The sequence below is a fragment of the Hymenobacter aranciens genome, from assembly GCF_030580865.1.
Classification (GTDB): domain Bacteria; phylum Bacteroidota; class Bacteroidia; order Cytophagales; family Hymenobacteraceae; genus Hymenobacter; species Hymenobacter aranciens.
Genome location: NZ_JAUQSY010000002.1, coordinates 1 through 57,671 on the forward strand (window position 1 = coordinate 1; position 57,671 = coordinate 57,671).

48 protein-coding genes (1 of these 48 running past the window's edge) are annotated in these 57,671 nt (G+C 63.4%); 30 read left to right on the top strand and 18 right to left on the bottom strand.

Features of this window, described 5'->3' with window-relative positions:
- Positions 1–134 precede the first annotated feature (134 nt).
- The 5 genes from Q5H93_RS02155 (at position 135) to Q5H93_RS02175 (ending at position 7,229) form a co-directional block, all read left to right on the top strand.
- Complete coding sequence (locus tag Q5H93_RS02155; RefSeq protein WP_305004837.1) at positions 135–1,814, top strand: hypothetical protein; 1,680 nt, start codon at positions 135–137, stop codon at positions 1,812–1,814.
- A 115-nt stretch (positions 1,815–1,929) separates the two neighbouring features.
- On the top strand, positions 1,930–2,913 hold the full coding sequence (locus tag Q5H93_RS02160; RefSeq protein ID WP_305004838.1) for an acyl-ACP desaturase: 984 nt from the start codon (positions 1,930–1,932) through the stop codon (positions 2,911–2,913).
- A gap of 196 nt (positions 2,914–3,109) precedes the next feature.
- Positions 3,110–5,026 (top strand): tail fiber domain-containing protein, encoded by a 1,917-nt coding sequence (locus Q5H93_RS02165; RefSeq protein ID WP_305004839.1) that lies wholly within the window; start codon positions 3,110–3,112, stop codon positions 5,024–5,026.
- Positions 5,027–5,088: 62 nt separating this feature from the next.
- Positions 5,089–5,421, top strand: a complete 333-nt coding sequence (locus tag Q5H93_RS02170; RefSeq protein WP_305004840.1) for a TfoX/Sxy family protein — start codon at positions 5,089–5,091, stop codon at positions 5,419–5,421.
- A gap of 56 nt (positions 5,422–5,477) precedes the next feature.
- Positions 5,478–7,229: an FG-GAP-like repeat-containing protein gene (locus Q5H93_RS02175; protein ID WP_305004841.1), complete on the top strand. Its 1,752-nt coding sequence runs from the start codon at positions 5,478–5,480 to the stop codon at positions 7,227–7,229.
- A gap of 258 nt (positions 7,230–7,487) precedes the next feature.
- On the opposite strand, the gene Q5H93_RS02180 is transcribed toward Q5H93_RS02175, so the two are convergent.
- The 3 genes from Q5H93_RS02180 to Q5H93_RS02190 form a co-directional block, all read right to left on the bottom strand.
- On the bottom strand, positions 7,488–8,207 hold the full coding sequence (locus Q5H93_RS02180) for a hypothetical protein (protein ID WP_305004842.1): 720 nt from the start codon (positions 8,205–8,207) through the stop codon (positions 7,488–7,490).
- A 151-nt stretch (positions 8,208–8,358) separates the two neighbouring features.
- A complete protein-coding gene (locus Q5H93_RS02185; RefSeq protein WP_305004843.1) occupies positions 8,359–9,180 on the bottom strand; it encodes a methylated-DNA--[protein]-cysteine S-methyltransferase in 822 nt (273 codons plus the stop codon).
- A gap of 72 nt (positions 9,181–9,252) precedes the next feature.
- Positions 9,253–9,534: a DUF427 domain-containing protein gene (locus Q5H93_RS02190; RefSeq protein WP_305004844.1), complete on the bottom strand. Its 282-nt coding sequence runs from the start codon at positions 9,532–9,534 to the stop codon at positions 9,253–9,255.
- A gap of 90 nt (positions 9,535–9,624) precedes the next feature.
- Between Q5H93_RS02190 and Q5H93_RS02195 the strand changes: the two genes are divergently transcribed.
- A complete protein-coding gene (locus Q5H93_RS02195) occupies positions 9,625–10,731 on the top strand; it encodes a vWA domain-containing protein (protein WP_305004845.1) in 1,107 nt (368 codons plus the stop codon).
- Between the two features lie 177 nt (positions 10,732–10,908).
- On the opposite strand, the gene Q5H93_RS02200 is transcribed toward Q5H93_RS02195, so the two are convergent.
- A complete protein-coding gene (locus Q5H93_RS02200) occupies positions 10,909–11,796 on the bottom strand; it encodes a c-type cytochrome (protein WP_305004846.1) in 888 nt (295 codons plus the stop codon).
- Positions 11,797–12,263: 467 nt separating this feature from the next.
- Here Q5H93_RS02200 and Q5H93_RS02205 point away from each other — a divergent pair, with 467 nt between their 5' ends.
- From Q5H93_RS02205 to Q5H93_RS02215, 3 genes are all read left to right on the top strand, one after another.
- Entirely contained in the window at positions 12,264–13,787 is a 1,524-nt protein-coding gene (locus Q5H93_RS02205) for a sigma 54-interacting transcriptional regulator (RefSeq protein WP_305004847.1), read from the top strand.
- Positions 13,788–13,981: 194 nt separating this feature from the next.
- Positions 13,982–14,569 (top strand): sugar O-acetyltransferase, encoded by a 588-nt coding sequence (locus tag Q5H93_RS02210; protein ID WP_305004848.1) that lies wholly within the window; start codon positions 13,982–13,984, stop codon positions 14,567–14,569.
- 221 nt (positions 14,570–14,790) lie between these two features.
- Positions 14,791–15,930: an alpha/beta hydrolase gene (locus tag Q5H93_RS02215; protein WP_305004849.1), complete on the top strand. Its 1,140-nt coding sequence runs from the start codon at positions 14,791–14,793 to the stop codon at positions 15,928–15,930.
- A gap of 239 nt (positions 15,931–16,169) precedes the next feature.
- Here the strand turns inward: Q5H93_RS02215 and Q5H93_RS02220 are convergent, their stop codons facing one another.
- Together Q5H93_RS02220 and Q5H93_RS02225 are read right to left on the bottom strand one after the other, a co-directional pair.
- The gene (locus Q5H93_RS02220; RefSeq protein WP_305004850.1) at positions 16,170–17,000 is read right to left on the bottom strand and encodes an alpha/beta fold hydrolase; all 831 of its coding nucleotides are present in this window, start codon (positions 16,998–17,000) and stop codon (positions 16,170–16,172) included.
- Positions 17,001–17,123: 123 nt separating this feature from the next.
- Complete coding sequence (locus tag Q5H93_RS02225; RefSeq protein ID WP_305004851.1) at positions 17,124–17,408, bottom strand: hypothetical protein; 285 nt, start codon at positions 17,406–17,408, stop codon at positions 17,124–17,126.
- Between Q5H93_RS02225 and Q5H93_RS24110 the strand changes: the two genes are divergently transcribed.
- Together Q5H93_RS24110 and Q5H93_RS02235 are read left to right on the top strand one after the other, a co-directional pair.
- Positions 17,337–18,464, top strand: a complete 1,128-nt coding sequence (locus Q5H93_RS24110; RefSeq protein WP_369810978.1) for an AAA family ATPase — start codon at positions 17,337–17,339, stop codon at positions 18,462–18,464. The two genes, Q5H93_RS02225 and Q5H93_RS24110, sit on opposite strands and share 72 nt — an antisense overlap.
- 3 nt (positions 18,465–18,467) lie before the next feature.
- A complete protein-coding gene (locus Q5H93_RS02235; protein ID WP_305004853.1) occupies positions 18,468–19,022 on the top strand; it encodes a DUF4276 family protein in 555 nt (184 codons plus the stop codon).
- A 197-nt stretch (positions 19,023–19,219) separates the two neighbouring features.
- Here Q5H93_RS02235 and Q5H93_RS02240 read toward each other — a convergent pair whose 3' ends face one another.
- On the bottom strand, positions 19,220–19,711 hold the full coding sequence (locus Q5H93_RS02240; RefSeq protein WP_305004854.1) for a hypothetical protein: 492 nt from the start codon (positions 19,709–19,711) through the stop codon (positions 19,220–19,222).
- A gap of 417 nt (positions 19,712–20,128) precedes the next feature.
- Between Q5H93_RS02240 and Q5H93_RS02245 the strand changes: the two genes are divergently transcribed.
- Positions 20,129–25,468, top strand: coding sequence for a DUF8693 domain-containing protein (locus Q5H93_RS02245; RefSeq protein ID WP_305004855.1), 5,340 nt, complete (start codon positions 20,129–20,131; stop codon positions 25,466–25,468).
- Positions 25,469–26,267: 799 nt separating this feature from the next.
- On the opposite strand, the gene Q5H93_RS02250 is transcribed toward Q5H93_RS02245, so the two are convergent.
- Positions 26,268–26,750, bottom strand: a complete 483-nt coding sequence (locus tag Q5H93_RS02250; RefSeq protein WP_305004856.1) for a hypothetical protein — start codon at positions 26,748–26,750, stop codon at positions 26,268–26,270.
- A gap of 122 nt (positions 26,751–26,872) precedes the next feature.
- Positions 26,873–28,576 carry a M14 family metallopeptidase gene (locus tag Q5H93_RS02255; RefSeq protein ID WP_305004857.1) on the bottom strand — a complete coding sequence of 568 codons (1,704 nt, stop codon included), beginning with the start codon at positions 28,574–28,576 and terminating at the stop codon, positions 26,873–26,875.
- A gap of 273 nt (positions 28,577–28,849) precedes the next feature.
- Between Q5H93_RS02255 and surE the strand changes: the two genes are divergently transcribed.
- The 4 genes from surE to Q5H93_RS02275 all read left to right on the top strand — a co-directional run bounded on the left by surE (position 28,850) and on the right by Q5H93_RS02275 (position 34,515).
- Positions 28,850–29,701: a 5'/3'-nucleotidase SurE gene (gene surE, locus Q5H93_RS02260; protein WP_305004858.1), complete on the top strand. Its 852-nt coding sequence runs from the start codon at positions 28,850–28,852 to the stop codon at positions 29,699–29,701.
- 302 nt (positions 29,702–30,003) lie between these two features.
- Positions 30,004–30,522: a histidine phosphatase family protein gene (locus Q5H93_RS02265; RefSeq protein ID WP_305004859.1), complete on the top strand. Its 519-nt coding sequence runs from the start codon at positions 30,004–30,006 to the stop codon at positions 30,520–30,522.
- Between the two features lie 99 nt (positions 30,523–30,621).
- Positions 30,622–32,085: a M28 family peptidase gene (locus Q5H93_RS02270; protein WP_305004860.1), complete on the top strand. Its 1,464-nt coding sequence runs from the start codon at positions 30,622–30,624 to the stop codon at positions 32,083–32,085.
- A 78-nt stretch (positions 32,086–32,163) separates the two neighbouring features.
- Positions 32,164–34,515 carry a WG repeat-containing protein gene (locus tag Q5H93_RS02275; RefSeq protein WP_305004861.1) on the top strand — a complete coding sequence of 784 codons (2,352 nt, stop codon included), beginning with the start codon at positions 32,164–32,166 and terminating at the stop codon, positions 34,513–34,515.
- A 64-nt stretch (positions 34,516–34,579) separates the two neighbouring features.
- Here the strand turns inward: Q5H93_RS02275 and Q5H93_RS02280 are convergent, their stop codons facing one another.
- On the bottom strand, positions 34,580–35,392 hold the full coding sequence (locus Q5H93_RS02280) for an OmpA/MotB family protein (protein ID WP_305004862.1): 813 nt from the start codon (positions 35,390–35,392) through the stop codon (positions 34,580–34,582).
- 128 nt (positions 35,393–35,520) lie between these two features.
- On the opposite strand from Q5H93_RS02280, the gene Q5H93_RS02285 reads away from it, so the two are divergent.
- The 7 genes from Q5H93_RS02285 to Q5H93_RS02315 all read left to right on the top strand — a co-directional run bounded on the left by Q5H93_RS02285 (position 35,521) and on the right by Q5H93_RS02315 (position 43,112).
- Positions 35,521–37,323, top strand: a complete 1,803-nt coding sequence (locus Q5H93_RS02285) for a S8 family serine peptidase (RefSeq protein WP_305004863.1) — start codon at positions 35,521–35,523, stop codon at positions 37,321–37,323.
- Between the two features lie 104 nt (positions 37,324–37,427).
- Positions 37,428–38,108 carry a hypothetical protein gene (locus tag Q5H93_RS02290; RefSeq protein WP_305004864.1) on the top strand — a complete coding sequence of 227 codons (681 nt, stop codon included), beginning with the start codon at positions 37,428–37,430 and terminating at the stop codon, positions 38,106–38,108.
- Between the two features lie 116 nt (positions 38,109–38,224).
- Entirely contained in the window at positions 38,225–38,830 is a 606-nt protein-coding gene (locus Q5H93_RS02295) for a hypothetical protein (protein WP_305004865.1), read from the top strand.
- Between the two features lie 177 nt (positions 38,831–39,007).
- A complete protein-coding gene (locus tag Q5H93_RS02300) occupies positions 39,008–39,631 on the top strand; it encodes a DUF4920 domain-containing protein (RefSeq protein ID WP_305004866.1) in 624 nt (207 codons plus the stop codon).
- Positions 39,632–39,754: 123 nt separating this feature from the next.
- Positions 39,755–41,875: an NAD-dependent DNA ligase LigA gene (gene ligA, locus Q5H93_RS02305; RefSeq protein ID WP_305004867.1), complete on the top strand. Its 2,121-nt coding sequence runs from the start codon at positions 39,755–39,757 to the stop codon at positions 41,873–41,875.
- Positions 41,876–42,092: 217 nt separating this feature from the next.
- On the top strand, positions 42,093–42,626 hold the full coding sequence (locus tag Q5H93_RS02310) for a hypothetical protein (RefSeq protein WP_305004868.1): 534 nt from the start codon (positions 42,093–42,095) through the stop codon (positions 42,624–42,626).
- 24 nt (positions 42,627–42,650) lie between these two features.
- The gene (locus Q5H93_RS02315; protein ID WP_305004869.1) at positions 42,651–43,112 is read left to right on the top strand and encodes a rhodanese-like domain-containing protein; all 462 of its coding nucleotides are present in this window, start codon (positions 42,651–42,653) and stop codon (positions 43,110–43,112) included.
- A gap of 77 nt (positions 43,113–43,189) precedes the next feature.
- On the opposite strand, the gene Q5H93_RS02320 is transcribed toward Q5H93_RS02315, so the two are convergent.
- Complete coding sequence (locus tag Q5H93_RS02320; RefSeq protein WP_305004870.1) at positions 43,190–44,116, bottom strand: polysaccharide deacetylase family protein; 927 nt, start codon at positions 44,114–44,116, stop codon at positions 43,190–43,192.
- Positions 44,117–44,177: 61 nt separating this feature from the next.
- On the opposite strand from Q5H93_RS02320, the gene dapA reads away from it, so the two are divergent.
- Positions 44,178–45,041, top strand: coding sequence for a 4-hydroxy-tetrahydrodipicolinate synthase (gene dapA, locus Q5H93_RS02325; RefSeq protein ID WP_305004871.1), 864 nt, complete (start codon positions 44,178–44,180; stop codon positions 45,039–45,041).
- A gap of 109 nt (positions 45,042–45,150) precedes the next feature.
- Positions 45,151–45,705 carry a prolyl hydroxylase family protein gene (locus Q5H93_RS02330; RefSeq protein WP_305004872.1) on the top strand — a complete coding sequence of 185 codons (555 nt, stop codon included), beginning with the start codon at positions 45,151–45,153 and terminating at the stop codon, positions 45,703–45,705.
- Positions 45,706–45,772: 67 nt separating this feature from the next.
- On the opposite strand, the gene Q5H93_RS02335 is transcribed toward Q5H93_RS02330, so the two are convergent.
- Genes Q5H93_RS02335 through Q5H93_RS02345 form a run of 3 tightly spaced genes read right to left on the bottom strand, consistent with a single transcriptional unit; the run spans position 45,773 to position 47,880 of the window.
- Positions 45,773–46,510, bottom strand: coding sequence for a (Fe-S)-binding protein (locus Q5H93_RS02335; RefSeq protein ID WP_305004873.1), 738 nt, complete (start codon positions 46,508–46,510; stop codon positions 45,773–45,775).
- A complete protein-coding gene (locus Q5H93_RS02340; RefSeq protein ID WP_305004874.1) occupies positions 46,510–47,028 on the bottom strand; it encodes a hypothetical protein in 519 nt (172 codons plus the stop codon). The genes Q5H93_RS02335 and Q5H93_RS02340 overlap by 1 nt, the downstream gene beginning before the upstream one ends.
- A gap of 3 nt (positions 47,029–47,031) precedes the next feature.
- The gene (locus tag Q5H93_RS02345) at positions 47,032–47,880 is read right to left on the bottom strand and encodes a hydroxymethylglutaryl-CoA lyase (protein WP_305004875.1); all 849 of its coding nucleotides are present in this window, start codon (positions 47,878–47,880) and stop codon (positions 47,032–47,034) included.
- A 108-nt stretch (positions 47,881–47,988) separates the two neighbouring features.
- Here Q5H93_RS02345 and Q5H93_RS02350 point away from each other — a divergent pair, with 108 nt between their 5' ends.
- From Q5H93_RS02350 to Q5H93_RS02365, 4 genes are all read left to right on the top strand, one after another.
- On the top strand, positions 47,989–49,329 hold the full coding sequence (locus Q5H93_RS02350) for a M23 family metallopeptidase (protein WP_305005304.1): 1,341 nt from the start codon (positions 47,989–47,991) through the stop codon (positions 49,327–49,329).
- Positions 49,330–49,482: 153 nt separating this feature from the next.
- Positions 49,483–49,722, top strand: coding sequence for a hypothetical protein (locus Q5H93_RS02355; protein ID WP_305004876.1), 240 nt, complete (start codon positions 49,483–49,485; stop codon positions 49,720–49,722).
- A complete protein-coding gene (locus Q5H93_RS02360; protein ID WP_305004877.1) occupies positions 49,715–50,056 on the top strand; it encodes a hypothetical protein in 342 nt (113 codons plus the stop codon). The genes Q5H93_RS02355 and Q5H93_RS02360 overlap by 8 nt, the downstream gene beginning before the upstream one ends.
- An 83-nt stretch (positions 50,057–50,139) precedes the next feature.
- Entirely contained in the window at positions 50,140–50,787 is a 648-nt protein-coding gene (locus tag Q5H93_RS02365) for a cytochrome c oxidase subunit 3 (RefSeq protein ID WP_305004878.1), read from the top strand.
- Positions 50,788–50,885: 98 nt separating this feature from the next.
- Here Q5H93_RS02365 and Q5H93_RS02370 read toward each other — a convergent pair whose 3' ends face one another.
- Positions 50,886–53,120 carry a T9SS type B sorting domain-containing protein gene (locus Q5H93_RS02370; RefSeq protein ID WP_305004879.1) on the bottom strand — a complete coding sequence of 745 codons (2,235 nt, stop codon included), beginning with the start codon at positions 53,118–53,120 and terminating at the stop codon, positions 50,886–50,888.
- Between the two features lie 197 nt (positions 53,121–53,317).
- On the opposite strand from Q5H93_RS02370, the gene Q5H93_RS02375 reads away from it, so the two are divergent.
- Positions 53,318–55,384 (top strand): M1 family metallopeptidase, encoded by a 2,067-nt coding sequence (locus Q5H93_RS02375; protein ID WP_305004880.1) that lies wholly within the window; start codon positions 53,318–53,320, stop codon positions 55,382–55,384.
- A gap of 85 nt (positions 55,385–55,469) precedes the next feature.
- Here the strand turns inward: Q5H93_RS02375 and Q5H93_RS02380 are convergent, their stop codons facing one another.
- From Q5H93_RS02380 to Q5H93_RS02390, 3 genes are all read right to left on the bottom strand, one after another.
- Positions 55,470–56,108 carry a hypothetical protein gene (locus Q5H93_RS02380; RefSeq protein ID WP_305004881.1) on the bottom strand — a complete coding sequence of 213 codons (639 nt, stop codon included), beginning with the start codon at positions 56,106–56,108 and terminating at the stop codon, positions 55,470–55,472.
- Between the two features lie 169 nt (positions 56,109–56,277).
- Positions 56,278–56,718 (bottom strand): DUF2147 domain-containing protein, encoded by a 441-nt coding sequence (locus Q5H93_RS02385; protein ID WP_305004882.1) that lies wholly within the window; start codon positions 56,716–56,718, stop codon positions 56,278–56,280.
- A gap of 685 nt (positions 56,719–57,403) precedes the next feature.
- A protein-coding gene (locus Q5H93_RS02390) for a C40 family peptidase (RefSeq protein WP_305004883.1) crosses the window boundary here: on the bottom strand, positions 57,404–57,671 show its end. It continues 305 nt past the right edge of the window; only the last 268 of its 573 coding nucleotides appear in the window; the start codon falls outside the window, past its right edge — the gene reads right to left on this strand; the stop codon is at positions 57,404–57,406.

Sequence of the window (57,671 nt, forward strand, 5' to 3'; positions counted from 1 at the left end):
TGGGTGTTGGGTGTTGGGTGTTGGGTGTTGGGTGTTGGGTGTTGGGTGTTGGGTGTTGGGTGTTGGGTGTTGGGTAACCGTTATCCGAATACCTAAAACCCAACACCAACTACCCACTACCTTACTTTGCAGTCGTGACCCGCTACCGCCCCTTTTTCCTGCTTCTCTTATTGGTGGCCGCCGTAGTCCTCGGCCTGGGCAGCTACTTCGAAACCAGCGACGACGAGCATTTTGCCCTGCTTTTCAGCGGGGCCACGGCGGCCGCGCCGCAAGCCGTGCTGGCGCAGTATTTCCACGGCCTCGGGCACGGGCTGGCAGCCGCCTACACCCTGGCCCCGCTAGTGCCGTGGTATGGCTTGCTGACCGGGCTGCTGCTGCTGGGGGCCACGCTGCTGTATTTCCGGGTGCTGCACCAGCTGCTGCGGCCCCACTTGCGGCCGGGGTGGCTGCTGGGAGCGCTGGGGGTGTTTTTCCTGTTGGGCTGGCTGGAGCACTGGCAGTGGTTCAGTCACGTGCGGGTGGCGGCTTTGCTGAGTCTGAGCGGCCTACTGGTGCTGGCGGCGCCGGGCGGGCGGGGGCGCTGGCTGCCGGGGCTGGCGGCCGTGCTGCTGGGCTGCCTCATCCGGCCCAGTGCGGCGGGGCTGGGGCTGCTGGCGACGCTGCCCGCCGCCGCGTGGCTGGCGGCGCGGGCCGGAGCGGGCTGGCGGGCCGCCCAGCCTCTCGGCGCGGCGCTGGGGGTGTGGCTGGTGGTGCAGGCGGCGCTTAGCCTCACGGCCACGCCCGAGGCGGCCGAATTTCGGGCGTTGGATTCTCGCTTGGCGCTGGCCCTCGACTACCAGCTGACCCGTCCGCAGCCCCGCACCGCCGCCGACTCCTTGACCGTGGCGGCTGTGGACCACTGGCTGTTCGGCGCTGATACGCTGGTGAACCCTGCCGCCCTTGACCGTCTCTACCGCTTCGACGCCCGGCATTTCCTCACGCACACCCTGCCTGCCAAGCTGCAATTGCGGCTGACATTACTGGCCCGCGACTACTTCCCGCTGCTGCTGGCGCTGGCCGTGGCGGCTGGGTTTTCCCTGCGCTTGCCTCCGAAGCAAGGCCGCTGGTACTGGCTCACGCAGCTGTATTTCGGCGCGGCGCTGCTGCTGCTGGCCGGGGTGCTCAAGCTGCCGCCCCGCCTGGCCCTGCCGCTGCTCGATGGCTGGCTGCTGGCCTCGCTGGCGGCGCTGCTGGAGGGTAGAGTATTCACCACCTGGCCGCGCGGCTGGCGTATAGGGCTGAGTGGGGGAGGAGTGCTGGTGGTGGGGTTATATCTGGCTAAAATCGGACACCGCACCCAGGTGCTGCGAGCCGAGCAAGAACACCATGCCAGCCGGCTGGAGGCGGCGCGGTATCACCGCTGGTACGATGCCAGCTTTACCGCCAACTACTTCGACCACCCGCTGCCCCTGCCGCCGCTGGTGCTGGGCGGGGCCGACGACCTGTTCAAAAGCCTCTCGCCCTTCCGGCGCTACAGCCTGGGGCCGCGCCCGGTGCTACTGCTCACCGGCTGGCCGGCGCACGAGGCGGGGCCGCGCCGGCTGCTGCGGCAGCTGAGCGAGTTGCCCGCCCAGCTGCCGGGCCTGCGCCGGCTGGCCCAGGGGCCCTTTGGCGCCACGCCGCGCTGGCTGCTCTCGGCGGAGGTGGCGCCGGTGCTGGCCCGGCAGCTGGGCGGGGCGCCGGCCTTCCGGCCCTGGCAGGTGGTATCCGAAATGGGCCGCTCCTTCGATGGCGGCCCGGTTTGGTATAGCGTGAACCCGCAGCCGGAGCATTAAAGCGGAGTAGCGCTTCACCATGCCTTAATCTTATACCACGCGGATGCAGTTTATGGCGGACCTTTGCGGCCAGGAGCGCCTATATCCACCCCTTGCAGCGCGCCGCCCCCTGCTTATGCTACCCACCTCCACCATGACCTCGCGCAGCGAAGTGCTGCAGCACCTCGAAGGCTACCTGACTGCTAACATGGGTACCTTCCTCAAAAGCGTCGAAGACTCCTGGCAGCCCGCCGACTACCTCCCCGATTCGCGCCTCGACAGCTTCTTTGACGAAGTGAAGCTGCTGCGCGAAAAAGCCCAGAACCTGAGCTACGACCTCGTGGCCGTGCTCATCGGCGACACCATCACCGAAGAAGCCCTGCCCAACTACGAGGCCTGGTTTCACCAGCTCGACGACCTCAACCGCGACCCCAACAACGGCTGGGCCCAGTGGATTCGGGGCTGGACGGCCGAGGAAAACCGCCACGGCGACCTGCTCAACCGCTACCTCTACCTGAGCGGCCGCGTGAACATGCGCGAGTTCGAAGTCTCGACCCAATATCTCATCAACGACGGCTTCGACCTGGGCACGGCCCACGACCCCTACCGCGCCTTTGTGTACACGAGCTACCAGGAAACGGCTACCAACATCTCGCACCGCCGCGTGGGCCAGCTGGCCCGCAAGGCTGGCGACGACCAGCTCTCCAAAATCTGCGGCATGATTGCGGGCGACGAAACCCGCCACGCCCGCGTGTACAAGGGCTTCGTGGAGAAAATATTCGAAGTGGATGCCTCGGAAATGATGCTGGCCTTTGAGGACATGATGCGCAAGAAAATCGTGATGCCGGCCCACTACATGCGCGAGCTGGGCATCGAGATGGGCAAAACCTTCGGCCACTTCACCGACGCGGCCCAGCGCCTGGGCGTGTACACCAGCGCCGACTACACCGACATCCTCGACACACTCATCAAGGACTGGAAAATTGAGCACATCGGCGGCCTCACCGGGCCGGCCGAGAAGGCCCGCGAGTACATCATGGCCCTGCCCAACCGCCTGCGCCGCGTGGCCGACCGCATGCCGGTGCCCAAGCTGGAATATAAGTTCAAGTGGATTTCGTAGGCCCCGATAATGCGAAGCGCCCGCTGCGGCCTTGGTTAAAAGGCCGGTTCGAAAGTCGCGTTTAGTGCCTACCTCTGGGGACCGCGCCGGGTGCTGTTGTCGCATGAAAATGCGACAACAGCACCCGGCGCGGTCCCCGACCTTTGCTGAACTGAACTGCCTGCGGCCTGGTTAGTCCGCTCATCTCCCTTTCCCTATGGCAAACTTAGACCGTTCCCTCCTTGCCCCGCTGGCAGCCTTGTTGCTGCTCGTCAGCGCCCCGCACCTCGCCCAGGCCCAGACCGGGAGCGTGGGCATCGGCACGCCCACCCCTGCGGCCTCGGCGGCGCTGGAAGTGCGCAGCACCAGCAAGGGACTGCTGCTGCCGCGCCTCACCACGGCCCAGCGCGATGTCCTCACGGCCAGCACCACGGCTCCGCCCGTGCCGGGCCTGCTCATCTACCTCACCGACGGCACCCCCGGCCTGTATGCCTACGACGGCACCACCTGGGTGCGCCTGGGGGCCGACAACCTGGGCAACCACTCCGCCACCCAAACCCTCAACCTGAATGAGCAGCGCCTGCTGGGTACCCTGGGCAGCTCCCTGGGCGACTCCACCGCCCAGGTGGAGCTGAACGCCAGCGTGGGCACGCAGAGCACCGCCCTCATTACGCGCAGCAACTTCGGGGCCCGCTACACGCGGGCGATGCTCTCGGGCTACGGCAGTCTGCCCGACGGCAGCACCACGGCCAACGACTTCGGCATCTGGGCCACGGCCTACCGCGGCAGCGGCTGGGCGGGCTTTTTCTCGGCGGGCAGCACCCGGCAGATACGCTTTGTGGGCATCTGCCAGAACCCGGGCTACAACAACACCGGCTCGGCCATCCGCATCGTGGATGGCACCCAGGGGGCGGGCAAGGTGCTGACGTCGGATGGTGTGGGCTACGGCACCTGGCAGACTCCCGCGCCCACGGCGGCCGGCGGCAACTTCAACCTGGGCCCGTATTACCTGGTGGGCAACGGCGGCAGCACGGGCCTGGCCATTACCAACGCGGGCCGGCTGGGCATCAATACCACCGCGCCCTTCTCGCAGCTGGCCAATACCTCGACCAATATCATCGGCAGCGAAGGCACCGGCGGCAACGCCGGCTCCCTGGCCTGGGCCGCCAGTCAGGCGGGCTACGTCGGCATGTTTTACAACGCCAGTACCGTGGGCAACGCGACCGGCCTGGCCGTGAAGATAGCTGCCACGGGCACCGCCGCCGCCCTCGACGTGAGCCAGGGCACCACCCAGAACGCGGCAGGCACCCCGCTGCTGCGGGTGCAGGGCAACGGCAACGTGGGCATCGGCACCACCGCCCCGGCCGCCCGCCTCACCGTGCAGCCCGAAGCCGATACCGAGGTGGGCCTGCGCGTGACCAATGGCGTGGCCGACGGCACCGCCACCAGCGGCAACATCGTGCTGCAAACCCTGACCGGCGGCAACAGCGGCTACTCCTTCCTGGGCTTCAATGGCTATAATGCGCCGGCCGAAACCCGCTACAACACCGACAAAAACCGCTGGCGCCTCGGCACCGACCAGCGCGGCACCACCGATGCCTTCTTCCTCGACACCTGGAACGGCACCGCCGGCACCAGCGTGCTGACCGCCACTACCGTCGGCAACGTGGGCATCGGCATGGTCCCCAACGCCGCCTATAAGCTGGACGTGGCCGGCACCCTCCGCGTGAACGGCACGGTGTACACCTCCGACCGGCGCTTCAAGCAAAACATCCGGCCCCTGACCAGCGCCCTCTCGGCGGTGCTGGCCCTGCGCGGGGTGCGCTACGAGTGGAACGCGCTGGGCGTGCGCCACGGCGGCACGGCCGGCGCCGGGCAGGTGGGCCTGCTGGCCCAGGAGGTGGAGAAAATCTACCCCGAGCTGGTGAGCACCGATGCCGAGGGCTACAAAGCCGTGAACTACGCCCAGCTCACGCCCGTCCTCATCGAGGCCCTCAAGGAGCAGCAGCAGCAGATAGAGGCGCTGAAGGCCCGCGCCGCTACGGCCGAAGCCCGCGCCACGGCCACCACCGAGGCCTTCGAGGCCCGGCTGCGGCAGCTGGAGGCGGCCGGCAGCGGGCAGGCCCGGAAGTAACTTCGCAAGCGCGGCGGGCCGCGTTGCCCTATCCTGCGTCGCCCCCTAATGCTTCTCCCCGTATGGCTTCCGACCAACTCTTCATCGATTTCATCCTCGACCAGCTGACCCCCGCCGGGCCGGTGCATGCCAAAAAGATGTTCGGCGAATACGGCCTGTACTGGGACGACAAGATTTTTGCTTTGGTCTGCGACAACCGGCTGTATGTGAAACCCACCGCCGCCGGCCGCGCCTACCTGCAGGACGCCCTCACCGAAGGAGCGCCCTTTCCGGGGGCCAAGCCCTATTTCCTCATCGAAGAGGAACTCGACGACCACCGCTGGCTGCAGCAGCTGGTGCGCCTCACCGTGGCCGAGCTGCCCGCGCCCAAACCCAAGAAGCCGAAGAGGAAATAAACCGGGCGGCACTCCGGCAAGCGTGGCGAGTATATTTGACGACTTAACCCGCAATTATGCTACAACTCAACTCGACCCTGACGGCCTGCGGGCTGACTGTTTTGCTGGCGGCGGGTACTGCCGCCCAGGCCCAGGGCCCCACCGTGACGGCCACTGGCCTGATGCCGGCCCGCAATGCCGTGGCCGCGCCCCGCGCCACGAACGTTGTGATTCCCTTCTCGCAGGCCATCAACCCGGCCACGGCCGACAGCATCCGGGTGTTTTCGGCCCAATACCGGGGGCGGCGCACGGTGGCGGCCAGCACCAGCGGCAGCGCGGTCACGCTCGTGCCCACGGCCCCGGCGGGGCAGGCGGCGGCCTTCCGGCCCGGCGAGACGGTGCAGGTGACGGTGCCGGGCACGGTGCAGAACATGCAGGGCCGGGGCGGCGCGCCCTACGTGTATCAGTTTACGGCGGCGGCTACGGGGGGCACGGGCGGGTTTGCGCCGGGTAGCGACGTGGCGATGGGCAATGGAGGGGGCTACTGGCCCGAAATCAAAGTTGGTGACTTGGATGGTGATGGCGACCTCGACTTTGCAATGGCTTATGGCGGATATAGTTTTTCCCTTAACAACAAGGTGAAGGTGGGCCTGAACAATGGCAATGGCATGTTTACGTTAGCGCCTGATGTAACTACTGGTGATGGGGCTGAAGCACTGACACTGGCCGATGTGGACGGCGACGGCGACTTGGATATCCTCACGGGTACTACTCTGGGCGGCTCTTCAAACCCGAACGGGGTGATTGCGCTGGTGCGCAATACCGGTAGCGCCAGCTTTGCGGCCCCGGTCATTATCGGCACCGGCTACGTGCGCAGCATTGCCGTGGGCGATGTGGACGGCGACGGTGACCTAGATGTGGTGGCGGGCCGGGTATTTCTAAATGATGGGCGGGGCAATTTCGCCCTCGGGGCAGCGGCCAGCGGCATGGCGCTGGGTGATGTTGATAACGATGGCGACCTCGACCTCGTGGGCGTGACCAATAGCACTGGCACGGTGCAGCTGAACGACGGGCATGGGAACTTCACGGTAGGTGCGGCCTTCACCGTGGCTGGCGACAAAGGCTTAACCCTAGGCGACCTGGATGGTGACGGCGACCTGGATTTGCTAACCGTTAATTTTGGTGGCGGCACTACCGCGCTGCTAAGCATCCGGCTAAACGATGGCACCGGCAGCTTCGGCGGAACCACTAATCTGCCAGATGGAACTTCGGCGTGGTGCTTGGCCCTGGGCGACGTAGATGGCGATGGCGACCTCGACATTCTGACCCCCGACACCGGTAACCCGATGCGTACCCACGTGCGCTTCAACGATGGAACAGGCGACTTTAGCCGCCGGTACACCTTCAATAACGGAGGCACACTGTTCGCCGGTATCCAAACCGTAAATATGGCCCTGGGCGACCTAGACAGTGACGGCGACCTCGACCTGTTACTGGTTGATTACACGGCTGACTATGTGGGCGTACGCCTCAACGGTGCCGTGCTGGCCACGGCCGCCCCACAGCCCCTGCCTGCCGGCGCGCTCTGGCCCAACCCCGCCAGCGCCACCCAGCCGGTGCAGGTGTCGCTGACTGTGCCCGGTGATGTGCGCGCCGTGCAAGCCACCGTGCTCAACAGCCTGGGCCAGCAGGTAGCCCGCGCCACGCTGCCGGTGCAGGCCGGGCAGGCCACGGGTGCGCTGCCCACGGCCGGGCTGCCCGCCGGGGTGTACGTGGTGCAGCTGCAGGCCGGGGCGCAGCGCTTCAGCCAGCGGCTGGTGCTGCTGTAAGGTGTTCGGCTGTCGTCCGGGGGGAGCCTCCAACAGCGGTCGAAACTCCTCCGGCCGGGGCTGGGCTGCCTCCAACAGCTGTCGAAAGCCATCCGGTAGGGGCCGGGGTGCCTCCGAAAGCTGTTGAAAGCAGTCCGGCCGGGACCTGAGAGCTAAAAAAAGCTGTTGAAAGCCTTCCGGCTTCGGCCGGGGTGCCTCCAACAGCTTTTGAAAGCAGTCCGGACGCGACCGGACCGATAAAAACAATAGTTCTACCCGCTACTGTCCAACTCCGTCGGCCGGGTGGGTTTTGGGCAGGTTAGGGAGGTTGCCATCGGCGGGGGTGCCGGTGCTTTGCGGGAAGGCAAAGTAGGCATAGGCCAGCTCGGGCGTGGCGTAGTGGCGGTGCAGCAGGCCCGCGTAGGCACGGTAGAGTGCCCCGCACACCACTTCTTCCTCGGCATCGACGGCGGCGGCGCCGCTGCGCACTTCCGAGGAGTGGGTGGTGCGGCCGGTGAGGGCATTTTCCAGCGTTTTATACTGCGCGGCGGCCACCTCGGGCGTGATGCCGGTTTTGCCGCCGTAGGTCTGGCTGATTTTGTCGAGGTAATACTTGGCCCGGCCCAGAATATTTTTCTGGTTGGCCTGGTATAAGGCCGCCATGCCGCCGGGGAAAATGTCAATCCGCTCGGCCTGCTGGCGGTCGGGGAAAGCCGGGAATACCTTCTGCACATTGGTAAGCTGCGCCCACTGCAGGAAGCTGCGCACGGCCTGCTGCAGCGTGGCGGCGGCAGCCACTTTGCCCCCCTGCCCGCGCTGGGTGTGGGCGGCCCGCAGCCTGGCCACGGTTTCGGCCAGCGCCTTCACGTCTTCGGCATCGGCCTCGGGGTCGTTCTGCAGGTTGGCCAGCGCGGCTTCGGCAAAGGCCAGAAACGCGTCGTCGCTGAGCGAGGCGCACAGCGGCACGAAGAAATTGACGAAGTAAGTTTTGTTGGTCATGGTGGGGTAGGTGGGGTTTTGATATGGTGGGAGTTAGGGTGGCAAGTAAGGAAAAAATTCTGGAATAGTTGTCGCCCAGTCGCTCAACCTCACCCCCCCCGCCCCCGAAGAATTGCGCCTCCAGCAATTCTTCGGGGGCCGGGGGGGGAGGTTACCCCCGCGCCGCCTCCCAGCCCAGCAGCGCCGCCTTGCGCCCGGCCCCCCAGCGGTACTGCCCCAGCGCGCCGCCCTGCCGAATCACGCGGTGGCAGGGGATGAGGTAGCCCACCGGGTTGGCCCCGATGGCCGTGCCCACGGCCCGGCTGGCCGCCGGGTGCCCGGCTGCCGTCGCCAGCTGCCCGTAGCTGCGCCGCTGCCCCTCCGGAATGCGCAGCAGCGACTCCCACACCTTAAGCTGAAACGGCGTGCCGCGCAGGTGCAGGTGCAGCCGTTCGGCGGGGCCGAAGTCGCGGGCGAAGAAGCGGGCCACCTGGGCGTGGTGGGCGTCGGCGTGCTCCGTAAGCGTCGCGTGGGGCCACTCCCGGCGCAGGGCGGCGAGGGCTTCGGCAGGGTCGTCGTCGAAGAAGTGCAGGTGGCAGATGCCGGTGGGGGTAGCGGCCACCAGGTAGGGGCCGAAGGGGCTATCGGCAAAGCTGAAGTGGAGGCGCAGCGCGGCCCCGCCCTGGCGGTAGTCGCCGGGCGTCATGGCTTCCAGCTGCACGAATAAATCGTGCAGCCGGCCGGAGCCGGAGAGGCCGGCGGCGTGCGTCGCAGCCTCCACGGTATGTGCTTGGCGCAGCAGCTGCTTGGCGTGCTCCAGGCTCAGAAACTGCAGGAATTTCTTGGGGCTCACGCCCGCCCACTCCTGAAACTTGCGCTGGAAGTGAAAAGGGCTCCAGTGCGCCTGCCGGGCCAGCGTTTCCAAGTCGGGCTGGGCTTGGAAGTGCGCCTGGGCGTAAGTGATGGCGGCGGCGATGCGCTGATAGTCGGTCATGGCAGGGCGGGGAAGAATACGACCGCAAAACTACCGGTCTGCCTCACCCGCCGCCACCCGAAACTTGCGGAGTTACGCTTCCACCCGCACGCCCTTCCAGAACGCCACCCGGCCCTCGATGTGCTTGGCGGCCTCCTTGGTTTCGGGGTAGTACCAGGCGGCATCCTTGTTCAGCTCGCCATTCACGCGCAGCGAGTAGTAGCTGGCGCGGCCCTTCCAGGGGCAGGTGGTGTGGGCAATGCTGTCTTCGAACAGCTCTTTCTTAAGCGAGTCGGCGGGAAAGTAGTGGTTGTTTTCGACCACGATGGTGTCGTCGCTCTCGGCCACGACGGTGTTGTTCCAGATGGCTTTCATGGGGGTGGGAATAGCAGGGTAAGCAGGGAAGAATGAACCGAATGAACATTGCTGCCGCCCGGGTTGTTTTCAGAGCCTATCCCCAATACTATGGCAGTAGGCTTCCGCTTCCGCGATTACGTACCCGACGAGCATCCCGACCAGGGCTTCGAGTCGCTTTTTAATATTTTCATGCAGCTCGTCACCATCACCTCCGGCGATGTGGGCGAAGCGCTGTCGTGGCTCAATGAGCTCGACAAGCAGTACGGCCTCACCAACGACGAGTACGGCATGGGCAATTTCATCGACGACCTCAAGAAAAAAGGCTACATCGATGAAAACGAGCAGCAGCGCGGCGAGCTGAAAATCACCCCCAAGACGGAGCAGAAAATCCGCAAGTCGGCGCTGGAGGAAATCTTCGGCAAGCTCAAGAAAAGCAGCACCGGCAACCACCGCACCCCCCACACCGGCCAGGGCGACGAGCAAAGCACCGACCTGCGCGAGTTCCGCTTCGGCGACTCGCTGGAGCAGATTCAGATGTCCGAGTCCATCCGCAACGCCCAGCTTAACCACGGCATGGAGGGCGACGACTTCATGCTGACCGAGGGCGACCTCGAAGTGCGCGAAAACGAGCACAAGAGCCAGACCAGCACCGTGCTGATGATTGACATCTCGCACTCGATGATTCTCTACGGCGAGGACCGCATCACGCCGGCCAAAAAGGTCGCCATGGCCCTGGCCGAGCTCGTGAAGCAGAAGTACCCCAAGGACTCGCTCGACGTCATCGTGTTCGGCAACGACGCCTGGCAAATCGAAGTCAAGGACTTGCCCTACCTGCAGGTGGGCCCCTACCACACCAACACCGTGGCCGGCCTGGAGCTGGCCATGGACCTGCTGCGCAAGCGCAAAACGCCCAACAAGCAGATTTTCATGATTACCGACGGCAAGCCTACCTGCCTCAAGGAAGCCGGCGGCTACTACAAAAACTCCTTCGGCCTCGACCGCAAAGTGGTGAACCGCACCCTGAACCTGGCCGCCGCCGCCCGCCGCGTCAAAATCCCCATCACCACCTTCATGATTACCTCCGACCCGTACCTGCAGAAGTTCGTGGAGGAATTCACGGAGGTAAATCAGGGCAAGGCCTACTACTCGGGTCTGAAAGGGCTGGGGCAGCTGGTGTTTGAGGACTATAAGAAGAACCGCCGCAAGTCGCTGTAAGAACTGATGCGCAAGCTCTTTGGCCGTACTGGCGCAATTATTATCTCAGTGCTGCTAGTTGTAGTAGTCGCTTACATGCTCATTATGTGCGCGCTTCTGTTTTGGGGCATCCCAACGGAGTGGGGTGGAGCCACTCAATGAGTTTCGGTAGCTCTACCTAATCAAAATAATCGAAAACTACTGCGTCACAGCGCCATCCTCCGGGGTGGCGTTTTTGATTTTCGGCACCGTTTGCAGGTAGGCCCAGAGGCCGTTAACCTCCTCATCGGTTAGCGTGGAGTACTTGGGCATGGGGTAGGCCAGCGGGCCGTGGGGCGACATACCGAAGCGGATGGCTTGGGCAAACTGCGCGGGCGTCCAGTCGCCGAGGCCGGTGTTTTCGTCCATTGTCAGGTTGCGGGTTACCACGGCTTTCTGCTCGCGGTTCAGCATGGGGTTGCCGCCGCCGAGGTAGCCGGTTGATTTTTCGGGCTCCAGGGCGTTGTTGCTGGCGAAGTCTTTGGAGTGGCACTCGTAGCACTTGTAGCGGCCCACCACCAAGTAGCGGCCGTAGGCTACGGCATCGGTGGGGGCGGGGGCCAGCACCGGCTGCGTGGGCATCGGCGTGGGCTTCATCACGGTGTTGGTGAGAGCTTTCAGCAGGAAGGATGGTTCCTGCGCATGGCTGGCTACGGGCGTAGCGCGCAGCAGCGGATTATCCGAGCGCAGGAAGGCAATGATGCTTTCCATATCCTCGTCCGACATGTGCACGAAGCTGGGCATGACCAGCCGGTAGCGGCCGTCGGGCCCGAGGCCGGTGCGCAGCAGGGCGGCCAGCTGCCCGTCGGTCCAGCCGCCGATGCCGTGGGTTTTGTCCTGGGTGATGTTGGCCGAGTAGATGCGGCCGAAATCGGGCGTCAGGTCGGGGATGAGCTGGCCGGAGAGGGTGTTGGTCTGCGGATTGCGGTGGCAGTCGGCGCAGGAGCTCATCACCAGCTTTTCGCCCAGGGCCAGGCGCTCGGGGGTGGCCTGCACGGCCAGGCTGGCGGAGGCGGCCGGTGGGGCGTAGCTCGGCACGCCGCGCACGGCAATGAAAGTGGCGAAGCCGGCCCCGGCCCAGCAGCACCAGGCCCAGCACGAGGCCGAGAATGCGGAGGATTTTCTTCATGGTTTTTGACAGAAAAAGAAGGTGATAAAAAGCCGGCTGGCTTTTCGGAAAGCAAGAAAGCGAATAAGTATGCAATTATCAAATAACAGCTGGCTGCATTCTGGCTTCACCGGATAGCCGGGCTCCGTCGTGACGCCGTTGCGGCCCGGTCCGTTGCCAGCGGGGGGGGGGCGTTGGGTGTGGTAGTACGAATTCCGCGCAGCGGTTCGTACTACCACTCTGACGGTGTTAAGACCACGCCAATCTGCACCAAACGACGCAGTGGTAGCACGAACCGCTGCGCGGAATTCGTACTACCACACCCTACGACCCCGCCGCCCTGAACCTCAGCCCCCCGTTCGCGGTTAAGGTAGCTGGGAAACCGATTTCCCGCCCACTCCGATTCATGCAGCCTACTATCAATACCCTCGGCCAGCTCAAGGCGGCCGGTTACGTGTCCCGCACCGTCAAGCAAGAGCTGCGGGAAAACCTCATCAAGAAGCTCAAAAACAAGGAAGAAGTATTCCCCGGCATCTTCGGCTACGAGGAAACCGTGATTCCGGAATTGCAGCGCGCCATCCTGGCCGGGCACCACATCAATTTGCTGGGCTTGCGCGGGCAGGCCAAGACGCGCATTGCGCGCCTGCTCATCAATTTGCTCGATGAGTACGTGCCCGTGGTGGCCGGCTCCGAGCTCAACGACGACCCGCTGCAGCCGCTGTCCATCTTCGCCAAAAACCTCATCGAAGAAAAGGGCGACGACACCCCCATCACCTGGCTGGCCCGCGCCGACCGCTACACCGAGAAGCTGGCGACGCCCGACGTGAGCGTGGCCGACCTCATCGGCGACGCCGACCCCATCAAAGCGGCCACGCTTAAGTTGCCTTATAGCGACGAGCGGGTCATCCACTTCGGGCTGATTCCGCGGGCGCACCGGGGCATTTTCGTGATTAACGAGCTGCCCGACTTGCAGGCGCGCATTCAGGTGTCGCTGTTCAACATCCTGCAGGAGGGCGACATCCAGATTCGCGGTTTCAAGGTGCGGCTGCCACTCGATATTCAGTTCGTCTTCACCGCCAACCCGGAGGACTACACCAACCGGGGCTCCATCGTGACGCCGCTCAAGGACCGGATTGACGCGCAGATTATCACGCACTACCCCAAGTCCATCGAAATCGGCAAGCGCATCACCAAGCAGGAGGCCCGCATCAAGGACGAGCAGCGCGGGCTGGTGACGAGCAACGAAGTCATCCACGACCTCGTGGAGCAGGTGGCCGTGGAGGCCCGCGGCTCCGAGTTTGTCGATGCCAAGTCGGGCGTGTCGGCCCGCCTCACCATCTCGGCCTACGAGCAGGTGATTGCCGGGGCCGAGCGCCGGGCGCTGGTCAACGGCGAAAGCAATACTTACGTGCGCATCGGCGACTTCATCACCGCCGTGCCGGCCGTGACGGGCAAGGTGGAGCTGGTGTACGAGGGCGAGCAGGAGGGCGCCGGCATCGTGGCCGAGAAGCTGATGGGCAAGGCCATCCGCACGCTGTTTCTGAATTATTTCCCCGACCCCGAGAAGTCCAAGAAGCTCAAAAACCGCCCCTCGCCCTACAAAACCGTGCAGGGCTGGTTCAGCAACGGCCACACCATCGACCTGCTGCACGACGCCAGCACCACCGACTACCGCGCCACCCTCGACGGCGTGCCCGGCCTGCGCAACATCACCACCGAGCTGCACCCCAACGAGACGCCCGAGCACACCTACTTCCTGATGGAATTCCTGCTCCACGGCCTGGCCGAGTACAGCCTGATTTCGCGCAACCGCCTCAGCGGCGGCGCGCAGTTCAAGGATTTGCTGGCCTCGATGTTCACCATGCCCTCGTTTGGGGAAGGGGAGGACGAGGACGAAGACGAGGACGAGAAGCCGCGCCGCCGGCGGTAATCACGCGCACTACGAAACCAGTGCGGACTAGCCGCAAAGCGGCGTCACGTTGGTAGTTGTAGTTGTCAGTTACGTAATCAGAGCCGCAAAGCGGCGGCACTTATCCCTGCGAACAGTGCCGCCTCTTTGCGGCTCTGTTCATTACACATCGTTCGAACTACCAACGTGCCGCCGCTTTGCGGCTAGTCTTGCTTATGAAAACCGCCAAACAACAAATGCTGGCCGGCGACATGTACCAGGCCAACGACCCACAACTCGTAGCCGAGCGGCTGGCCGCCAAAGAGCTGGTATTCGAGCTCAACGCCCTGCACCCCCGCGCCACCGACCAGAAAGAAACCCTGCTGCGGCAACTGCTGGGCGCTACGGGTAGCCGCTTCCACATCGAAACGCCCTTTCGCTGCGACTACGGCTACAACATTCGGGTGGGCGAGAACTTCTACGCCAACTACAACTGCACCATCCTCGACTGCGCGCCGGTGACCATCGGCGACAATGTGCTGCTGGCGCCCAACGTGAGTTTGTTCACGGCGGGGCACGCGCTACACCCGGTGCCGCGGGCCCAGGAATGGGAGTTTGCCCGGCCCATCACCATCGGCAACAACGTGTGGCTGGGCGGCAACGTGGTCGTGACGCCCGGCGTGCGCATCGGCGACAACTCCATTATCGGTGCGGGCAGCGTGGTGACGCGCGACGTGCCGGCCAACGTGGTGGCGGTGGGCAACCCCTGCCGGGTACTGCGCGAGATTACGGCGGCGGACAGGGAGCGGGGCTTTACCGTGTAGCCGAAAAACGGAATTGGAAGTTTCCCGGCTCCGGGCGGGCCGGGGGGCAAGGGCTGCCGGCCGGCGCGGAAGGTGCTGCCGGGCGCGCAGTTGCGCCGGGGCAAGCGCTGGCGTGAGAAGCTCAACCAGGCAATTGCATCTTCGCCGGAAACAGAACCGATTACGTAACGGACGGAAAGGCGGCGCGTACACCCGGCTTCTACATCCATTTCTTCTTTTCCATGTTTCCTGTTTCCTTTTTCCGCCGCAGCCTGACCCTGGGTGGCCGGCTGCTGCTACCCGCCGCCCTGCTGCTGAGCCTCGCCAGCTGCGACAACGACGACGACGAGAACGTCAGCCCCAACGATGCGCTTATCACTACCAGCACGGCCAAGCCTGCCTTCGCGCCCGATATCGACGACCAGATGTGGGCCGTCGTCGACCAGTTTATCAAGTTCGGCACGCCGCCGCTGCCTACCCTCACGCCCCGGCAGGCCCGCATGGCCCCGAGCGTGACCGACGCCGTGGAAACCCTGCTGGCCAACAACGACCAGTCGGCCGAGGACTTCAACCTGACCATCACGCAGCAGGTGATTCCCGGCAGCTACACGCCGCAGTCGGCCCCCGATGGCCTGCTGGTGCGCATCTACAAGCCGGCGGGGGCCACGGGCACGCTGCCGGCCATCGTGTATTACCACGGCGGCGGCTGGGTAATTGGCTCGCTCGACGTGTATGAGCCCTCCTGCAAAGCCCTGGCTCAGAATACCGGCGCCGTGGTGGTGAGCCTCGACTACCGCCTGGCACCCGAAGCCAAGTTTCCGGCCGCCCACGAAGATGCCTTTGCCGCCTACAAGTGGATGCGCAAGCAGGCCGCTACCCTCGGCATCGACTCGAATAAGATTGCCGTGGCCGGCGAAAGCGCCGGCGGCAACATGGCCGTGGGCGTGTGCCTGCTGGCCAAGGAGCGCAACGTGGCCCAGCCCCGGCACATCCTGGCCGTGTACCCGGTATCGAACAACGACCTGACCACCGCCAGCTACCAGCAATACGCCAATGCCGTGCCCCTGAACAAGGCCAACGTGGAATACTTCACCGGCCTCTACTTCAACTCGCCGGCCGACGGCGACAACCGCCTCATCTCCCTCACCGACGTGGCCAACCTGCAGGGCCTGCCCGCTACCACCATCATCGGCGCCCAGATTGACCTCCTCCAGACTGAGGGCGCGCAGCTGCGCGACAAGCTCACCGCCGCCGGCGTGACGGTGAATTACCAGCTCTACCAGGGCACGACGCACGAGTTCTTCGGCACCTACGACGTGGTGCCTAAGGCCGCCGAAGCCCAAACCTACGCGGCCGACCGGCTGAAGGCGGCGTTTCAATAGTAGCCTCGCACCCAGCGGGCGCAGGCATCGTGGCCGGGAAGCTCAAAAACCGCCCCCTCGCCCGACGCCAGCACCACCGACTACCGCGCCACCCTCGACGGCGTGCCAGCGAGCTGCACCCCAACGAAACGCCCGGGCACACCTGCTTCCTGGCCACGCTAAGCAGAGCGCCTCTCTATCAAAAAGGCCCCGCGCAACACCTGTTGCGCGGGGCCTTTCTGGTACGTTTAAAGCCTGTCTTAGCTGGCCGGTGCGGCGGCCTCGGGGGCCGTTGCGGGGGCTGTTGATTGGCTGGTGACCGCCAGAATGAGGTCCACCGTTTCCTGGGGCTGGTCCCAGTGGGGGAAGTGCCCGCATTTATCAAACCAGTACAGCGAAGCATCTGGGAAAGCCGCCAGCGCCCGGGGGGCCTGGCTGGGGGGCAGCACCCGGTCTTGCCGGCCCCAGCCGATAACCAGCGGGGGCTTGATGCTGCCCCGCGGGGCCCCGGCCTGCCGCTGGCCGTAGGCCAGGTGCTTCAGGACTTCGTCGAAGTTGGTGGTGCGGGCAAAGCTGCGCATCTCGGTGAGGGCCACGTCGGCCGGCACGCGCCAGGGGCGGGCCGAAAACTGCGCCAGCAGCAGTGTGCGGCCCACGGCGCTGCCCGTGATGGCGGGCATCAGCGGCTGCAGCAGGCGCACCAGCCGCACCGAACCGGCCACCGAATAGTAGAAAAAGGGTACCTGCCAGCCTTCCCAAAATCCGCCCGGGTCGAGCGACACGACGGCCCCCAGTACGCCGCGCCGGGCCAACTCCAGCACCAGCCGCGCGCCCATCGAGGAGCCCACGCAGTCGACGCCGACCAGGTTGTGGTCGCGCAGCCAGCTTTCCAGGGCATCGGCCAGGGTGTAGAAGGAGTTTTCGCCGGGCAGCTTGGGCGTTTGGCCGTGGCCGGGCAGGTCCAGGGCAATGACCTCGCGCTTGCGGGAGAGGCCGTCGAGCACGGGGTTCCAGGACCGCCAGCTGCCGCCGATGCCGTGTATCAGGAGGAGGGGCTTGCCGGTGCCGAGCCGAATGTGGTGCATGTTCATTAGATGGCGGGATGAGGATAGGAGTTGCTGTACGCAGCCAGGGCGGAAACGACGTGATACCGGGCAATTCATTTTCCGGGCCCTGCCCCGGGCCCCACAGAACGTAGCAACCCCACCCCGGGCTTAGGCCTGGCTGGCGGCGTAGGCGGCACCGAGGGCAGGGGCGCGGGCTGCCCAGCGTCGGACAAATTCTGCCCAACGTCCGACAGATTCGCTGCTGGCGCGCGTCTCCGACGCGTGCCAGCAATGCGCCAGCGGCTTTCGCCTATCTTCGCGCCCATGATTAAATCGGTTCGCCTCGTCAATTTCTTCAGCTTCGGCGATTGCACCATCGAGCTGGAGCCGGATTTGAACGTGCTCGTGGGAATTAATGGCAGCGGGAAAAGCAATTTCCTGCGGGCGTTTCAATTGTTGAAGGCGGGGATGGAGGGAAGGCTGCGGGAGCAGGTGGCGCAGTGGGGGGGAATTGATTCAATTCGCCAAAAGAATTTGATTCGTCCACAGTCACACCGTGAAATAGTATTAGAATTTACTGTCGCTGGTGCTGCAATTGGCCGTTGGGATGACGGTTATGAGGGTGATATAATCTACGGCTTTTATTTATCAGGTGGAACTGCCGGGGAGTTCAGATTAGATGAATCGATAAAACGCCCAGACGAAAAGGTCTATCTTGACTCATATGGTTCGCATTCGTTCTACTCTAGTAAAGCAAAAGAAGTAACGGGTTCGGAAAAACGGTATGACCTTGGACAAAAAGGTGAATTATCACTTCCGGCTTTCACCCCGATGGATATGTTCGGGAATTTTACAAGGCTCTTTTATCTCCTAGAATTATTCGACATCTACCGCCTCTTCAACACCACCGAGGACGCCCCGATGCGCACCACCGTGCGGGCTACCGGCGTAGATAAACTACTGCCCAACGGCGACAACATGTTCCAGGTGCTGAATACCACCGGCCTGAAATCCACCGCCGCCTACGATGCCATTGAGGCGGGTTTGCACGATGTGAACGAGCATTTCCAGCGGTTTCGGATGAACGTGTACGGGCAGGGCAGCGTGGAATTTTACTTGCAGGAGAAGGGGCTCGAAACGCCCATTCACGCGGCGCAGGTGTCGGACGGCACGCTGTCGTATCTGTGTTTGCTGGTGGCGCTGCACCAGCCGGGGCGGGGGCGGGTGGTCATTTTCGACGAGCCCGAGCGCAACCTGCACCCCGACATGCTGCTGGAGCTGGGCAAGCAGCTGGAAAAGGCCGGCGAAAGCTGCCAGCTGCTGGTGACTACGCACGCGCCGGGGCTGCTCAATCAGTTTCCGCTGCGGGCCGTGCGGGTGTTCGAGAAAGACGAGCACAACCAGACCCAGGTACGGCAGTTCACCGAAGCCGACTTTGCGGGCTGGTACGACACCTTCGCCCCCGGCCAGATGTGGCGCGACGGCGCCCTGGGCGGCAACCGCTACTAGCTCATGGCCAGGTGCGTCATCTTCATGGAGGGCAGTCGCCACACCGACAACGGCGACCTGCGCATTGGCTTCGGCCAGCTGCTGCGGCAGGCCGGGCTGCGCCAGCAGCCGCTGATTGTGATGTGCGACGACACCGCCAACGCCATCCGTAAGTTTGAGCAGGAAACCGACAAGTCCCATTCGGCCTTCGAGCGCATCCTGCTGCTGGTCGATTTGGATGGCCCCAGCGCCAGCCGCACCGCTTGGCTGGCCGCTAAAAAACTGACTTCGCACGCCGACCACATCTTCTTCATGGTGCAGAAAATGGAGGCCTGGTTTCTGGCGCAGCCGAAGCTGCTGGCGGATTTCTACAAGCCGAAGCTGACGCACGCGCTGCCCCGCACGGCGCCCGAACAAGTGCTGCACCCCGACCGGGAATTGGAGAAATGCACCAAAGGCCACGAGAAGAAAGGCAGCTACCACAAAACCAAGCACGGGGCCCGCCTGCTGGCTGATTCGCACCTGCCCACCCTGCAAGCCACCTTCCCCGACGTGGCCCGGCTGCTGGCTGCCTTGTAAAAGCCACAGTACCCAGTTGGTGCGCCGGATAATACTTTTCGTAGGCGCTCGAATATTTTTCGTGGATGGCCGAACCCAGTTAGTTCGTGCTCGAATATTTTTCGTGGATGGGCTGATACTTTTCACAGGTGGCCCAACGAAAAACGTCGGCCCGCGAACCAATCCGGTTCACGGGCCGACGTTTGGGGTGCGGGCGGCTACTGTTTCGGTTTGTCGGGGCTGTCGTCGGCGTCGGCGTCCTGGTCAAACCGCTCGCTCATCGTGCGCACGAGGTCGGCCAGGCCGGGGGTGCGGCCTTTGTCGTCCTGCCCGTTGCGGTAGGCAGTGCGGGCGCGGCCCATGGCCGTGTTGCCGGCCACTTTGCGCACGGTTTTCAGCAGGTCGCGGATGGCGTTGGCTTCGAGCATGAGGTCGTCGGCATCCTCGAAGGTTTGCAGCAGCACGGGGTGCTCGGCAATCATCGCGTCGGTGATGGCGCGGGTGAGCACGTCGGGGTAGTTGGTCATGAGCTGCCCGGCCTGCTGCACAAAGGCAATGCTGTCGCGGCCCATGCTGGTGGGGGCCAGGCGGCGCTCCTCCTCGTCGGTGAGGGTGAGCTGGTAGGGCTGCAGCATGGCCTTGGCCTCTTGCAACAGCTTTAGCACGTCTTCTTTGACGGCGGCGGGGATGGGTTTTACGGCAGGAGCCATCGGGGTAAGGATAAAAAATGGTGAGAGAAAACAAACCGCTGGCCGAGTAGCCAAACGGTCAGCAAGATAGCAGAGAAAACCGAAGATGCTACCGGCGGGCGTTATTTTTTAATGCCTCCGGGTTAGCCACTTAGCCGGCTGGGGGCGGGAGGGGCCATTTTCCACCCGCTGGCCGCAGTATTTTAAAATTAATATGCGCGGCAAATGCACTCCTTAAATCAAAGCAGCTCCTTGCAAACCAGCGCCTGCGCGCATTAAAAGGCGCTTGTGCCCGGTGCCGGCCAACATTCATATACGCGGGTAGCAGCGTAGCTTTAGCTCCAGAGACTTGCGAATTATTTCGCTCCTCTGCGTCCGCCACCGTGCTACCTTCTGCTGGGGCGGGCTGTCTGCCTGCCGAGCTTCCCCTTTTTTGCTATGAAAAACCGCTTCTTTTTGCCCTGGGCCCTGGCGGTCCTGTTCCTGTTCGTGGGCCCGCTGGCGGGCCGTCCGGCCTGGGCCGGGCCGTTGCCCGCCCGTGCCACCCAGCCCCTGGCCGAGGCCCTCAACCCCGACGGCACCCTGCGCGACGGGCTGACCGGCTCCTTCGACCCCACCGGCTTCCGCATGAAAATGGCGCCCGATGGCCGCCCCGTATTCCGCCCGACGCGCGCGCAGGGTGCCGGCGATGCCGACTGGCAGGACGGCTTTGTCCTGCCGGGCAGCGACTGGCCGGTGTACGCCGTAGCCAGCAGCGGCACCGACGTGTACATCGGCGGGCTGTTCAGGGTAGTGGGCACCACGGCGGCCAACTACGTGGCCCGGTGGAACGGCAGCACCTGGAGCGCCTTGGGCAGCGGCGTGGGCGGCATCGTGCGGGCCCTGGCCGTGAGCGGCAGCACAGTGTACGCGGGCGGCGAATTCACCACGGCTGGCGGGGCACCCGCCAACTACGTGGCCCGCTGGAACGGCACCACCTGGAGCCCGCTAGGCACCGGCACCAACAGCCACGTGCAGGCCCTGGCCGTGAGCGGCTCCGAGGTGTACGCGGGCGGCAATTTCACCACCGCCGGCGGGGCGCCCGCCCGCTACATTGCCCGGTGGAGCGGCACCGCCTGGAGTGCCCTGGGCGCCGGCACCAACGACGCTGTGCGCGCCCTGGCCCTGAGCGGTACCGACGTGTACGTCGCCGGCAGCTTCACCCAGGCCGGCGGGGCGGCCGCCAACTACATTGCCCGGTGGAGCGGCAGCGCCTGGAGCCCCCTGGGCGCGGGCCTGAACAGCGTGGTGACGGCCCTGGCCGCCAGCGGCTCCGACGTGTACGCCGCCGGCTACTTCAGCACCGCCGGGGCCGTGAGTGCCAACCGCGTGGCCCGCTGGAACGGCACGGCCTGGAGCGCCCTGGGCGCCGGCGTGGGCACCGGTACCGAAGAAGCCCCGCGCTGCCTGGCCCTGAGCGGCAGCACGCTGTACGTGGGCGGCGACTTCAGCGTGGCCGGCGGCGGGGCGGCCAAAAACGTGGCCCGCTGGAACGGCAGCGGCTGGAGCGCCCTGGGCGCGGGCACCAGCTACATCGTCGGGGCCCTGGCCCTGAGCGGGGCCGACGTGTACGCGGGCGGCAACTTCACCACGGCCGGCCCGGTGGCGGCCCTCTTCATCGCCAAGTACAGCGGCAGCACCTGGAGCACCCTTACCACCGGCCTCAACGACGCCGTGCTGGCCCTGGCGGTGAGCGGCAACGATGTGTACCTGGCCGGCAACTTCACCGCCGCCGGGGGCATCGCCGCCAGCCGCATCGTAAAGTACAACAACGGCACCTGGACGCCCCTCGGCACCGGCCTCAGCGATGCCGTGTACACGATGACCCTCAGCGGCCCCGACCTCTACGTGGGCGGCAACTTCCTGCTGGCCGGCGGCATCACCGCCAACCGGGTGGCCCGGTGGGACGGCAGCGCCTGGAACGCCCTGGGCAGCGGCGCCGCTGCCGGCATCGGCGGCACCGCCAACCTGGCCGTGCGGGCCCTGGCCGTGAGCGGCAGCGACGTGTACGTGGGGGGCGAGTTCACCACGGCCGGCGGGGCGCCGGCCAGCCGCATTGCCCGCTACAACAACGGCACCTGGAGCACCCTGGGCACCGGCATGAATACCACGGTATATGCCCTGGCCCTGAGCGGCACCGATGTATACGCGGGTGGTGATTTTACCCTGGCCGGCGGCGTGGCCGTGAGCCGCATTGCCCGATGGGATGGCAGCGCCTGGAGCGCGCTGGGCGCGGGCGTCAACAACCGCGTATACAAGATGGCTTTCAGTGGCACCACCCTGTACGCGGGCGGCACCTTTACCACGGCCGGTGGGGCAGCGGCCAACCGCATCGCCCGCTGGAACGGTACCGCCTGGAGCGCTCTGGGCACCGGCGTGAGTGGCGGCGAGGTGCAAACCCTGGTGGTGCGGGGCCCCGAGGTGTATGCGGGCGGCTACTTCTCCACGGCCGGCGGCGTGGCCGTGAACCGCATTGCCCGCTGGAACGGCAGCGCCTGGAGCAGCCTGGGCACCGGCCTCGGCGGCCCCAACGGCGGCGGCGTGTTTGCGCTGGCCGTGGGGGCGGATGGCAAGCTGAACGTGGGCAGCAGCCTGCTCACCGTGGGCGATGCCAGCAAGGTGACGGCCTACTTCGCCCGCTACACCCTGGCCCCGGTGAACGAGCTGCCCGTCATCGCGGCGCATAATTTCAGCGTGGCCGAAAACAGTGCCGCCGGCACCGCCGTGGGCACCGTGACGGCTACCGACCCCGAAGGCCAGCCGCTTACCTACAGCATTACGGCGGGCAATACCGGCGGCACTTTTGCCATCGACCCCAGTACCGGCGCCATCACGGTGGCCAACCCGGCGGCGCTCGACTTCGAAACCATGCTCAGCTTCGCCCTGACGGTGACGGCCAGCGACGGCCCGGGCAGCGGCTCGGCTACCGTGACGGTGACGCTGACCGACGTGGGCGAGAACGGGCCGCAGACCTTCCTCTACACCACGGCCAGCAGCCCCACCAGCACCAGCCCCATCCCGGTGATGGTGGTCTTCACGGTGCCCGTGACCGGCTTTGCGGCCACCGATGTGGTGGTGGGCAACGGCACCATCAGCAACTTCGCGGCGCTGAACGGCGGCACCGACTATACCTTCGATATAACGCCCACCGCCGCCGGCACCGTGACGGTGAACATCGCCGCCAACGTGGCTCAGAACGACACCGGCGACGGCAACCAGACCGCCCAGCAGCTGAGTCTAGAATACGTGCTGCCGCCCTCGGCCGTGGTCAGCATCGCCCGCCTGCTGCCCTCGCCCAGCCGGGCGGCAGCAGTGACCTACCGTGTCACCTTCACCCGGCCCATCACCGGCATTACCCTGGCCCGGTTCGGGCTGACCGCCACCGGCGTGACCGGGGCCAGCATTGGCAGCCTCACGGGGGCGGGCACCACCTACACCGTGACGGTGAACACCGGCAGCGGCAACGGCACCCTGCAGCTGCGGCTGGCCAGCACCACCGGCCTGTCGCCTGCGCCCAACAACGCGCCCTTTTTCGGCGAAGTGTACACGATAGATAAGGCCGCGCCGACTGCCACCATCAGCAGTCCGGCCAGCCCGGCCACCAGCACAACACCCGTTCCGGTCACGGTCACCTTCTCGGAGGATGTCGTCGGCTTTGCCGATACCGATGTAGTGCTGGGCAACGGCACCATCAGCAACTTTGCCGGCAGCGGCGCCACCTATACCTTCGACGTGGCGCCCACCGCCAACGGTCCCGTGACGGTGGACGTGCCCGCCGGCGCCGCCACCGATGCCGCTACCAACTCCAGCACTGCCGCCGCGCAGCTCAGCATCCTCTACGGCGCGCCCATCACGGCCGTGGTGTGGAACGGCAGCGTGTCGACCGACTGGTTTGCCACGGCCAACTGGACGCCCGCCGTGGTGCCCAACAGTACCATCGACGCCACCATTCCGGCCGGCATGCCGCGCTACCCCGTGCTGGCCAGCGGCCTGGCCGCCGCCCAAATCCTGACGCTGGCCCCCGGTGGCAGCCTGGGGCAAAGCGGCGGCACGCTCGAGCTAAGCACGGGCTGGGCTAACGACGGCACGTTCGCTGCCACCGGCGGTTTGGTTAGCTTCAACAGCGCCCAGAGCTTCGCCAGCATCACCGGCAGCAGCCTCAGCACCTTCTGGAACCTGACCGTGGGCGGGGCCGGCGTGCTGCAAAACCCCAACCCCGGCGGGGTGGCCGTGCGGCGCGTGCTGCAGCTCAACAGCTTCTTCGTGACCGTTAATAACCCGTTCACTCTGCTTTCGGATGCCGACGGCACGGCGATGGTGGTGCATAATGGCGGCAACCTTTTCGGCCGCGTGACGGTGCAGCGCTACGTGGCGCCCGACCGCAACGCCGGCCGGGGCTACCGCCACCTGTCGGCCCCCGTAAGCAACGGCACCGTGGCCGACCTGGCCGTGCCCGGCGCCACCCCGGTAGTGAATACCGCCTACAATACCAGCGCCACGCCCGGCCTGGTCGCGCCGTTCCCGACCGTGTACGGCTACGACCAGGCTCGCCTCGCCACCGCCACCAACAACCTCGCGGCCTTCGACAAAGGCTGGGCCTCGCCCGCCGCCCTCACCGATGCCCTCACCCCCGGCCGCGCCTACACTGTGAACCTGCCCGCCGCCAGCACCCTCACGTTCGCGGGCAACCTCACCACCGGCGACCTCCCCCAAACCCTGACCCGCAACGCCGACGCCACCGCCGCCGAAGCCGGCTGGCACCTGCTGGGCAACCCGTACCCGGCACCGCTCAATTACTCGCTGGTATTTCCCAGCGAGCGGCCGGGCCTCGACGCGGCCATGTACGTGTATGAAAGTACCAGCCAGTACGGCGGCATGTACCGCAGCTACCTGCCGCCCGTGGGCAGCGCGCCCGGCATCGGCAACCCGATGCTGGCCATGGGCCAGGGCTTTTTCGTGCGGGTGAGTGCCGGGCAAACTAGTGGCAGCCTCACGTTCCACGACTACCAGCGCGCCACCAGCTACCAAAACCCCACCTTTCACCGCAGCACCCCCGACCTGCGGCCCCGCCTGCAGCTCAGCCTGCAGGGCGCCACCGGCCCCGCCGATGCCTTGCAGCTCTACGCCGAAGCCGCCGCCTCATCAGGTTTCGACGCGCAGTTCGATGCCGCCAAGCTGCCCAACCCCAACGGCCTCAACCTGGCCACGCTCACCGCGTCCGGCGAAGCCTTGTCCATCGACGGCCAGCCGGATTTGGCCGGGACGGTGCGCATCCCGCTCAGCGTGGGCGTGCCCGCCCCCGGCCGCTACACGCTTACCGTTAGCGCACTGGATAATGTGCCCGCCGGCACCACGCTCACGCTGCACGATGCGCTGTTGAACACCCGTACCTTGCTCGCTACCGGTACCACCTGCACCTTTGGCATGACGAGCTACACCGCGCCCGGCCGCTTCTGGCTGAGCGTGGCGCCCGCCGGGGCCCTGGCTACCGGCAGCCCGGCACTGGCCGCGCCGGTGCTGGCCTATCCCAACCCGGCCCACGGCCGCCTGACGGTATTGCGGCCCGTGGGCCCCGCAGCGACGGGCGAACTACTCAACTCCCTGGGGCAGAAAGTGCGCGAGTTGGCGCTGCCCGGTGCCGAAACCGTGATTGACCTGCACGGGCTGGCGGCGGGCGTGTACACCCTGCGCCTGCGCCTCGACGGGCAGACCATTGCCCGGCGCGTGGTGGTAAATTAGCTGTAACCGGGGCGGTTCTAAACTTTAAAAACAAAAGCGTCCCGCGTACCAACTGGTACGCGGGACGCTTTTGTTTATTGGTTTGCATATGGTACTTTGGGCGAATCGAACTTGTCTATTCCCACCTTATGCCTACGTCAGAAACTACTCCGCGCCACTATTTCGGCGTGATGGTGTCCGGTACTTTCACAGACTTGCAGCAACATCGCACGGCGCTCATGGACGCCCTGCAAAAGGAAAACTCACTACACGCTAGCCAAGTTGTTACAAGCCATTGGAGAGCATAAGTAAGCCGTAAAGCACGCTCTAGCTGCTTATAAAGAAGCATGGGCCGATGGTGAACCCTACGTGTACCGCCACGAGCTAAATCAAGCCCGCGCCCTGCTGAAAGAACTAGGAGCCCCCTCCCCAACTACCACCTTACGACCCAACGCAGGCAGAAGAATTGCCTTGGGAAGACGAAGTACGGGCAGCCATTGCCCAGGCGCGGGCGGAGAAAGCCGCGAGAGAGTCAGGGCAGGGCAAACAACCAAGGAGATAGTTACCGGCTGTCGGCTTTTATTACTGCTCGGCCTTTTGCCAAGCGCTACCAACAAAACGGGTCGGCCGCTGCACGAAATCTGTGCAGCGGCCGACCCGTTTTATTAGTGGCCCGACGGAAAACGTCGGTGTTCCGACGATTTTCGTCCAAACACCGACGTTTTTTGTTGGACGCCCGACGTTTTCCGTCGGACTGCCGACGTTTCGGGTCGGGCCACCGACGAAAAACGTCGGCCCGCCGACCCGAAACGTCGGAGGCTTAGCTTTTGGGCGTGTCGCTGTCATCATCCTCGGCGCTACGGTTGAAGCGCAGGCTCATGCGGTCGATGATGGGTTTTACGCCGGGGGTGCGGCCGCGGTCGTTCTGGCCGTCTTTGTAGCTGTCGCGGCCGGTGGTCATCACGCGCACGCCGCTCACGAGGCGGCGGGTTTTCACGATGTCGCCGATGGTGGCGAGCATTTCGGCGGCTTCGTCCGACTGCTCAAATACCTCCAGTTGCACCGGGTAGTCGGCAATGACGGCGTCGGTGATGGTGCGGCGCAGCACCTCGGGGTGGTTGGTGAGCAGGGCGCGGGCTTCCTGAGCGAAAGGAATGCTTTCGCGGCCCATGGCTTTGGGAGCCATGCTGGTGCGCTCAGCGTCGGTGATATCAAGCTGGTAGGGTTTGGCAATGGACAGGGCTTGGCGTAGCGCATCCATAAATTTGGCGTGTTCGGCCGGCGGCATTGGCGGGGCAGACATTGCAGGTAATGTGAAAAGTGAGAAAAAAGAGTTGACGGCTGGCTGGCGGGCCAAACCGTCAGCAAGATAGCGGCAAAATCTGTAAATGCTAACGCGCCGATTCTTTTCTTTCCTTTTTCTGCTTATTCCACTGCGCCGCCCCAGCGCAGCACCGGGTAGCGGCGGTGCCCCGCCTCGTGGTACTCGGAGCGCTGGTACACCCAATCCAACTGGGCCTCGGCGCTCTGGGCCAGGGCCGGGTCGGTTTTTTTCTGGGCCTCCAGCTGCTGCCGTAGCGCGGGCTGCTGCCGGAGCACTTCGGCGGCCAAATCCTCAAAAACATAGTCCGAGAAGTGCTCCTTTTGTTGCAGAATGCTGTCGAACCCGCCCCAGGCGAAGAACGAGTCGGGGCTTTGGGGCTCCAGGGCTTCCACGAGGTAGCGGCGAGCGGGGCCCTGCTCGGTTAGCACGGCCAGATAGTCGCCCGCTTGGGCAGTTATGAGTTTTGAATTTTGAGTTATGAGTTTGACCTGGCTATGCAGGTAGTGGCCTTCGAAGGGCTGGGGGCTGGTTTTAAAATCGTCGATGGTATAGACCTCGGCCGGGCCGGTGAGCGGCGTCGTCAGGCGGCGCAGCTGTACGCCGTTGCGCTGCAGGTTTTCAATTACTTCGGCCCAGGCCTGGGGGATGAGGTAGGCCGCCGGGGCCGTGATTTCGACGGCCGGGCGGTAAGTGTTGAAATACTTGATGGGCCGGGTGAAGGGAGCCGTGCGGTCGTAGTAGAGGCGCGGCAGCCCGCTCACCTCGCTGGGCTTGTGCCGGGCCTCGTAGCCGCGAAAGAGAATGGTTTCGTGCTGGGTGTCGTCGAGCACCCAGCCTAGCGGAAAAGTGGTTTGTTGCGTCAGCGCAGCATCGGCGGCGGCGCGGGCGGCCAGCAGCGCGGGCGTCTGCTGGCGCACGGTTTCGAGCACCGTTAGCAGGAAATCATAGGTCGACTGCACCCGCGGCGGGTAGGGCTTGAGCATGTGCGTCTCGGGCATAAAGCCGATGCAGTTGAACAGGGCCGCGTAGCCGGTAGAGTAGCGCGCCAAATCGGGGAAGTTCACAATGCCACTCTCCGGCGTCTCCCCGATGGGGTCTACGTAAGGCGTCATCGGCCATTTTTTGTGTTCCATGCCGGCATACAGCGCGGGCAGCAGCTCCTTTTGTAAATACGTACCCAGGCTCGGCGCCAGCTTGTTGTGCTGCGTGGGGATGAGCGTCATCGTGTACTGGTAGTCGGCCCCGTTGGAGGTGTGGGTTTCCACAAACACCTCCGGCCGCCACTTGCCAAACAGCCCGGCGAAAGTGCGGGCGTTGCGCGAGTCCTGCTTCACGTAGTCGCGGTTCAGGTCGAGGTGCCGGGCGTTGCCCCGGAAGCCGTATTCGGCCGGCCCGTTCTGGTTGGCGCGGGTGGTGGCGTTGCGGTTCAGCATGCCATCCACGTTGTACACCGGCACGATGACAATGGTGAGCTGCTGGAGCAGCGGGCGCAGCTTTTTGTTCTGGATAAGGTCGCGGGCCAGCATCATGCTCGCGTCGATGCCTTCGGGCTCGCCCGGGTGAATGCCATTCTGAATAAGCACCACCGGCCGCCGCGCCGGGGTGGCCGCCGCCCCGCCCAGCACCACTTCGTGAATGGGCTGGCCGCAGTCGGTGGGCCCGGCCTCGCGCAGCTGCACCTCGGTGGGATAGGCGGCGGCCAGCTTCTGGTAGTAGGCCAGGCACTCGGCGTAGGTGGCGGTGGTGTTGCCGGCGCCGGTTTCGTAGGGCGTGCGCCACTCGGGGGCAGGGGAGAAGAGGTTCATAAGCGCAGTAAGCAGGAAAAGCATGTACAAAAGAACGAAAACTCCCCTCCTTGGAAAGGAGGGGATGTTTCAGCGCAGCTGAAACGGGGGTGGTTGAGCGGGACCGCGCCGTCTGGGCTTTCGGAAAGTATTCCCCAACCAACTCCCGGCCGCTTCGTTCTAACGGCGCGACCGGGCGAACCACCCCCGTCAAGCCTGCGGCTTGACATCCCCTCCTCTCCAAGGAGGGGAGTTTGTCGTTCTACCTTTGCTCATTATTAATTGTTAATTAAAATGCCCCGTCCCCTCATTCTGGTTTCCAACGACGATGGTATCACCGCTCCCGGCATCGCGCATCTGGTGCGCGTCGTCAGCGATTTAGGCGCCGAAGTGGTCGTCGTCGCCCCCGATTCGCCGCAGTCGGGTATGGGCCACGCCATCACCATCGGCCAGCCCATGCGCCTCACCGAAAACCGCGTGTTCGGCCCCGATATCGAAGCCTACCAGTGCTCGGGCACACCCGCCGACTGCGTCAAAATCGCCAAGCACCACGTGCTCAAAGACCGCACGCCCGACCTCGTGGTGTCGGGCATCAACCACGGCTCCAATGCCTCAGTCAACGTGCTGTATTCCGGCACGATGTCGGCAGCTATTGAGGCGGCAATCGAAGGGCTGCCCGCCGTGGGCTTCTCGCTGGGCGACTACGGGCACGATGCTGATTTCTCGCACGTCGGCCCCTGGGTGCGGCAGGTGTGCGAGTTGGCGCTGGGCCAGGGCGTGCCCGTGGGCACGGCCCTCAACGTCAACATTCCCAAGAACACCGGCCAGCCGCTGGCGGGGCTGCGCCTCTGCCGCCAGGCCCACGCCAAGTGGAACGAGGAGTTCGATACCCGCCTCGACCCCTACAAGCGGCCCTACCACTGGCTGGTGGGCACCTTCGTGAACCTCGACGCCGGCACCGATACCGACGAGTGGGCCCTGGCCCACGGCTACGTGTCGGTGGTGCCCTGTCAGTTCGACCTCACCGCCTACCGCGGTCTGGAGATGCTCAGCCAGACCTGGCAGCTGCCGCTGCCCGAAACGCAGGTGGCGGCCGTGCCACCGCAGCCCCTGGCCAGTGAGGACTACGGCCCGGCCAATCCGTAACGTAGCGCGGACTTTGTAACTCAAGTTGCGAACTAGCCGCAAAGCGGCGACACGTTGGTAGCTGGCGCTGTGGACTGACGTACCCAGAGCCGCAACCAAAGGTCAGCGAAGCTAAAGCGGCGGCACTTTTCTAGCGTGAGTGCCGCCGTTTTGCGGCTCTGGTCGCTAAACCCTGTTTAAACTACCAACGTGTCGCCGCTTTGCGGCTAGTTCGCAACTTGAGTTTTGTGGTCCGCGAGTATTAACGTTCACATTTGCAGACTACAACCGAAGGTCGGCGTAAGCCGAAATCCGCGCTACTTATGCTGTTTCACCTCCTTACCTGGCTTCACCTGCTCACGGGCCTGCTGCCGAACACCGCTGCCGCCAAGCCGCCCGTCACTACCGTGTACCTGGTGCGCCACGGCGAGAAAGACCTCACGCCCAACCTCGCCGACCCCGCCCTCACGCCCGCCGGCGAGGCCCGGGCGCTGGCCTTGCGCGATATGCTGGCGGGCCGGCACCCGGCCGCCCTGTTCACCACCGACACCCGGCGCACCCGCGCCACGCTGGCCCCGCTGGCGGCCGCCAAGCAACTCACGCCGCAGGTGTACGACGCGAAAGACCCGGCGGCGCTGGCCGCGCTCATCCGCCGCGACTACGCCGGTAAAACCGTGGTCGTCGTAAGCCATTCCAACCGACTGCCGGGTCTCATCGAAGCGCTGGGAGCGAAGCCGCCAATGACCGAAATCAGCGAAGCCGAGTTCAGCTACCTCTTTGAAATGCAGCTGCCCGCCAGCGGCCGGGCGCGGCTGAAAGTGCGGCACTACGGCGCCCGCTAAACCGGCCAACGTTTTTCGAATAGCCAGTCCGGGGCAGCCCCCGACGCATCCCCGCCGTACTTTCGCCGTGGCCGGCTCCCAGGCTGGCCCTTTTTTGCGATGAAAACTTCCTGGAAATTTGCCCTGACGGTGAGCCTCGCGCTGGCCCTGCCGCTATCCGCCGCCCAGGCTCAGCGCGCTGCCAAACCGGGCCGTGTGCCGGTATCGGAGCGCCCGGCGGCCGACAAACCCGGCCCGCCGCACGTCAACGTGGCCGATTCGCTGCTGCTGCGCAGGCTCTTTGATGAGGCCCTGACCAAGGGCCAGAGCTACGAGAACCTGCGTGTGCTCTGCCTCACCATCGGGGCGCGGCTGTCGGGCTCGCCGCAGGCCCAGCAGGCCGTGGACTGGGGCAAAGCCACGATGGAAAAGGCCGGCTTCGACAAAGTGTACCTGCAGGAGGTGATGGTTCCGCACTGGGTGCGCGGCGCGAAGGAAAGCGGTGAGATAGTGAGCGAAAAGGGCAAAGCGGTGAAGGTGGCCGTGTGCGCCCTGGGCAGCTCCATCGGCACCAACGGCAAGCTGAAAGCGGGCGTGGTCGAAGTCAGGAGCTTCGACGAGCTGAAAGCCCTGCCCGACGCCGCCGTGCGCGGCAAGTTCGTGTTCTTCAACCGCGCTTTCGACGACCGGCTCATCGAGCCCGGCCAGGCCTACGGCGGAGCCGTGGACCAGCGTGGCCGCGGCGCCATCGAGGCCGGGCGGCGCGGGGCCGTGGGCGCCCTGGTGCGCTCCATGACCAGCGCCCGCGACGACAACCCCCACACCGGCAACATGCGCTACGATGAGGCCGTGCCCAAAGTGCCCGCCGCCGCCCTCAGCACCAAGGCTGCCGACGAGCTCAGCCAGCTGCTCAAAGCCGCGCCCGGCCTCGAATTCCAGCTCGAAATGAGCTGCCAGAACCTGCCCGAAGAAAAAAGCTACAACGTGGTGGGCGAAATCATCGGTTCGAAATACCCCAAGGAAGTCATCACCGTGGGCGGCCACCTCGACTCCTGGGACCTCGCCCAGGGCGCCCACGACGACGGCACCGGCTGCGTGCAAAGCATTGAGGCGCTGCGTTTGCTGCGCGCCGTCGGCTTCAAGCCCGAGCGCACCGTCCGGGCCGTGCTCTTTATGAACGAGGAAAACGGCGTGCGCGGCGGCACGCAGTACGCCGCCCTCGCCAAACAGAACAAGGAAACCCACGTCGCGGCCATCGAAAGCGACGGCGGCGGCTTCACGCCCCGCGGCTTCAACGTGGAGGGCAGCCCCGCCGCCCTGAGACAACTGCAGAAATGGGCGCCGCTACTCGCGCCCTACCACGCCGCCGACATCAACGCCGGCCACGCCGGCACCGACATCGAGCCCCTGCAGGAGGCCGTCGGCCCCAAAGCCCTCATCGGCTACGACTGTGACTCGCAGCGCTACTTCGACGTGCACCACTCCGCCCTCGATACCTTCGACCAGGTAAACCGGCGCGAGCTGGAGCTGGGCGGCGGCAGCATGGCCGCCCTGATTTACTTGCTGGCGAAGTACGGGCTGTAAACTGCTACTGGGTTGATGAAGGAAGCTGCTGGCCCGTACCCGGCCGCTTCCTTCATCAGCACAACAGCTGGGAAAGCTATGAAAAATAAATTCCTGCTTTTGTGGCTGCTCGTCTGGCTGCCGTGGGCACGGCCCGTTGCCGCGCAGTTGGCCCCACCACCGGGCGGCTACCCCTGGCGGGTGGTGGAGCAGCTGGCACCCGTGCCACTGCCGCCCGGCGGCCTGGTGCCCTATCGCCAGGGCGAAACCTGGGGCTTTGCCGATACCACCGGCCGGATAATCCTGCAGCCCAGCCTGGTCCGTGAGCCCGAGTTTTTTGACGGGCCGTTTATGCTAGCCCCGCTGGCCGAAATTCCCCAGTTCTTTGGCTTCTACGATGGAGGCAATATGCCCGCCGTCAAGTCGGAATACCGGGAGTTCTGGGGGCTGGTAAATGCGCGGGGCGAAATTCTGCTGCTCGACCGCCAACAGCATCAGGTGCCGCTGCTGCTACCCGATGGCCAGGTGCGGGCGGCTTCCCGCTCGCAGCACCTGGGCCAGCTCATGCTGAGTTTTGGCCCCGTGCCCGGCCAGCTGCAGCCCGATACCGTGCGGCCGCTCAGGCCCCCCCGGCACGGCGAGCCTCGGCGCATAACTATCCCGCTGGGAGCTAATCGGATAGTGTTGCTGCGCCCCCGCCGCTTGCAGTGGATAAGCCGTGACTACAACCGCTACCACTACCAAACCCGTTATAAACGAAATTACCACACCTATTTCTTCCGTTGGGTACGCAGCAACCGGAGTGGCGCGCTGGCTACCAGCGCCGGGCGCCGCCTGACGGGGGAGTATTACGACAATATTCAGCCTTTCCACGACCGCCGCGCCCTGGTCAGCAGTCACCGCCCGCACCATTTTCGGCCCATTCGCGGAGCCGTGCAGGCCCCGCCGCCCGCCCGCAACACGCACTCGGCTGGCTTGCGGTATCTCGACCCGCAGGGCCGCGAGCTGCGCCTGCCCGCCGCCGCCGTGGCTGCTTCCGATTTTGCGGACGGCACGGCTACCGTCTGGCTGCATCAGGAGCCGAAATTCATCAATACGCCGCTGCATCGCCACGATGTTGGCGGCATCATCGACACGCTGGGCCGGGTGCTGCTGCCGCTCGATAGCTTTCTGGATGGTCCCGACCAGTATGGTTTGCTGCGGCTTACCCAGGCTCACGGCTCCGATACCACGGTGCAGTTCATCACCCGGCACAATGCGCCCGCTTTTGCGCATCCGGCCCTGCGCCGCGCCGGGCCCTTCGCCAACGGCCGCGCCTGGGTAGAAACTACCGATGGCCGGCAGGGCCTCATCGACCGCCACGGCCGCTGGGTGACATCCGCCCGCTACGACCTGCTGGGCAGCGTCAGCCTCCGCTACGTCAGCACCCGCAGCTACCCGGCGCATTACCTGCCCGGCCTGCCCGTCATGCGGGCAAGCTTCCCCAACTACGAGCCCGCCGACACGGCTTACATGCTCTGCCGCCGGGCGGGCAAATACGGCTGGGTGGCCCGCCGCAGCGGCCGCGAAGTTATTCCGGCCCGCTACGACAGCGTGCTCTATTATCTCACCGACGGACTGGCCTGCGCCTACCGGGCGGGCCAGCCTTACCTGATAAATGCCCAGGGCCGCGAGCTGGCGCGGGGCGAATACCGTGGCGACTGGTACGACTATCCCGGCCGTCCGCGCCACCTCACCCGGCCCGCCGAGGGCACCTGGAGCGCCGTCGATACCACCGGCCGCCCGCGCCTGCCCTGGCTGCGGGGCAGCGGCTGCCTCACCCCCGAAGGCCGCGCCGTGGTGCAGGAGCCCTACGCGCCGGATTGGCATAGGCAGCCCGATAATCAGCACGTTTTCCCGCGCCTGGGGCTGGTCGATTCGCTGGGCCGCTTTGCCATTCCTCTCACCGCGCTCGTGCAGTATTCGGGGCGGCCAGCGGCCATGCGCCTCGATTACATTGGGATGCAGCATTATTCGCCGCCGCAGTTCTGGCTCAGCACCGAGCTCACGCCCGCGCCCAGCGGCGTGTATCGGGTGGCCACGCCCTACGGCATCACCCGGCTGCTACGGGCGGCCGACCTGAAGCCCTTCACGCCGGGCGAGCTGGCCAACCTCCGGCTGCTACCCAACGGCTGGCATACCGGCCGCCGCGCCGCCGATTCGCTGTCGGTGCTTATTTCGCCCACCGGTGGGCAGTGGGCCGCGCCGGTGGGCACCGTCTGGTCGCGGCAGCTATCGTTTGTGGGAGCGGGCCTGTCCAATCAACACGACCAGCGCCTGCCGTTTCAGTACGGCGTCGAGAAAGTGCTGTGGGGCGAGCCCCGGCACCGGCTGGGGCTGTACAGTTCGCCGGAAGGCGAGCGGCGCGAAGGTTACATAACGCGGGGCGGCACGCAGCTATGGTCTGAATAATGATAAAAGCCCGTCCATCAAATGAACAGGCTTTTATAACTGCTAATTTGCCGAGTGGCAATAATTAGTTCTGGTTCAGAATCGAGAACAGCTCATCCAGCTTCGGCGTCAGAATGATGTCGGTGCGGCGGTTCATGGCCTTGTTTTGGGGCGTGTCGTTGGCCACCACGGGCAGGAATTCGGCGCGGCCGGAGGGCGTCACCTGAGCGGGGTCCATGCCGGCCGAGGTCAGCAGACGGGTGATTTCGGTGGCGCGCATCACGCTCAGGTCCCAGTTGTCCTTGGCGCCGCTGGCCGTCTGGCCTTTGATGGGCACGTTGTCGGTGTGGCCTTCTACCAGCACGTTCACGTCCTTGTTATCCTTGAGGGCGCCGGCCAGCTTTTTGAGGGCGTCCTGGCCTTTGGGGTCCACTTTGGTGGAGCCCGATTTGAAGAGCAGCTGCTCCGACAGCGACACGTACACCTTGCCGTTCTTCACGTTCACCTGCAGGTCCTGGGCGTTGAAACCCAGCAGCGCGTCAGATACTTTCTTGCGCAGGGCCTTGGTGGCGGCATCCTTCTGTTCCAGAATGCGCTGCATCTCGGCGATGCGGGCGTTTTTGCCGGCCAGGTCCTGCTCGGCGTCGCCCAGGTTCTGGTTGAGCTGGTTTACCTGGTTGTTCTTGTTGAGCAGGTTGTTGCGCAGCGCAGCTTCGTTGCGCTCCTTTTCGGCAGCCAGGTTGGCCTTTTCCAGCTGAAGCTGGTCGCGGGTTTTGGCTAATTCGGCATTTTGCTGCTGCAGAGCAGCAATCTCCTTTTTGTTGCAGCCGGGCAGCGCCAGCAAGGTTGCGCCCAGCAGAGCCGGGGCGAGGAAACGGGAAATAAGCGGGAATTTCATAAAGAAAGTTCGGGGAAGAAAAAGCCGCCACTCAGCGGCTGAGCTTTCAAACGGACAATCGGCTCAGGGGTTACCTTTGTCGGTTATCGGCCGTCGTCCGGTATAATTGTTTCATCGAAAATTCAGGAATGCCCCGACTATACGAGTGGGTTTGTGGCTTGCTACTAGCAGTATCGGCAACGGAAGCGCCGGCGCAGCAGGCCCCGGCCCGCTACTGGGTAACCCTGCGCGACAAGCAGGGCGTCCGCTTCGCGCCGGAGCGGTATTTTTCGCCCCAGGCCCAGGCCCGCCGCCAGCGCCAGCACCTGCCCGCCTACGAAACCAGCGACTTGCCTGTGCGTTCCGATTACGTGGCTGCCATCGCCGCGCGGGTCGATACCATCACGCTGGTCAGCCGCTGGTTTAATGCCGTGGCCTGCCGCGCCACGCCCGCCCAGGCCGCGCAGCTGCAGGCCTTGCCCGGGGTGCAGCGCGTGGAGCTTTGGCCTCCGTTGGGGGGGGCAGTAGCTGGCTTAACGGCGTGCGCAGGCACGCCGACCAGTCCCGCATCCGCCGCCCGCGCCAAACCCCTTTCCGCCAACGACTACCTGCTGGCCCGCCGCCAAACCGCCTACCTCGACGAGCCCGCCCTGCGCCGCGCCAATCTCAACGGTAAGGGTCTGCGCATTGCCATCTTCGACGTCGGCTTCGAGGGCCTGCCCGGTCACCCGGCCTTTCAGACGCTGGTGAATGAGCGCCGCATCGTCGCCACTCACGACTTCCTGAAAAACCGGCCCGACGTATTCCGCGGCGGCAGCCACGGTATCGAGGTGCTGGCCTGCCTGACGGGCCGCCTGCCCGGCGGCCCCGGCGGCGCGCCCGGCCCCGCCCTGGGCCTGGCCCCAGCCGCCGACTACCTGCTGGCCCGCACCGAGCAGCTGCACCGCGAGCGCTACGCCGAGGAAGAAGCCTGGCTGGCCGCCGCTGAATGGGCTGATAAAGAAGGCGCCGACATCATCAACTCCTCGCTGGCCTACACCGAGCAGCGCTACTTCCCCGAGCACATGGACGGCCGCCGCAGCCTCATTGCCCGCGCTGCCAACCTGGCCGCCCGCAAGGGCATGCTGGTGGTGAGCGCCGCCGGCAACGACGGCGACGACGACTGGGTGCGCATCGGCACGCCCGCCGATGCCGACTCGGTGCTGGCCATCGGCGGGCTCGACCCCGAAACCGGCCTGCACGCCGTCTTCAGCTCCTACGGCCCCAGCGCCGACCGCCGCCCCAAGCCCAACCTGGCCGCTTTCGGCACCGTGCTCACGGCCACGCCCGAAGGGTATGAACGGCTGGAGGGAACCTCCTTCTCGTCGCCGCTGGTAGCTGGTTTTGCCGCCTGCATGTGGCAGAAAAACCGCAGCCTCACGGCCATGCAGCTCTTCCGCCAGCTCCAGGAATCGGCCGAGCTGTACCCGTATTTCGACTACGCTCACGGCTACGGCCGGCCGCAGTTTGCTTATTTTGAGGGCCTGGCCAAAGCTGCGGCCCCAACCTTCGATTTCGTGCCGCACGACAGCCTCGTGGCCGTCGTCATCCAGCCCGCCGCCGCCCGCCGCCCGGCCCGCTCGCTGCCCCTCATGGCCGAGCAGCCCGACGAGCTGGTACTGGCCGCCCTGGCGCCTGCTCCCAAAAAGGACGAGCCGACCCCGAAAGACGACAAAACCAAGCCCGTGGGCCGCGAGCAGCCCCTGCCCGCCGACGAAGCGCCCCTCACGCCCGACCCCGATTTCCCGCCCTACCTCTACTGGAGCCTGGCTGACCGCCGCGGCGTGCTGCGCCGCTACGAAGCCCGCGCCGTGACGCAACGGCTGGTGGTGCAGGTGCCCAGGCGGCTACTCAAAGACGGCAATGTGCTGAAGGTTCATTTTAAAGGCTATACGGCCACGTATTCGGAATAATGGGCTGTCTTTGGGTTTCTGGTTTTAGGTTTGGCTTGCGCCTTTCTTCGGTTCTGGTTTCTGGTTTTTGCCGGAGGCACAAGGCTGCTACAATAGCTTTACTGTTGGTAAGCAGCAGCTTAGCTGCCCATGCGCAGCAGGTGCTGGTCGAGGCCAACGTGGCCGACGACACCGTCAAAACCACCTTCGGCCCCAATCGCTGCTATTTCGGCCACGTGTATGGCAGCTATGGCCTGCTGGCCGGGGCCAGCGGTGGGAGCGGGGCTAGGCTGCGCTACGGCCTGGGCTCGCTGGAAGCCCAGCTGGGCGGCCGGCTCAAGCGCCGCTTCTCCCAAACGCTGGCCCTGAACCTCGATTTGCGCTACGCCTACCAGCAGTTCAGCCTGGCGCAAAACGCGCAGAAAACCGTGCCCACGCCCACGCTGCACAAAAGCGAAAGCCTGAGCTTGCATCACATCCAGAGTGAGTTGAGCTTGCGCCTGAATGCCGGCCGGCGCGGTAACGTAATCGGCCGCTACCTCGACCTGCTGGCCTACGGCGGCTGGGTAGCCGGCACCTCGCACACCACCGAAGACGAGCCCGGCCCGGGGATAAAGTCCGTCGAAACCACCGAAAGCGGCCTGCCCTACCTGCACCGCTGGGCCGGCGGCGTGGGCGCCCGCCTGGGCTCCGACCGCTACGCCTTGGTGACGCGCTACCGCCTGAGCTCAGTTTTTCGGCCCGAATATGCCGCCTTTCCCGAGCTGCCGCGCTGGGTAATCGGGCTGGAGCTGGGTTGGTTTTAAGCCGCCGCAAACCTATTGCCGGGCTATTCGCGTAAAACGCTCAGCGCCGAAAAATCAGGTGCCTGAATTCCCCGTTTACCCTTCCCCGCGCCGCTCGCCGGCGCTTCCCCGAACTCATGAAAACCTCGTCTATTCTACTGGCTGCCGCCGCGCTCACCCTCCAGCTCAGCGCCTGCGTCAGCACCGACCGCGAGCTGGGCGCCTCCAGCCAGGACCCCCGCGCCACCTACACCCCGCCCGCTACCGCCGACCGTACCCGCCTCAACAGCAGCTCGGTGCTGAACACCGTGCGCGCCACCCACGCCTTCTCTGACCCCGGCACGCAGGACAACTTCGTATTGCAGCTGCGCGGCACCCGCGTGCTCAACGCCCAGGCTCACCTCATCGTCACCAATAGCAAGGGCGATACCATCAGCCACGAAATAATGCCCGCCCGCGCCCTCATTCAGGATAAAATGCTGGAAGACCCACAGGCCGCTACCGTGCGCGACAAGGAAATCGCCATCCTGCAGGGGATGAATGCCTTTTTTGCCCCCGCCAACTTCACCACGCCCGCCGTGCCCGCCTCCACGCCCCAGCCCGCCGAGGTCGATACCAAAGCCTGGCAGGCCCTGCGCGACGACCCCACGGCCGTGGCCTTCGATTTCATGGGCCCCGGTGGGGCCGAGCGCCGACTGGCGTATGCGCGCAAGCTGGGCAAGTCGGTGGTGATTAGTCAGTAAAAGATAGGCCGAGTGGTAGTACGAATTCCCCGCAGGGGTTCGTACTACCACTTTGTCGTTGTTATAGCTGGTGCGGAACTGCGCTACCGACAGAGTGGTAGTACGAACCCCTGCGGGGAATTCGTACTACCACTTCGTTATTCGTACTTTTGCCGCCGCATTCCCACACGTTCACTCATGAAATTCATCCTCTCCTTCGCCGCCGTCTTAGTTGCCATACTGGCCCTGTTGCGCTTTTTCCCCTCCGCACCCATCAACCCGGTGCTGCCGGTAAGGCCGCAGCACGAAGTGCAGGGCCACGGCGCCGACGTACCCGTAGGCCCCACCAGCGCCGTCACGCCCGGCCAACCCTGCGACGCTGAAAAAGAAGATGCTGCCCTAGCCAACGGTGGCGCTTCGACCACCAAAGCCGGCCAGACCTTCGGCCAGCCCATCACCGCCGAGGGTGCCGTGCCCATGAGCGGCCTCAACGTGGCCCTGAGCGGCAAAGACTCGGTGCAAATCAAGCTGGTAGGCGAAGCCAAAGCCGTGTGCCAGGCCAAAGGCTGCTGGATGACGCTGCCCACCGCCAGCGGCGAGCCGATGCGCGTGCGCTTCAAGGACTACGCCTTCTTCGTACCCAAGGACATGACCGGCCACCAGGTGGTGGTGAGCGGCTGGGCCTTCCGCGAAGTAACCTCCGTCGAGCACCAGCAGCACTACCTGCGCGACGCCCACAAATCGGAGCAGGAAATTGCCGCCATCACCAAGCCCAAGGAAGAAATTAACTTCATGGCCGACGGGGTGTTGGTGCAAAACTAGCCGTTGCCGAAAGGTTTTGGAAAGGCCGCCCACCGGGCGGCCTTTCCTGCTTTCTGGCCCGATGGGTTTACTTTGTACTTCTGAAAAAAAACGGCGTTTTCTCCCGCGCCACCCCGCCCATCCATGTCCGACCAGCCCACTGCCCAGGCCCGCATTCAAGAGTTGACTGCCCGCCTGCACCACCTCAACCACCAGTATTACCAGCACGATATTTCGGAAATCAGCGACCAGGAATTCGACCAGCTGCTGGCCGAGCTGCAGGGCCTGGAAAAGCAGTACCCCGAGCTGGCCCTGCCAAACTCGCCTACCCAGCGCGTGGGCGGCACCATCACCAAGCAATTCCCTACGGCCCAGCACCGCTACCCCATGCTGAGCCTCGGCAACACGTACTCCGAAGACGACCTGCGCGAGTTTGACGAGCGGGTGCAGAAGGGCCTCGAAGGCGCGCCCTACTCGTATGTGTGCGAGCTGAAAATCGATGGCGTAGCCATGAGCCTACGCTACGAAGATGGTCAGCTCACCCAGGGCGTAACGCGCGGCGACGGCACCCGCGGCGACGTAGTAACCAGCAATGTACGTACCATTCGCACCCTGCCGCTGCACCTGCATGCGGCCGAAAATCAGCCCCAGGATTTCGAAGTGCGCGGCGAAGTATTCATGCCCCTGCCCGTATTCGACGAGCTGAACGCCGAGCGTGAGCAAAACGGCGAAGCCCTGCTCGCCAACCCCCGCAACGCCGCCAGCGGCGCCCTCAAGCTCCAGGATTCGGCGCAGGTGGCCGCCCGCAAGCTGCGTTTCTACGCCTACTCGCTGCTCACGCCGGGCCGGCACTTCGCCAGCCACAGCGCCGGCCTGGAGGCCCTCACGGCCTACGGCCTGCCGGTGTCGGATACCTGGCGGCGCTGCCAAAGCATTGAGGACGTGCTGGAATTCGTGCACTACTGGGACAAAAAGCGCTTCGAGCTGCCCGTGGCTACCGATGGCATCGTCATCAAGGTAGACGACCTGCGCCAGCAGGACCAGCTGGGTTTCACCGCCAAAAGCCCGCGCTGGGCCATTGCCTACAAGTACCCCGCCGAAGCCGCCCGCACCCGCCTCAACGAGGTGCAGTACAATGTGGGCCGCACCGGCGCCGTGACGCCCGTGGCCCTGCTCACGCCCGTGCCACTGGCTGGCACCGTCGTAAAGCGCGCTACCCTGCACAATTTCAATCAGATTGAAGCCCTCGACCTGCGCCTCGGTGACCTGGTGTTCGTGGAAAAAGGCGGCGAAATCATTCCCAAAATCACTGGCGTCGACCTGGAGGCCCGGCCCGCTACGGCCGTGCCCATCGTGTACCCCACCGAGTGCCCGGCCTGCGGCACGCCGCTGGTGCGCCCCGAGGGCGAAGCCCATTTCCGCTGCCCCAATGAGCGCGGCTGCCGCCCGCAGCTCAAAGCCCGTCTGGAGCACTACGTGAGCCGCAAAGCGCTGAATATCGACGGCCTGGGTGCCGAAACCGTCGGCCGCTTCTTCGACCTCGGCCTGGTGCAAACCGTGGCTGACATTTATGACTTGGCCGCCAAGCGCCCCGAGCTGGTGACGCTGGAGCGCCTCGGCGAAAAATCCATCGACAACCTCATCGCGGGCATCGAGAAAAGTAAAACCGTGCCCTTCGACCGCGTGCTGTTCGGCCTCGGCATCCGCTACGTGGGCGAAACCGTGGCCCAGAAGCTGGCCGCCCACTACCGCAACATCGATGCCCTGATGGCCGCCACGGCCGAAGACATCGCCGCCGTGCCCGAAGTAGGCGGCGTCATTGCCGTGGGTGCCGCGCATTGGCTCGCTCAGCCCGAAAACCGCGAACTGATTGAACGTCTGCGCACCGCCGGCGTGCAGCTGGCCCTCACCGGCGAGCCGCCCCGTGCTGTGAGCGACCGGCTGGCCGGGCAGACTTTCGTGCTCTCGGGGGTGTTTGAGCAGTACAGCCGCGAGCAACTGCAGCAGCTCATCACCTCCCACGGCGGCAAAATCACGGGCTCCATCAGCAAGAAGCTGAACTTCCTGGTAGCGGGCGAAAACATGGGCCCCGCCAAGCGTGAAAAAGCGCTGGGTTTCAAGGTGCCCATCATCTCGGAGCAGGAATTGCTGGCCATGCTGCCCACAGCCGACGAAGCCGTTGCCGAAACCTCGGCCGTCGTTGCAACAGAAACGTTGTCCGCCGCGTCATCTGCGAACCCGGGTGAGCAGGCGAGCTTGTTTTAACTGAACTAGCGCACGAAAAACGCGGAGTGCTGCGTTGGGAAACGAAAGATGGCTATTTAGCCTTTCTATTCCCAATGCAGCACTCCGCGTTTCTTATTTTGAAGTTTTAATTGGAGGGAAGCTGGCCTGTGATTTGCGTAGGCGGCAAACCTTATCGGTTGATTAGCAGAAAAATTGTTACTATTGCCTATCGGCTTGCATTATGCAACTGTCAGCTATGAAAAATATATTAGTGTTCGGGCTGTTCCTTAGCGCATTGCTTGGTTCAATGGTAGCACAGGCGCAGTGCCTCCCCTTGGCCGACCTCACGGCCATTGCCGCCAATTCCAACGCCTTAGCCAGGCCGGAGGCGCTGACGCAGTTGCCGGCCGGAAATTGGATATTCAAGGGCACGCCGCCGCGCAGCAAGGAAATTCAGTGGATTTCGGCCGCCACCTCGGCCGATGCCGATGGGGTGCACTCGCCGGCTATGTTTTCGCTGCGGCCTTTTCTACAATCGTTTGACGTGGTGCTGAAGACCACCGAGGCCGGCTGCGTACGCGACGTACGCTCGGAGCTGAAAAATCTGAAATTGAACCCGGTACCCGTCACCTGCCCCGGCTGCGAGGCCGTGCGCTACGATGGCCCCGGCTACCAGGCCACGCTCTATAGCAAAATGAAGGGCGACTATCCCTTCATAGTGGTGGTGCATCCTTTGACCACCACGCCCGTCGTTGAAACCAAACAGAGTGGTACAACTACCACGCCGTAAGAACTTCAGCCAACGACAACTGCCATGAAACTACTTGTACTGTTAGGTTTTGCTATTAGTCTGCCGCTAGCCGGGCAGGCCCAGACTGCCATCTTGGAGCCCCTGCCCAAGAGCAGCAATGATACCCATCTGCGGGCCAATAACAACGTCCTGCTGGATGACCGCCCAGCGCAGCCCGTCTCGGTGCCCGCGCTGGCTCCCAAGGTGGCTACCGAATTGATAGTCAATGGGCATGCCACCGTGCTCGATGTGCGAACGCCCGAGGAGTTTGCCACCGGCCACCTGCAAAATGCCCGCAACCTCAATTTCCGGGCGCCTGATTTTGCCCAGCAGCTGGCCAAGCTGAATCCGCAAGGCACTTACCTGGTGTATTGCGCCTCCGGCAACCGCAGCGGTCAGGCGGTGGCGCAGATGCGGAAGAAAGGCTTCAAAAAGGCCACGAATGTGGGCGGATATAAAGACCTTAAGGCGGCGGGGGCTAAGTAATTGCTACTAAAGTCACAAATGAAAGCCCCGCGTCATAACACGACGCGGGGCTTTCGTTTGTATGATAACTGCAGGGGTTAGAAACTCTGCACCATGTTATTATGCAGCGTGCGCGGGCTCCAATACCCGCTGGCGATGATGCGCCGAATAGTGAAGAGTGGGTCCTGCTGGTCGCGCTTCTCGGCCAGCGAGAAGGCAGCCACGAAGCCCCGCTTCTTGAGCTCGGGGAAAGCCTGCGGGTTCCAGAGGCCGAAAGGGTAGGCGAAGTAATTGATTTTCTTGCCCGTGATTTCCTCCAGGGTTTTGGTGGGCTTCTCAATTTGGGTCACCCAGTCCTGTCCCTGGTACTTCTTCACGTTGTGGTGGTCCCAGGTGTGCGAGCCGATGATGTTGCCCTCGTCGGAAAGCTGTTTCACCATGGGCTTGGTCATGTAGTTGGGGCGGCCCAGGCTCACGGTCATCACGAAGTACACGGCCTTGTAGCCGTACTTTTCGAGCTCGGGGCGGGCAATGGTGAACTGGTCGAGGTCGGTGTCGTCGAAGGTCAGCATCACCGGCTTGCTGGGCAGCTTGGCGCCGGTGGTGAGGTAGGCGTAGAGCTGGTCGGGCAGCACGGTGTGGTAGCCCGAGTCGGCCAGCATCTTCATCTGAGCCTTGAAGGTGGCGATGGGAATGATGTAGTCCTTAGCGTTTTTGGAGTCCTTGGCGCGCCAGTCGCGAATCTGGTGGTAGCACAGAATGGGCACCTGCGGCCGGGCCAGGATGGCGGCCGCGTCGCCCGCCTTACCGGCCGGAATGCTGCTGGGGTCGGGGGCCGGGGTGGCGTTGGCTTCGGCCTCGGCGGTAGCGGCGGCGCCCGAGGTGGCGGCCGTGGCCGGGTTCAGCGAGTCGGTCTGGATGGTTTCGGCCGAGGTGGCGGTGTTGGCTTCGCCGGTGGTGGCGGTTTTCGACTCGCAGGCAACCAGCAGGGCGGCGCTCAGCGCGAGGGGCAGGAACTTGTTCAAAAGATGGGGGAGAAGGCGGGATGTAAATTTGCAACTACAAAACTACTTCCCCCCACCCCCAATGGACAAACTTCGCGGCACCGGCGTGGCCCTGGTTACGCCTTTTTCTTCTGATTTTTCAGTGGATTACGACGGCTGGCGCCATCTCATTGATTTTACCATAGACGGCGGCGTCGAATACCTCGTCGTGAACGGCACCACCGGCGAGTCGCCCACCACCACTACCGATGAAAAAACCGAGCTGCTGCGCATTGCCAAGGAGCAAATCAACGGCCGCGTGCCGCTGGTGTACGGCATCGGCGGCAACGACACGGCCACCACCGCCGAGCTGTTCCGCAGCGTCGATTTGCACGGCGTAACGGCCGTGCTCTCAGCCAGCCCCGCCTACAATAAGCCCAGCCAGGCCGGTCTGGTAGCCCACTACCTGCGCCTGGCCGACGCCAGCCCCGTGCCGCTGCTGCTCTACAACGTGCCCGGCCGCACCGCCTCCAACCTCACCGCCGAAACTACCCTGCGCCTGGCCCAGCACCCCAACATCATCGGCATCAAGGAAGCCAGCGGCAACCTGGAGCAGTGCCTCGCCATCGCTGCCCGCAAACCCAAGGATTTCCTGCTGCTCAGCGGCGACGATATGATGACAACGGCGCTAATAGCTTGCGGGGCTGAAGGCGTTATATCGGTGCTGGCCAACGCCTTCCCCAAGCGCTTCGGCGAAATGACCCGCCAAGCCCTAACCGGTGACTTCGCTGCTTCTCGCAAGTTGCTGTTCGAGTTTCTGGAGTTGAACCCGCTAATGTATGAGGAAAGCAACCCAGTGGGTGTGAAGGCGGCGCTGGCGGCGCTGGGCGTGTGTGGCGGCGCCGTGCGCCTGCCGCTGCTGGAAGCTACCGGCGGGCTCAAGGAGCGGATTCAGAAGGCGATGTAAAGCCACCTGTCATGCTGAGCGTTGCGAAGCATCCTTTCACGTTCGATTGGTTATGGCGTGAGAGGATGCTTCGCTATGCTCAGCATGAGAGGAAGATGTAACTTGCAGTGTGAAATACAGTCAAGTAGCCGACGGCATTCTGGTTGTCGAAGATTTTCTGACCCGGCAGGAATGCCTGGAAAACATCGTGCTCAGCGAAAAAGTCGGCTACGAGCTGGCGAAGGTGAATACTGCCAGCGGCAGCAAGGTGCGCACGGATATTCGCAACAACAACCGCGCTTTTTACAAAAGTGAAGAGCTGGCCGAAAAGCTGTGGGACAAGCTGCAGGCCTTCGTGCCCGCCCAACTCGGCAATAGCACCGCCATCGGCCTCAATGAGCTGTTCCGTTTCTACCGCTACCAGCGTGGGCACCAGTTCAAAGGGCACTTTGACGAAAGCTACATCCGCAACGAGCGCGAGGCCAGCTACCTCACGTTCATGGTGTACCTGAATGACAATTTCCAGGGCGGCGACACTGCCTTTCGCGGCCTGCGCATCCAGCCCCGGCAGGGTATGGCCCTGGTTTTCCTCCACAATCTCTACCACGAGGGCAGCGAGGTGACGCAAGGCGTGAAGTACGTGCTGCGCTCGGACGTGATGTACCGGTTGAACAATCAACAATGAGCAGTTAACAATCGCTGGAAACACCAGCTCAATCACTCTTCGCTCATTATTAATTGTTGATTGAAATTTACCAGCCACTGGCCAGCACGTCGGCCACGTGCAGGCACCTAAGCGGCAGCTTTTCCTTCTTAATGTAGGCCTCCAGGTGCATGAGGCAGCTCACGTCGGTGCTCACAATGTAATCAGCGCCAGTATCGAGGGCGTGCTCCACTTTCTGCTGGGCCATCGCCACTGAAATAGCCTCAAACTTTACCGCGAAGGTGCCGCCAAAGCCGCAGCAGGTGGTGGTTTCGGCCATTTCGAGGCGTTCTAGGCCCGTTACGCCGTCGAGCAGCTGGCGCGGCTCCTCGCGGATTTTGCACTCGCGCAGGCCCGAGCAGGAGTCGTGGTAGGTGTATTTGCCAGTCAGGCTGGCACCGGGAATGTCAGTGATACCCAGCACCTGCACCAGAAACTCAGTGAGCTCGTAGGTGCGGGCCTGCACGCCACGGCAGGCGCCGGCCTGCGGCGTATCGGCAAAAAGGGACGAGTAGCTGTTGCGCACCATGCCCACGCAAGAAGCTGAGGGACTCACTACGTAGCGGCTGGCGTCGCCGGCAAAATCGCGCAGGAATTTCGTAGCCACGTCGCGACTTTGGGCCACGTAGCCAGCGTTGTAAGCGGGCTGGCCGCAGCAGGTTTGAGCGGGGTTGTAGTGCACCTGGCAGCCCACGGCTTCCAGCACCTTCACCATGTTCAAGGCGGTGTTGGGGTAGAGTTGGTCGACGAAGCAGGGGATGAAAATATCGACTTGAGGGGCAGGCATCAAAAATTAGCGCGACGGCGATAGAAGTAGTGAAAGATGGAAATGCCAAGTAACCATAAAATGTAAATGCCGCCTGACTTGGCAAGTTCAAAGTAGCGTTGATGTGTTTTTTTTAGGCTGTACACAATATGTCCAGTACTTTCCGCTTGATATACATCAAATTCGGAGTCGTTTTTCAAGCCAGGTATTTTCCAATCAGGGTCATAATACACCGTTAACGGCTGGTTAGGTCGTAACCGGTGTAACAGACTATCTAACGGGAATTCGTCATCACCATGTTCTTTAATTCCAAACCAATGGAAGTTATGTTTCAGTGTAATAGCCAAGTAGAAGCTATGGTCTTTGGTTGCAGTTCGCTGAATAGTGACAGTATCAATCACCCCATCGGTACGGGACAGATTATCCAAGGAACGGTGAGCCGCTAACCGGGGAGAAACTAATATTAGCCAAACAAATGATAGAACCATGGCACAAATAGCTCCATAACCCAAAGCATTACGAACTGAAGTAGGTAGCATTGGTTAGTGGAATACCTGTTCGCGGGCCATGCGCTGGGCCTGCGCAAAAGCGTCGAGGTCGAGCCCGGTTTCGAGGCCGTTTTCCAGTGCAAAGGCCAGCAGATTTTCCGTCGCCATGTTGCCCGTGAGCACATCGGCCGCCATGGGGCAGCCGCCGATGCCGCCAATGGCCCCGTCGAAGCGGCGGCAGCCGGCCTGGTAGGCAGCTTCTACTTTCTCGCGCCAGCTGTCGGGCGTGGAGTGCAAATGCGCGCCAAACTCAATGGCCGGAAACGCCGGAATCAGCTCGGCAAACAACGGCGTGATAGTGGCCGCCGTGCTGGCCCCGATGGTATCGGACAGGGCTACGATGCGGATGCCCAAATTGGCCAGCTGCCGGGTGAAGTCGGCCACTACTTCCGGACTCCAGGGGTCGCCGTAGGGGTTGCCGAAGCCCATTGACAGATAGACTACTAACGTGCGGCTCTGCTTTCCGCACAATTCGTGCATAGAGGCTACGTCGGCCAGCGCTTCGGCGATGGTTTTATTGGTGTTGCGGCGCTGGAAGGTTTCCGATACCGACAGCGGGAAGCCCAGGTACTGGATTTCGGGGTGTTGCAGGGCAGTTTCGGCTCCGCGCAGATTGGCCACGATGGCCAGCAGCTTGGTGCGCGTCTGGCTCAGGTCGAGGCCTGCCAGCACCTCGGCCGTATCCTGCAACTGCGGAATGGCTTTCGGCGACACGAAGGAGCCGAAGTCCAGCGTGTCGAAGCCCACGCCCAGCAAAGTATTGAGATAGGCCGTTTTGGTGGCCGTAGGAATAAAATGGGTCAGGCCCTGCATGGCGTCGCGCGGGCATTCGATGAGTTTCATGGGTGGAAAAGGAGCGGGTGGGAAAGTTCGGCAAAGGTAACGGGTAGGGCAGGGGCACGTAACGAACTTGGGCGCCCCGGCCGGGGTTTTCAACGCATGACATTTTTGATGCGATGCGCGCGCCAGCCCCTCGGACTGGCGCTGCTTTTATCTACGCTGCTGCTGGGTGCCTGTAGCAAGCAGCAAACCCTGCAGGCACTGTTCCAGAAAACCACTCCGCACCAGACCTACGCCCGCCAGCTCCGGCAGGCGGGCCTCGACCAGCGCGTGGCCGGTCGCGCCTGGCTGGCCGCCGCCGACCAGGCCCTGCGCGACTCGCTGACCGTGCCGCTGCCGTTCACCGAAACCGGCTATTTCCGCCCCGAGCAGCCCACGGCCAGCGGCTACCGCTACGCCGTGCGGGCCGGCGAGCAGCTGCACGTCAGCCTCACGCTGGCGCCTGGTGCTACGGCGCGGGTATTTCTGGATGCGTTTGAGTTACGACCTGGTCAGGTCCCCATTCTCATTACCAGCGCCGATACCACCGTGCTCGATTTTCGCTACCGCGCCGAGGTTGATGGTCAGCATCTGCTGCGGGTGCAGCCCGAGCTGCTGGCGACCGGGCGCTACATCCTGCGGGTGAGCCGCGAGCCCAGCCTGAGCGTGTTTCCGGTGCAGGGCCGCAGCGATGCCGCCGTGGGTAGCTTCTGGGGTGTCGACCGCGACGAGGGCGCCTGCCGGCACGAAGGCATCGATATTTTTGCTCCCAAAGGCACGCCCGTGCTAGCTGCTGCGGCTGGCTACATCACCCGCACCGGCGAAACGCCGCGCGGCGGCCGCGTGGTGTGGCTGGCTGATGCTGAGGGCGGAAACCACCTCTATTACGCGCACCTCGACCGCCAGCTGGTGCAGCCCGGCCAGCGCGTGCGGGCCGGCGATACGCTGGGCCTGGTGGGCAACACCGGCAATGCCCGGACCACGCCGCCGCACCTGCATTTTGGCGTGTACCGCGCCGGACAGGGCGCCGTCGACCCCTTGCCCTTCGTGCATCGCGCCGACAAGCTGCCCGCACCATCCACTGGCCCCGACCAGCGGGGCGAGTTTGTACGGCTGAAAGTGGCGACGGCATTACGGCACAGCCCGTTGCAAAGCAAGTTGCTGGCTAATAACCGGCTAAGTTCGCAGATGCCGCTGCTGGTGCTGGGGCAACAGGGCGCGGCTTTGCGCGTCGAAACGCCGGATGGCCGGCAGGGCTACGTGGCCGCCAAGGCGGTGGTAGCGGCAACGGCCAAACCACTGCGTAATTTGGTATTGCCTGCGGCTACCGAGCTGCTGGCGCAGCCCGTGGCGGGGGCTCCGGCCCGCATGGCGCTGGCCGCCCGCACGGCCGTGACGGTGCTGGGCCGCTCGGCTACGTTTGCCCTGTTGCGGGGACCAAAGGGGGAAGTCGGTTGGGCCGTGCTGGGGTAGCCGGCGCAAATAAGTGAAAGGAAAGTGCCGAAAAGTCACAGACTGTCCGGGCGTCTTTCCCGTAGATTATAGAGGCCTTGCGTTAGGCCGCCGAAGGTTGTACTTTGCAGCCAATCCGCATCTTTTACGTTCTTTTCGCTCTCATTCTTTCTCATGCCTGATTCTTCACAAACCAACTGGGCCGATACGGCCGCCGCGTTACTTTCCAAGCTCTCGGGCGGCGTCGAGCTCAGCCTGGCCTTCGACCAAATGGAAGTACAAGTGCCTAGCCCGCAGGGGCCCGCCGCCACTTGGCGGGTCAATGGCTCGTTGCGCATTCGCACCAAGGGCGAGGCCCCGGCCGCTACTTCTACTCCTCAGCTGCCGCCCAGCCGGCCCGATACCATTGGCTAGCGGGCTGGAAATCGACGCGCAGTTGCTCCTTACTTGGAACGGGCACGATTTGCAGTTGGCTGCCGCTGGCACCTATCTCATTATCAACATTCCTAGCCAAAAGGTGCTCGACGAGCTGACGGCTGGCCCACCCAAGCCCGCCGGCTATGTGAAGCCGCCTAAAACCGGCCGTGAAGTGGACCCGCTGCAGCAAATCAACGACTTGATGCGACGGCTGGGCTTGGTGCTCGACCTGCGGGTGGGCGGCAAAACCTACGTCACTTTCGGCGTGCAGCGCACTCCCAAAATAACCCTCAATGCTGTGCTGGGCAAAATCGGCTCCTTCTTCCGCTAAAGTTCGAAGCAACTATTCGGCCCGTTACCCGGTCTTGCTGCCCGAAGCTCTGCCTGCCTTTTCTATCCAAGCTGCCCCATGATATGAACCCCGACCGCAACTCTAAGAACCGCATTGATTCCGAGCGCCGGGCATCACCTTTGCGCCGTATTGAGCAGATTCCGCAGTCGCTGGTCGTGCTATATTTTATCATCGTGGCTATTGCCAGCATGTTTGCATGTTTGCTGGTGGCGTACGTTTATACGCACACCGTCAACGATGTTGCATCGAATATGTACTCATTTCCGCGCTATTTCTCGCTCAGTACCATTGTATTGCTAGGAAGTAGCTACGTTCTCAGCCAGGCCCGGGGGCTCTACGAGCAGGACGACCTGACCATGCTGGCACGGTGCCTGGGCGCCACGCTGCTGCTGGGTTGCGTGTTTGCCGGCCTGCAGGTGTTGGGCTGGCGCGAGCTGTGGGGGCAGGGGGTGGAGCTTTCCGGCCGCAACGGGCATGGCACTTACCTCTACATTATTTCGGGGCTGCACGTGGCCCACGTGCTGGCCGGGATGGTGTATTTGCTGGTGGTGCTGCTGCGCGTTATCCACGCCGACCAGGATGCCGTGCGCTCGCTGGTGTTCATACGTAATCCATACTACCGGCGCCAGCTGACGATGTTAAGCACCTATTGGCACTTCGTGGACGGCCTGTGGGTGTTGTTGTTTGCGGTTTTTCTGCTGCTGTACTGAGCACTAAATTGCATTACGCGTAAAAGGCGGGCGTTAAAAGGTCATATTGCCTTTTGACGCCCGCCTTTTACGCGTAATCCAGACTTTCTGTTAACCAGCTACTTAATTACCTCCAGCCAGCCCTTGTAGCGCCGACCGTCGGTGTAGCTAACGAGGTAAAAGTAGATGCCCGCGCTGTCGTTGCCGCCCCAGCGAAAATCGCGGTCTGCAGTCTCATACACCTGCTGGCCCCAGCGCGAAAAAATCTGGATGGTGGCAAACTGAGCGTCGCAAAAATTCTGGGGTAAGTCGGGCAGGCGGAAGGCATCATTCAGACCATCACCATTGGGGGTGATAATATTGTAGAGCTTAAGCGTGGTCGAATCAGGGTTTAAAGCCTCGAAGCGCACACGGTGCTGCTGGGGCAGTGGCCGGCAGGTGGCATCGAGTAGTTGGAAGGTCACCGTTAGGTCGCGGTGCAGGTTGACGCTGGCGCAGCTGGCATCCCAGTAGAAGGTGCCGCTGGCGCGCCCGCTGCCATTGGTGGCCGAAAACCGCATGCCGGCATCGGCCAGATTAAAGCTTTCGGCTCCGGCCGTCAGGGTCAGGTTGTCGCCGTCAGCATCGAAGCCTTCGAGGGTCGCACTGTAGCTCTCATTCAGTAAGCTCTTTACGACTGCCACGGTGCCGGCCGGGGCGGCGGGTAGAGTAGTGGTGAGTACGGGCGCGGTATTGCTGTATTCCACCACTATGGGCACCGACACGGAAGCCGTTTCCCGCCCGCCACAAGGCTCGGAGGTAGAGGTGAAAATAAACTCACGCGTATCCTGCCCCACAGCCTGGCAATCGACCAGCCAGCTAAAGCGCCCGCGCCGCTCGCCATTCACGGTGGCCTGGGTGAGCGTAGCGCCCAGGCTGGCGGGGCTGAAACCACGCCCGCTCATTCCTAAGGTCAGCGCATCGCGGTCGGGGTCGGTACCGATTACGTCAAAAGTCACTACGTCGCCAATGCGAACCCGCAACGGTAGCACGGGGCCGGCGGTAGTGCTGATGGTGGGTGGCGAGTTGGGTGGCGGCACGGCCGTGAACGCTACCCGCACGGTATCGCGGCGGGGCAGGCTGCAGCCGTCGTCGCCCACTATCACATCCAGCAAAAACACCTTGCCCTTACTGTCAATACAATTCGGAAAGCAGAGCGTCGCCGTGAGCGTATCGGCCATGCCCGGCCCGCGCACTGTGCCCGAAGTAACGGACGTGAAATTGGGCATCAGCCCCGAAAAATTTACGGCCCGTAACGACAGCGCCAGCCGCGAACCCGGGTCGGGGTCGGTGAAGCGCAGCTGCACGCAGCGGTTGCTGCCCGGGGAGAAATGCAGCGTGTCGCGCCCCGGCTGGTAACGCACCGGGCTAGTGGGCGAGGGCTGCAGCACAACGGACGGATTTTGGTTGATGGCACAGTTGAGCACCTGCATCTGAAAATCGCGTCGCGATTCCCCAATCTTCTCACCATCACGGTACTCCGAGCAACGCACACCAAACACGAACAGCCCGATATTGGTGGGGCGCACCGTCAGGAGCCCGGTGCGAGCGTCGATGCGCAACGGCGGACTGCCCGGAATCTGGTTGTTCGGGCCCAGGCCCACGCGCCAGTCAATCTGGCTGTAGGGGGCGGGCAAAGCCGCCGCGGGCTTAGGCAGGTCGCTGTCAGAGTGACCATTCAGCGGCGTTACCAGGTCGTACACCAGGGAGTCGCCATCGGCATCTACCCCACCAAAATCGTAATAAAACAGCTCGTTACGGCAGGCATAATCGGCCAGCGGCGGAAAAATCCGCGGGGTCGAGTCGATGAACGGCTGGCCGTTGCGCACCACGGCTGGAAACTCCAGGTAGAACGCCTGCCCTGCCGCGCCAGGAGACATAATATTGCTGATGTTGTTGTTGCGACAGCAGCGCTCCACCGCCACATAATATCCCTGCGGATGGTCGAAGGTGTTGGCAGCAAGCTTTATAGCCTTGCTGTATACCAGCTTGCGCGTGCTGAGCGTGGGCACCGCGCAGGCCGGATTGGTGTAATTAACAAAGGTGTTGCTCACCAGCGGCAGCAGCACATTCATCTGCCGGCTATTATTGCTTTTCTGAAAGATGCTGGCCGTCAAATCAGCATCCAAGGCGTTGGGGCTGCCGTTGTAGGCATCAAAATACAGGTTGAGAATGAGTCGGTAATTATCGCCGTTTTGGTGTACCAGCTCCAGTTCGCCGCCCACAATGTGCGTGGCCCTGGCTGGCAAAGCCCCCAGCAGCACGACCACCAGCATGGCCCGCAACACCCCACCTAGCCTTGAGAAAACACTCATTTGTAGCAGAAAAAGAAAAATTGCCCGCAAGTTACGCTTCTCATTGCTAATTTTCAGCAATATCCGTAGGCTCGCTTGCACTTCGGAACCACCAGGATGACCGGAAGGTTAGCCCGAAGGTTGCCTTAACTTGCAGGCCCAACCAGCACCCGGCTTTTGCCGTTCCTACTACCGTCATTTTCTTGCTGCTCATTTCTATGCTTCGTTCTTTTTACGCCTTTGCTCTTGGTAGCTTGCTACTCAGCGCGGGAGCTGCCCAGGCCCAGTCGCAGGTTCCTCGCCCCACGCACGATTTTGCTATCACCCCCGCCGACCTGGCCGGCGACGCTGCCCGCCAATGCGCCACGGCGCACATCGGCGCGGCCCAGCGGCGGCCCAGCACCACTATCCTGCACCGCGCCAAGATGGAGCGCTACGACGTGAAGTACTACAAGCTCGACCTAGCCCTCGAAAACAACTCGCGCGATGTGGCCGGCTCGGTCTGGATGCGCGTGCGGGTGCGCACGCAGGCCATCGACTCGCTGGCCTTCGAGCTATATCAGGGGCCGGCTGGTACCGCCACTCTGCTCATCGACTCGGTGGTTATCAATGGCCGGCGCTCGCCCGGCATCCGGCGCATCGGCCCCGACGCCACCGCCGCCCTGGCCCAGCCTGCCGCCGCCAACTCGCTGCTCGATGCCCGCATCTACTATCACGGCACGGCGCCCAACGGCAACTCGTCGGCCATCGGCAATGCCTTCAACACGGCCACCCGCTACCGCATGGACGGCGTGTATTACCCTTATGATGTGACCTGGAGCCTCTCGGAGCCGTTCTCGGCCCATGAGTGGTTTCCCTGCAAGCAGGTGCTGACCGACAAAGCCGATTCCAGCGACGTGTGGGTAACTACCACGCTGCCGAATAAGGTGGGCTCCAACGGCGTGCTGAGCCGCACCGTGACGCTGCCTAATAATAAAGTGCGCTACGAGTGGAAGTCGCGTCATCCCATTGCCTACTACCTCATTTCGGTGGCTGTAGCGCCTTACATTGAAACCGTTAGCTATGCCAACCCCGCAGGCGGCCCGCGCATTCCCATCGTCGATTACGTGTATGACCAGAATGCGCTGAGCTACTACCAGACCGAAATCAACCGCACTGCGGGTTTCATCGAAAATTATTCCGGCATCGTGGGACTCTATCCCTTTGCCAACGAAAAGTACGGGCACTCCATGGCGCCCATCGGCGGCGGTATGGAGCACCAGACTATGACCACGCAGGATGGTTTTGACTTTACCCTCACTGCCCACGAGCTGTTTCACCAGTGGTTTGGCAACAACGTAACCTGCGGCAGCTGGGAGGATATCTGGCTGAACGAAAGCTTCGCATCCTACGGCGAGTATATGTCGCTACAAGTCTTTAGTACGCCCGCCGCCGCCCGCAGCTGGATGGATACGGCCCACCAATACGCCCTCAGCAACTCCGGTAGCGTGTACGTGCCCGATACCACTAGCGTCGGCCGTATTTTCAATTACTACCTGACTTATAAGAAGGGCGCCGGCGTAGTCCACATGCTGCGCTACCTGCTGCAGGACGACACCAAATTTTACCGCGCCCTGCGCACTTATCAAAGCCAGTACGCCAACTCTACGGCCCGCACGGCCGACATGCAGCGCATTTTCGAGGCCGAAGCGGGCCGCTCGCTCACGTATTTCTTTCAGCAGTGGTTTCGGGGCCAGGGCTACCCCAGCTTCGATGTGCGCTGGAACCAGGTAGGCGGCAGCTTCGGAATGCGCGTCAGTGAAACGACTTCCGAGCCGGGGGTGACGCCTTTTTTTGACACCGATGTGGATTACCGTCTGACATTCAGTGACGGTAGTACCCGCACCATTCGCGTGCATCAGGACCAGCCCACTATTAACTACAGCACACCCGTGGCGGGCAATGTCACCAATGTGGAAGTTGACCCCGACCAGTGGATACTCAACGAACCCGGCGCTACCAATTTCGATGCGTCGCTCACGCTGGCTAGCCGCGCCAGCGCTGCTATTCTGCCCCTGCAGGTATATCCTAACCCCTGCCGCGAGCAGCTGCTGCTGCAAGACCTGCCCGCCGCCCGCGCTACTGCCGAAGTGCTCGACGTGACTGGCCGCGTAGTGCTGCGCCAGGTTGTCGAAGCTGCTAGCCCCAAGCTGCACACTACCACCCTGGCGCCCGGCATCTACGGCCTGCGCCTGCTGAGTGCCAGCGGCGAGCGACTGGCCCAGGGGCGCTTCGTGCGCGAGTAAACCCCAGGTAAAACTAAAAAAGTCGGCTGCTCTCATTGGAGCAGCCGACTTTTTTTATGTCCTGAAGCCAGTTTAATAGGCTTGCCTAAACCTGCTCCAGATATTCCTGCGCCAGTGGCTCTGCCTCGGCATCGGGCAGCGGCACATCAAATACGGCCCGCACCAACTCATCGAACGAGCAGGCGGGCGTGAAGCCGGGCTGCAACACCGCATTGCTGGCCACGCGGATGAACAGCGGCTGGCCATTCATGGCTACCAAATCGATTGTGATGAGGCCGAAACGTTGATTGCAGCAGCCCGTCTGGGGGCAGTCGGTGGGCTGGGGCTTGAAAAGCTGCTTGAGTACTTTTTCGGAGTGCTGGCACTGGTGCTGCGTGCGCTGGTCGGAGCAGGCGCGGCGGTAGCCCAACTCCAGCACCCGCTCGCCGAGGTACTCATACAGGTGCCGGAAATTACCCGGCCCGATGGTGTCATCGAAGAAAAACAGCGCACCCTGCCGGCCCGATTCCTGCAACAATTGCACCCGCAGGCCGCGCTTCGATTCAATGCCCGCCTTTTGTAGGTGATAGGCTTTAAAATACGGCCCCAGCCAGTTCCGATACACGCGCTGCTCTACCCAGCGGGCGTGCCGGCGGGCCTGCGCCGGCGTAAAAGCCATAGCGCGCCACCCTGCCGCCGAGGCCGGTGTTTTGCTGGAAAAAAGCTGCTGAATGAAGTCGAACAAGGGCTTGCTGATAGTGTCGGGTCAAAACACCGCTTCAGGGAAATAGTTTCGGGGCTTTCAGGCCGCAAAGCGGTTTAGGGGCACCAATTTACGCAGATATTCATAAAAAAAGGCCGCCCCCAGGGCGGCCTTTTGCAATTCTTGCATCGTGTGAAGCTGCGCGGCCCGCCTATTTCACCCGCGTCCAGGTCTGGGAGCGGCCGATGAGCGAGAAACCGATGTAGCCTTTCACCTCCATGGTGTTGGCATTCTCCATCTTGATGTAGCAGGAGTAGGTTTTGCCGCTTTCTGGGTCGTAGATTTTACCGTCGTCCCACTTGTTATCGGAATCATACTTAAATCCTTGCATAAATACCAGGCCCAAACGGGGGCGCGAGCGCAGCTTGGGCTCCGGGTTCTGCGAGTCGGTTTTGGGCTTACCGGTGGCGGGGTCGTTGGGAACGGCCAGGCTCACGATTTTGCCGCAGAGCTTGTCGCCGCACTTATAGATTTCAAATGTGGCCTTTTTCTCGGCATTTGTCCAGATACCCAACGGGTTCTGCGATTGGGCCGAAGCCAGGGTGCTGAAACCCAACACGAGGGCAAAAAGGAAGAACAGGCGCTTTGTCATCTTGTAAAAAAGAGAGGGGTGAGAATTTGATGGGAAAAAGGTAAGGCAAAAAATGAAGAAATCCGTGTCGGCCTTCATGAAGCCGCTTAACGCAAGTTTGCGGCCAAAGTTGATAGATGGCTGAAGTGACCGAAATCGTTTGCGAATAAGCAAAAAAAATGGCTTGTAAATCAGCTTACAGCGTGAAAAGAGTAGTAACACAGGTAAAAAAAGGTCGTTTTATTTTGAACCTTCACCCCGCGTATTAACTTTACCACGCAGTAGCGAGTGCTACGGCCCCGCCCAAGCCGCCCTAAGGTGCTGGGTAACGCGAGCGGGGTTTTGTGAAACGTAAAGAAAGGAGGTACAAATGTCCAGTAGTCCCAACCAAATCCTGCCAAGCCTGTCGAATGTCGTACGCTTCACCGCAGTACGCGCCTAACAACAGCTTCGTGGGGTAGCTCCTAAGGCTACTCACATTCGGCCAGGTCTTATCTTGAAGATGCCGGAACTGTACCCCATTTTCGCCGCTTGGTAAGATTTGAAGGATTAGATGCCCGGTTGCCCAGCCGCCCTTCAGTGGGATGGCATAGGCAGCCGGGCATCGTTTTTTTATGGGTAGGAGGGTGAGAGGGTGAGAGGGTAGGAGTGAATGAGGGTATAGATGTTAGCAATCAATTCATACCCCCATGCCCTCATACCCTAGTCAAAGCACCCGCCGTACCTGCATAAACCGCCGCTCGTAGTCAGTCCCCTCTACCTGGCTGATTTTCACGCCCGGCTCGCGCTTAGCCGAGGAGGAATGTACAAAGCGCAAGGGCCCCTCCGATGCGGCCGTGACGACAATGCCCGCGTGCCCGGGCGTGGTGGATGTTTTGGCCGTGCCGGTGAAAACGACGATATCGCCGGGCTGGGCCTGGGCGCGGGGCACCGGCTGGCCCACGTTGATGAGCAGGGCCGTGGAATGCGGCACC

Bases quoted from the DNA above. Each gene is read 5' to 3' on its own strand.
- Q5H93_RS02160 (WP_305004838.1), top strand. From the start codon at position 1,930: ATGCTACCCACCTCCACCATGACCTCGCGCAGCGAAGTGCTGCAGCAC.
- Q5H93_RS02165 (WP_305004839.1), top strand. From the start codon at position 3,110: ATGGCAAACTTAGACCGTTCCCTCCTTGCCCCGCTGGCAGCCTTGTTG.
- Q5H93_RS02170 (WP_305004840.1), top strand. From the start codon at position 5,089: ATGGCTTCCGACCAACTCTTCATCGATTTCATCCTCGACCAGCTGACC.
- Q5H93_RS02175 (WP_305004841.1), top strand. From the start codon at position 5,478: ATGCTACAACTCAACTCGACCCTGACGGCCTGCGGGCTGACTGTTTTG.
- Q5H93_RS02180 (WP_305004842.1), bottom strand. From the start codon at position 8,207: ATGACCAACAAAACTTACTTCGTCAATTTCTTCGTGCCGCTGTGCGCC.
- Q5H93_RS02185 (WP_305004843.1), bottom strand. From the start codon at position 9,180: ATGACCGACTATCAGCGCATCGCCGCCGCCATCACTTACGCCCAGGCG.
- Q5H93_RS02190 (WP_305004844.1), bottom strand. From the start codon at position 9,534: ATGAAAGCCATCTGGAACAACACCGTCGTGGCCGAGAGCGACGACACC.
- Q5H93_RS02195 (WP_305004845.1), top strand. From the start codon at position 9,625: ATGGCAGTAGGCTTCCGCTTCCGCGATTACGTACCCGACGAGCATCCC.
- Q5H93_RS02205 (WP_305004847.1), top strand. From the start codon at position 12,264: ATGCAGCCTACTATCAATACCCTCGGCCAGCTCAAGGCGGCCGGTTAC.
- Q5H93_RS02210 (WP_305004848.1), top strand. From the start codon at position 13,982: ATGAAAACCGCCAAACAACAAATGCTGGCCGGCGACATGTACCAGGCC.
- Q5H93_RS02215 (WP_305004849.1), top strand. From the start codon at position 14,791: ATGTTTCCTGTTTCCTTTTTCCGCCGCAGCCTGACCCTGGGTGGCCGG.
- Q5H93_RS02220 (WP_305004850.1), bottom strand. From the start codon at position 17,000: ATGAACATGCACCACATTCGGCTCGGCACCGGCAAGCCCCTCCTCCTG.
- Q5H93_RS02235 (WP_305004853.1), top strand. From the start codon at position 18,468: ATGGCCAGGTGCGTCATCTTCATGGAGGGCAGTCGCCACACCGACAAC.
- Q5H93_RS02240 (WP_305004854.1), bottom strand. From the start codon at position 19,711: ATGGCTCCTGCCGTAAAACCCATCCCCGCCGCCGTCAAAGAAGACGTG.
- Q5H93_RS02245 (WP_305004855.1), top strand. From the start codon at position 20,129: ATGAAAAACCGCTTCTTTTTGCCCTGGGCCCTGGCGGTCCTGTTCCTG.
- Q5H93_RS02250 (WP_305004856.1), bottom strand. From the start codon at position 26,750: ATGTCTGCCCCGCCAATGCCGCCGGCCGAACACGCCAAATTTATGGAT.
- Q5H93_RS02255 (WP_305004857.1), bottom strand. From the start codon at position 28,576: ATGAACCTCTTCTCCCCTGCCCCCGAGTGGCGCACGCCCTACGAAACC.
- surE (WP_305004858.1), top strand. From the start codon at position 28,850: ATGCCCCGTCCCCTCATTCTGGTTTCCAACGACGATGGTATCACCGCT.
- Q5H93_RS02265 (WP_305004859.1), top strand. From the start codon at position 30,004: ATGCTGTTTCACCTCCTTACCTGGCTTCACCTGCTCACGGGCCTGCTG.
- Q5H93_RS02270 (WP_305004860.1), top strand. From the start codon at position 30,622: ATGAAAACTTCCTGGAAATTTGCCCTGACGGTGAGCCTCGCGCTGGCC.
- Q5H93_RS02275 (WP_305004861.1), top strand. From the start codon at position 32,164: ATGAAAAATAAATTCCTGCTTTTGTGGCTGCTCGTCTGGCTGCCGTGG.
- Q5H93_RS02280 (WP_305004862.1), bottom strand. From the start codon at position 35,392: ATGAAATTCCCGCTTATTTCCCGTTTCCTCGCCCCGGCTCTGCTGGGC.
- Q5H93_RS02285 (WP_305004863.1), top strand. From the start codon at position 35,521: ATGCCCCGACTATACGAGTGGGTTTGTGGCTTGCTACTAGCAGTATCG.
- Q5H93_RS02295 (WP_305004865.1), top strand. From the start codon at position 38,225: ATGAAAACCTCGTCTATTCTACTGGCTGCCGCCGCGCTCACCCTCCAG.
- Q5H93_RS02300 (WP_305004866.1), top strand. From the start codon at position 39,008: ATGAAATTCATCCTCTCCTTCGCCGCCGTCTTAGTTGCCATACTGGCC.
- ligA (WP_305004867.1), top strand. From the start codon at position 39,755: ATGTCCGACCAGCCCACTGCCCAGGCCCGCATTCAAGAGTTGACTGCC.
- Q5H93_RS02310 (WP_305004868.1), top strand. From the start codon at position 42,093: ATGAAAAATATATTAGTGTTCGGGCTGTTCCTTAGCGCATTGCTTGGT.
- Q5H93_RS02315 (WP_305004869.1), top strand. From the start codon at position 42,651: ATGAAACTACTTGTACTGTTAGGTTTTGCTATTAGTCTGCCGCTAGCC.
- dapA (WP_305004871.1), top strand. From the start codon at position 44,178: ATGGACAAACTTCGCGGCACCGGCGTGGCCCTGGTTACGCCTTTTTCT.
- Q5H93_RS02335 (WP_305004873.1), bottom strand. From the start codon at position 46,510: ATGCCTGCCCCTCAAGTCGATATTTTCATCCCCTGCTTCGTCGACCAA.
- Q5H93_RS02340 (WP_305004874.1), bottom strand. From the start codon at position 47,028: ATGCTACCTACTTCAGTTCGTAATGCTTTGGGTTATGGAGCTATTTGT.
- Q5H93_RS02345 (WP_305004875.1), bottom strand. From the start codon at position 47,880: ATGAAACTCATCGAATGCCCGCGCGACGCCATGCAGGGCCTGACCCAT.
- Q5H93_RS02350 (WP_305005304.1), top strand. From the start codon at position 47,989: ATGCGATGCGCGCGCCAGCCCCTCGGACTGGCGCTGCTTTTATCTACG.
- Q5H93_RS02355 (WP_305004876.1), top strand. From the start codon at position 49,483: ATGCCTGATTCTTCACAAACCAACTGGGCCGATACGGCCGCCGCGTTA.
- Q5H93_RS02365 (WP_305004878.1), top strand. From the start codon at position 50,140: ATGAACCCCGACCGCAACTCTAAGAACCGCATTGATTCCGAGCGCCGG.
- Q5H93_RS02370 (WP_305004879.1), bottom strand. From the start codon at position 53,120: ATGAGTGTTTTCTCAAGGCTAGGTGGGGTGTTGCGGGCCATGCTGGTG.
- Q5H93_RS02375 (WP_305004880.1), top strand. From the start codon at position 53,318: ATGCTTCGTTCTTTTTACGCCTTTGCTCTTGGTAGCTTGCTACTCAGC.
- Q5H93_RS02385 (WP_305004882.1), bottom strand. From the start codon at position 56,718: ATGACAAAGCGCCTGTTCTTCCTTTTTGCCCTCGTGTTGGGTTTCAGC.